Below are 56277 nucleotides of genomic sequence, written 5' to 3'. Positions count from 1 at the left end.
TTTCAGGCGCCAGAAAATCCGCTTTCCTGCACGGTGTGCAGACCGCGTATCGACTCAAATGGGCTTAAGCGCTTAGATGTAAACGAGAAACCGAGAAGTCACAAAAAGATCGATTGAATTTGCAAATGAGGCTGATAGCGGGCATAGTCTCGGCTTCTTTACAACTATCAACCACGGTCGTGCCCATGCTAAAGCGCTTCGCACCCCTCGTGCCTCTCGCATTTGTCACCCTGTTGTTCGGTTGCGCTGCTCATTCTCCAGTTCAAGAGCAGCCTCAACAGGTTAAAAATTCTGCCACGGCCCAGTCTTCCGTTATTTACCAGGAAGAGCTGGACACCGAAAAAGAACTCAACGAATTCAACGGCAAGAAGCCTTATCAGCTTCCTGTTCTGGCTGACAGCATCCTCGAACGCGGCATGTCCCTGATCGGTACCCGTTACCGTTTCGGCGGTACCTCCGAAGCCGGTTTCGATTGCAGCGGTTTCATCGGTTACCTGTTCCGCGAAGAAGCCGGCATGAACCTGCCACGCTCCACTCGCGAAATGATCAACGTGGATGCGCCGCTGGTCTCGCGCAGCAACCTTGAGCCGGGCGATCTGCTGTTCTTCGCCACCAACGGTCGTCGCGGTCGTGTCAGTCACGCCGGGATCTACCTGGGTGACAACCAGTTCATCCATTCCAGCAGTCGTCGCAGCGGCGGTGTTCGCATCGACAGCCTGGGTGACAGCTACTGGAACAAGACCTTCATCGAAGCCAAGCGCGCACTCGCGATGGCCCCGACCGTGGTCACGGCTCGCAAGTAATTCCCACGTTGTCGCTGCGTTCGCAGCGGCAAAATGGCTTCCGGCAACGGAGTAGACCTAGACTTTACAAGGTGAAGTTAAAGTCTTACTTGAAGTTTGCCGCGTAGCCGCTAGAATCCTGTATCTATATTGATGGCAAACCGCCTGCGTGCTCCGCAGGCGGTTTTGTTTTCTGTCCATCCGGCAGAGAAAGCCGCAGCCAGATCAGGATGTTCTGCTTATGACGATGTCGGCCCGCCTCACATTGATGCTCTGTGCAGCGCTGCTCAGCGCCTGCGCCAGTCGCACACCGCCGCCTGCGCCGGTAGTTCGCGCGCCGGTCGTGTTCGGCCCCTCTCAATCATTCTCGCCGGCTGCTGAAGACGTGCTGTTTCGCGCGCTTGGCCTGGTTGGTACGCCTTATCGTTGGGGCGGCAACACGCCGGATTCGGGTTTTGATTGCAGTGGTTTGATCGGTTTTGTTTACCGCGACGCAGCCGGTATCTCCCTGCCGCGTTCGACACGTGAGCTGATCGTGATGCAAGCACCGAATGTCGGCAAGGAAGGCTTGCAGACCGGCGACCTGATCTTCTTCGCCACCAATGGCGGCTCGCAGGTCAGTCATGCGGGGATTTACGTTGGTGAGGGGCGCTTCGTGCATGCACCGGCAACGGGCGGCACGGTGAAGTTGGACAGCCTGTCGAAGGCGTATTGGCAGAAGGCCTATCTGAGCGCCAAGCGCGTATTGCAACCTGAGCATCTGGCGCACAACCCATAATCCAACTGCACACAATCCCCTGTAGGAGTGAGCCTGCTCGCGATGGCGTTCATTCAGTCAAAAATGATGTCGACTGATACGACGCTATCGCGAGCAGGCTCACTCCTACATTTGTTTTGGGGCAGGCGCTAAATTATTTGGCAGAAGTTACTCGCCACACCTTGTTGCCAACATCATCCGCCACCAACAAGCCACCTTGCTGGTCGATCACCACACCCACCGGGCGCCCCAGCGCGTTTTCGTCCTTGTCGAGGAACCCGGTCAGCACATCCACCGGTTTGCCGCTCGGCTTGCCGCCGGTAAACGGCACAAAAATCACCTTGTAGCCACTGTGCGGTTTACGGTTCCACGAGCCGTGCTGGCCGATGAACGCGCCTTCCTTGAACTGCGCTGGCAAGGTGTTGCCTTCGGCGAAGCTCAGGCCGAGCGATGCGGTGTGCGGGCCGACCGCGTAATCCGGGGCGATGGCCTTGGCCACCAGATCCAGATTCTGTGGCGACACTCGAACGTCGACGTGCTGCCCGTAATAACTGAACGGCCAGCCATAGAAACCGCCGTCCTTCACTGAAGTGATGTAATCCGGCACCAGGTCGCTGCCGATCTCGTCACGCTCGTTGACCGCTGTCCACAGTGCGCCGCTGGTAGGCTCCCAAGCCAGGCCGTTGGGGTTGCGAATGCCCGAAGCGAAAATCCGGTGATTGCCGGTCGCCCGATCGACTTCCCAGATCGCCGCGCGGCCTTCTTCTTTATCCAGGCCGTTCTCACCGACGTTACTGTTTGAGCCGACCGTGACGTACAGCTTATTGCCGTCCTTACTGGCGATGACGTTTTTGGTCCAGTGATGATTCAGCGTGCCGCCGGGCAGATCGGTCACTTTGATTGGCTGCGACTTGATCTCGGTCGCGCCGGGTTCGTAGTGAAAGCGCAACAGGCGATCGGTATCAGCGACATACAAATCATTGCCGACCAGGGTCATGCCAAAGGGCGAATTGAGGTTCTGCAAAAACACCGTGCGCGTCTCGGCCACACCATCGTGGTCGGCGTCGCGCAGCAGGGTGATGCGGTTCGGGCTCGGCACGCCGGCCCCAGCCTTGCCCATGACTTTCTTCATGACCCAGCCACGAACGCCGCTGCTGTCGTCGGGTTTCGGCGGGGCATTGGTTTCCGCCACCAGCACATCACCGTTGGGCAGCACGTAGAGCCAGCGCGGATGATCGAGGCCTTCGGCAAATGCGCCGACTTGAGTGCCGGCCGCCGCCGTCGGCTTGCCGCCCTCCGGCCAGCCGATCGCCGGGGCGATGTTCACCGTCGGGATCAGGGTCTTGTTCGGTTCGGGCAATTTCGGCGACGGGCCGGTGCCGTCGGTGACTTGCAGGCTGGAGGATTCACCGCAGGCGGCGAGCCCTCCGGCGAGGGCGATGACGAAAACGAGATGGGGCTTGCGCATTGCTGATCTTCCCTATGAATGCATTCTTAATCATAGAGGAGGGGGCAAGCCCGATGGTTCAACTGCTCAGCCGCGGGCTTCCTTGAACAGCACGGCAATGCCGGGATGATAATTGCCGGCTTCGCTGCGCAATTTGCGATAGGCGTAGGGGAAATACCAGGCGACCGCGCAGGTGTGTTCCTTTTGCAGGTCGTCGACCATGTCTTGCAGCTCTTCGGGGCTGGCGCTGTGCTGGGCTTTTTGCGGGGCGACAAACAGGCAGCCGAGCTTGAGGTCGCTGGCAAAGCTGATGCGTTTGGCATCGTTGGTAATATCGAGCAGGGCTTGGGTCAGGTTGAGGTTGGTGACCCGTGGCCAGCGCTGCGTGGCCTGAATGTAAGCGCGATCTTCGGCGCTGGCAACGAACAGGTCGGCGCGGGCATTGCGCTCACCTTCTTCATTCTGTTTGCGCGTGGGCGTGTCGTTCAGGGTGACCAGTTCGGCCATCCACGCCGCTGCCGTGAGCAGGCCGAGATTGGCTTTTTCGTCATGCCAGTACGGTGTATCGCTGTCGCCGCGTACGGCGTTAAAGCGGTCGATACAGTCAAACCAGCGTTCAAGCAGCGGGCGCAGGAATTCCAGGCGCGGGTTGCTGATGATCATGCCTTGCATCGTCATCATCCTTATTCTTGTGATGGGCTTTTTCGGGAAAAGCATGGCTCTTTGATATCATTTGTATCAGTGTGGCACAAGATTGGCGCCAGATAATTGATCGACGGCAGTTATTCGCCCGATGGCCGCCTCTTTAATTGACGCTCCACCCCCAACCCTCTAACCTTCGCGGCTTGTTTCAGGTGCTCTGTGACCCACGTCGACAGAGTGAAACAGGGAAGCCGGTGAGGGTTGTCTTCAGTTGAAGAACAATCACGATCCCGGCGCTGCCCCCGCAACGGTAAATGAGTAAAAGCTGCGCCTTGAGCCACTGCCTCGACAGAAGCGGGAAGGCGCGCAGCCAGGCCAACGCCGCTCATGAGCCCGGAGACCGGCCTGATCCATCCAGCGGCATCACGGTGGGCGATGCCAGGCTTTTTGCCGTCTATTCTTGTGCCTGCCCGCCGTTATCCAGCCCCAACGGAGAGCTCCCCCATGACTGATTCCCCCGAGCGCGACGAACGCCATCTGGCCCGTATGCAGCGCAAAAAAGCCGTGATCGACGAACGCATCGCCAACTCGCCCGACGAGTGCGGCCTGGTGCTAGTGCTGACCGGCAATGGCAAAGGCAAGAGCAGCTCGGCGTTCGGCATGCTCGCCCGCGCCATGGGGCACGGCATGCAGTGCGGTGTGGTGCAGTTCATCAAGGGGCGTAACAGCACCGGCGAAGAGTTGTTCTTCCGCCGCTTCCCCGAGCAAGTGCGCTTCCATGTCATGGGCGAGGGCTTCACCTGGGAAACCCAGGATCGCCAGCGCGACATCGCTGCTGCCGAAGCGGCATGGGCGGTTTCCCGTGAGCTGCTGCGCGACCCGTCGATCGGCCTGGTGGTGCTCGATGAACTGAACATCGCCCTCAAACACGGCTACCTCGATCTCGATCAGGTGCTCAGCGATCTGCAGGCACGTCCGCCGATGCAGCACGTGATCGTCACCGGTCGCGCGGCCAAGCCGGAAATGATCGAAATGGGCGACACGGTCACCGAAATGGGCATGCTCAAACACGCCTTCCAGGCCGGCATCAAAGCGCAGAAAGGCGTCGAACTTTGAATCAACCACGTCACTGCCCGGCGGTACTCATCGCCGCGCCGGCCTCCGGTCAGGGCAAGACCACCGTCACCGCCGCGCTCGCCCGTTTGCATCGCAATCAGGGGCGCAAAGTACGCGTGTTCAAATGCGGCCCGGACTTCCTTGATCCGATGATTCTCGAGCGTGCCAGCGGTGCGCCGGTGTATCAACTGGACATGTGGATGGTCGGCGAGCAGGAGAGTCGTCGGCTGTTGTGGGAAGCCGCTGCCGAGGCGGATCTGATTCTGATCGAAGGCGTGATGGGCCTGTTTGACGGTACGCCCTCGAGCGCGGATCTGGCGCGGCATTTTGGTGTGCCGGTGCTCGGGGTGATCGACGGCACGGCGATGGCGCAGACCTTTGGTGCACTGGCGCTGGGACTGGCCAAGTATCAGCCGGATCTGCCATTTGCCGGGGTTTTGGCCAACCGGGTTGGCACGTTGCGTCATGCGCAATTGCTGGAAGGCAGCCTTACCGAAGGTCTGCGTTGGTACGGCGCATTGTCCCGCGAGACTGGCATTGAATTGCCGAGTCGGCATCTGGGGCTGGTCCAGGCCAGCGAACTGAATGACCTCGATGTGCGTCTCGACGCCGCCGCCGATGCACTGGCCAGCAGCTGCGAGGTAGCGCTGCCACCGGCCGTGGAATTTGCCGCGCCGGACGTCGTCGCTGTTGAGCCGCTGCTGAAGAATGTGCGCATTGCCGTTGCACGTGATGAGGCGTTTGCCTTCACTTACGGCGCTAGCCTGGATCTGCTGCGGGCGATGGGCGCCGAGTTGAGCTTTTTCTCGCCGATCCGCGATACGCAATTGCCGGAGGCGGACAGTCTGTACCTGCCGGGCGGTTATCCGGAATTGCACCATGTTGCGTTGTCGCAGAACACCGCGATGGTTGCGGCAATCCGTGCGCACCATGCGGCGGGCAAGCCGTTGCTCGCTGAGTGTGGCGGGATGCTGTATTTGCTCGATTCGCTGACGGATGTTGAAGGCACTCGCGCTGAGCTGGTTGGGTTGCTCAAGGGCGACGCGGTGATGCAGAAGCGTCTGGCGGCGTTGGCGTTGCAGGCGGTGGATCTGCCGGAAGGTTCGTTGCGTGGGCACACTTATCATCATTCGCTGACCACCACCGAGCTGACGCCGATTGCTCGAGGGCTGAGCCCGAATGGTGGGCGCGGCGCCGAGGCGGTTTATCGCGATGGGCGGATGACGGCTTCTTATGTGCACTTCTATTTTCCGTCGAATCCTGCGGCTGTCGCTGCACTGTTTGCGCTTGGCCTCCAGGCCGCCATCGCTGGCAAGCCAGCTCCCACAGTGGACGGTGAGCTTCCTGAAGAAATGCAATCCCTTGTGGGAGCTGGCTTGCCAGCGATGGGGCCATGACCGACAACGCATTCTCCGAAGCCGAGCGCCAGGCGGTCTATAAAGCCATCGCCGAACGCCGCGACATGCGCCACTTCATCGGTGGGGCGGTTGAGCCCGAGTTGCTGCGCCGACTTCTGGAGGCCGCGCATCAGGCCCCAAGCGTCGGCCTGATGCAGCCCTGGCGCTTCATTCGCATCAGCGACCGAACGTTACGCGGCCAGATCCAGAATCTCGTCGAAGAAGAGCGCATCCGCACCGCTGAAGCCCTCGGCGAGCGCAGTGACGAGTTCATGAAACTCAAGGTCGAAGGCATCAACGACTGCGCTGAGGTGCTGGTCGCCGCGCTGATGGATGATCGCGACAAGCACATTTTCGGGCGCCGCACGCTGCCGGAAATGGACATGGCCTCGTTGTCCTGCGCGATTCAAAACCTCTGGCTGGCCTCGCGCGCAGAAGGCTTGGGCATGGGCTGGGTCTCGCTGTTCGAGCCACAGGCACTCGCCGATCTGCTGAAATTGCCGGCAGGCGCCAAACCTCTGGCTGTTTTGTGTCTGGGCCCGGTCAAGGAATTCTATCCGGCGCCGATGCTGGTACTCGAAGGGTGGGCGCAGGCGCGGCCGCTCAATGAGTTGCTGTATGAAAATTATTGGGGAGTGAGTCAATGAGTGTGGCGTTGTTGAGTGTCGCCGCAGTGGCGCTGGATGCGCTGCTCGGTGAACCGAAACGCTGGCATCCGCTGGTGGCGTTCGGCAATTTTGCCGGGCGCATCGAGCAACGTTTCAACGGCGGTGGTCGTGGCTGGCGCAGCCATGGCGTCACCGCGTGGGTGATCGCGGTGCTGCCGCTGACGTTGCTTGCCACGGCCTTATCATGGGCGCCGTACGTGGGTTGGGTGGTCGAAATTCTCGCGTTGTATTGCGCCCTCGGCATGCGCAGCCTCGGCGAGCATGTCGCCCCGGTGGCCGCAGCGTTGCGCACGGATGATCTGGACGAAGCGCGCAAGCGAGTCGGCTATCTGGTCAGTCGCCAGACCGATGAACTCGACAGCACCGCCGTGGCCCGCGCCGCCACCGAATCAGTGCTGGAAAACGGCAGTGATGCGGTGTTTGCCGCGCTGTTCTGGTTTGTTGTCGCCGGTGCGCCGGGCGTGGTGCTCTATCGCTTGAGCAACACGCTCGATGCGATGTGGGGTTATCGCAACGAGCGCTTTGAGCGTTTCGGCTGGGCCGCAGCGAAAATCGACGACGTGCTCAACTACATTCCTGCGCGTCTGGTGGCGTTGACCTACGCGCTATTGGGCAAAACCCGACTCGCCTTGAAATGCTGGCGTACGCAGGCGCCAAAATGGGACAGCCCCAACGCCGGCCCGGTGATGGCGTCTGGCGCAGGAGCGCTGGGTGTTGAATTGGGTGGCCCGGCGATTTACCACGGCGAACTGCATGAGCGTCCGCAACTTGGCGAAGGCGCTCCGGCCGATGCCGATTCCATCGACCGTGGCTGGCAATTGGTCCAGCGCGGGGTATGGTTATGGCTGCTGATTCTCTGCGTGGGGGCTGAATTCTATGCTTGAGCACGGTGGCCGACTGCGTAAGGCGGCGCACGATTACGGCATCGCCGAGGCGGACTGGCTCGACTTGTCCAGCGGTCTCGCGCCGTGGCCATTTCCGATCCCGGAAATCCCGCTGCGTGCCTGGGCGCGCTTGCCGGAAACCGATGACGGTCTGGAGCAGGCCGCGTGTGATTACTATGGCGCAACGCAAGTGCTGCCGGTCGCCGGCTCGCAGATGGCCATCCAGTTGCTGCCGCGTTTGCGTCGCGCCGGCAAGGTCGGCGTGTTGTCGCCGTGCTATGCCGAGCATGCCGAAGCGTGGCGGCGCAGTGGCTATATCGTGCGTGAAGTGCTGGAACAGGAAGTCGAGTTTTTCCTCGACAGCCTCGACGTGCTGGTGGTGGTCAATCCGAACAACCCGACCGGCCTGAGCCTGACCCCGGCGCGGCTGCTCGACTGGCATGCGCGACTGGCGCAGCGCGGCGGTTGGCTGGTGGTCGATGAAGCGTTCATGGACAACACGCCGCACCTGAGCCTGGCGGCGCATGCGCATCAGGTCGGGCTGATCGTGCTGCGATCGTTCGGCAAGTTTTTTGGCTTGGCCGGGGTGCGGCTGGGCTTTGTACTGGCCGAGCGCAAGTTACTCAAGTTGCTCGCCGAGCAGGTCGGGCCGTGGGCGGTCAGCGGGCCGACGCGGGTGCTCGGTCAGGCGTGCCTGCAAGACACTGAAAACCACACACGCCAGCGGATTCGCAGCGGTGAAGCCAGCGAGCGCCTGGCGACGCTGCTTGAGCGCTACGGCTTCAAACCGCAAGGTGGATGCGCGTTGTTTCAGTGGTTGATCACTGATCAAGCGCAATCGCTGTACGAATTCATGGCCCGACGCGGCATCCTCCTGCGCATCTTCACCCATAACAGCAGCCTGCGTTTCGGCCTGCCTGCTGATGCGGCCGAGGAAGCGCGACTCGAACAGGCGTTAATCGCCTTCGCCAAGGACAATCCATGACCACCTTGATGGTGCAGGGCACCACTTCCGACGCCGGTAAAAGCACGCTGGTGACCGCGCTGTGCCGCTGGGCAACCCGTCAGGGCGTCGCGGTGGTGCCGTTCAAGCCGCAGAACATGGCGCTCAACAGCGCGGTGACGGCAGACGGCGGCGAGATCGGTCGTGCGCAAGCGGTGCAGGCGCAAGCGGCGTTCCTCGAACCGCACACCGACATGAATCCGGTGCTGCTCAAGCCGAACAGCGACACCGGCGCCCAAGTGATCATTCACGGTCGCGCGGTGACGTCGATGAATGCCGTGGCCTATCACGACTACAAAGCCATCGCGATGAAAGCTGTTCTGGTTTCTCACGAGCGGCTCAGTGCTGCGTATCCACTGGTGATGGTCGAGGGCGCAGGCTCGCCGGCCGAGATCAATCTGCGCGCTGGCGACATCGCCAACATGGGCTTTGCCGAAGCGGTGGATTGCCCGGTGCTGCTGATTGCCGACATCAATCGCGGCGGAGTTTTCGCCCATCTGGTCGGCACGCTGGAGCTGCTCTCGCCGAGTGAGCAGGCGCGAGTCAAAGGCTTCATCATCAACCGTTTTCGCGGCGACATCGCCTTGCTGCAACCGGGCCTCGACTGGCTGGAACAGCGCACCGGTAAGCCGGTGGTGGGCGTGCTGCCGTATGTGATGGATCTGCATTTGGAAGCCGAGGACGGCATCGATCAGCGCCAGACCGACAAAGCCGAACAAGTGCTGAAAGTGGTGGTGCCGGTGCTGCCGCGCATCAGCAACCACACCGATTTCGATCCGCTGCGTCTGCATCCGCAGGTCGACCTGCAATTTGTCGGGCCGGGGCAGGCGATTCCGGCTGCCGATCTGATCATTCTGCCGGGCTCGAAAAGCGTGCGCAGCGATCTCGCCTATTTGCGCGCCAATGGTTGGGACACAGCGATCAATCGGCATTTGCGCTACGGCGGCAAAGTGCTGGGGATTTGTGGTGGTCTGCAGATGCTTGGTGAGCAGGTGCATGATCCGCTCGGTCTTGAAGGCGCGCCCGGTTCGAGTGCCGGTTTGGCTTTGCTGGCGTTTGCAACGACGCTTGAGGCCGACAAGCAATTGCGCAATGTGCGTGGGCGTTTGGCGCTTGAAAATGCCGAGGTCAGTGGTTACGAAATTCATGCTGGCGTGACGACCGGGGCGGCGCTGGAGAATGCGGCGGTGCATCTGGATGATGGTCGTTGCGACGGTGCACAGAGTGTTGATGGGCAGGTATTCGGCACGTACCTGCATGGCTTGTTCGAGTCACCGGCGGCGAGTGCGGCGTTGCTGCGTTGGGCCGGGTTGAACGATGTGCAGGAAGTGGATTACCACGGGTTGCGCGAGCGCGATATCGAGCGTTTGGCGGATCTGGTGGAAAAGCATCTGGATACCGATCTGTTGCGTCAGCTCTGTGGGATTTGAGGTGGGTTCAATGGCCTCATCGCGAGCAGGCTCACTCCTACAGTTGACCGTGTTCCCTTGTAGGAGTGAGCCTGCTCGCGATAGCGCCAGTCGTCTCAACCCATAATTTTCAGGATGTCCCCATGCTCCAACTGATCCTCGGCGGCGCCCGCTCCGGCAAAAGCCGCCTGGCAGAAAAACTCGCCAGCGACAGCAATCTTGCCGTTACTTACATCGCCACCAGCCAACCGCTCGATGGCGAGATGAGCGAGCGCGTCGCCCATCATCGCGCCCGTCGCCCAGCCGAGTGGGCACTGATCGAAGAACCCCTCGAACTGGCTCGCGTCCTGCGTCAATCGGCCGGCGCCGAGCGTTGCCTGCTGGTCGATTGCCTGACGCTGTGGCTGACCAACCTGCTGATGCTCGACGACGCCGAACGCCTCATCGCCGAGCGCGAAGCCCTGCTCGACTGCCTGGCTTCGTTGCCGGGGGAAATCATTTTTGTCAGCAACGAGACCGGAATGGGTGTCGTGCCGCTGGGCGAATTGACTCGCCGCTACGTCGATGAAGCCGGTTGGCTGCATCAAGCTCTGGCTGAGCGCTGTCAGCGTGTCGTGCTGACCGTCGCCGGCCTGCCCCTGACTCTGAAAGGATCTGCGTTATGACTCAAACCTGGTGGTTGAACCCGTGCCAGTCGCTGAATGGCGACGTGCTTGCACAAGCGGCAGCGCGCCAGCAGCAACTGACCAAACCGGCCGGTTCGCTCGGTCGCCTGGAATCGGTGGCGGTGCAACTGGCCGGTCTGCAAGGGCAGGTCAAGCCGACGCTGGAACAGGTCTGGATCGCGATTTTTGCCGGTGATCACGGCGTGGTCGCTGAAGGCGTTTCGGCGTTCCCGCAGGAAGTTACCGGGCAGATGCTGCTCAACTTCGTCAGCGGTGGCGCGGCGATCAGCGTGCTCGCGCGGCAACTTGGCGCGCAACTGGAAGTGGTCGATCTGGGCACCGTGACGCCGACGCTGAACCTGCCAGGCGTACGTCACTTGAACATCGGTCCCGGCACTGCGAATTTCGTCGACGGCGCGGCGATGACCCAAGCCCAGGGCGAACTGGCGTTGCAGGCCGGTCGTGACAGCGTGTTGCGCGCCAGAGCGGCGGGTGCGCAGTTGTTCATCGGCGGCGAAATGGGCATTGGCAACACCACCGCAGCCAGTGCGCTGGCGTGCGCGCTACTCGATTGCCCGGTGACACACCTGACCGGCCCGGGCACAGGTTTGAACGCTGAAGGCGTCAGCCACAAAGCGCAAGTGATCGAGCGCGCACTGGCGTTGCACGCGGCGCAGCGCGGTGATGCGTTGCAGACGCTATTCAACCTCGGTGGTTTCGAAATTGCCGCGCTGGTCGGTGCTTATCTGGCCTGTGCGCAGGAAGGCGTGGTGGTGCTGGTCGACGGCTTCATCTGCACGGTCGCGGCGCTGGTCGCGGTGCGTTTGAATCCGGCGTGCCGCGAGTGGCTGTTGTTCGGTCATCGTGGCGCCGAGCCGGGGCATCGGCATGTGCTCGAAGCGCTCGGCGCCGAGCCGTTGCTGGAACTTGGTCTGCGTCTGGGCGAGGGCAGTGGGGCGGCGTTGGCGGTGCCGCTGTTGCGTCTGGCCTGCGATCTGCACGGGCAGATGGCGACCTTCGCCGAAGCGGCAGTGGCGGATCGCCCGGCATGACATTGAATCTAGACCTGCTGCGCCACGGTGAGACTGAATTGGGCGGTGGTTTGCGCGGCAGTCTCGACGACGCGCTCACCGAGAAGGGCTGGGCGCAGATGCGTGCAGCGGTGGCTGAGAGCGGGCCGTGGGATCGACTGGTCAGCTCGCCGTTGCAGCGTTGTGCGCGGTTTGCCGCTGAACTCGGTGAGCAATTGAATCTGCCGGTGCAGTTGGACAAGGATCTGCAGGAACTGCATTTCGGTGCCTGGGAAGGGCAGAGCGCGGCAGCGTTGATGGAGACTGACGCTGAGGCGTTGGGACTGTTTTGGGCTGATCCTTACGGTTTTACACCGCCGCAAGGTGAGCCGGTCAGTGATTTTTCTGCACGGGTGTTGGCGGCGGTATCGCGGCTGCACGCGGCGTATGCCGGGGAGCGGGTTTTGCTGATCAGCCATGGCGGCGTCATGCGTTTGTTACTGGCGCAGGCGCGAGGCTTGCCGCGCGAACAACTGCTCAATGTTGAAGTCGGACATGGCGCAATGTTTGTGCTGACGGTCGAGGCTGACGGATCACTCAAGGAAGGTCGCTGACATGTTGCCGCTGTGGATCGCCCTGCAATTTCTCAGCAGCCTGCCGATTCGGTTGCCGGGGATGCCCGAGCCGCAGCAGCTTGGCCGTTCGCTGTTGTTTTATCCGCTGGTGGGCTTGCTGTTTGGCGTGATCCTCTGGGCATTGAATCTGGCGTTGGCCGGCGCGCCGCTGTTGCTGCATGCAGCGCTGTTGCTGACGGTGTGGGTGTTGCTCAGCGGCGCGTTGCACCTCGATGGCCTGGCCGACAGCGCCGATGCCTGGCTCGGTGGCTTTGGTGATCGCGAGCGCACGCTGACGATCATGAAAGATCCGCGCAGCGGGCCGATTGCGGTGGTGACGCTGGTGCTGGTGTTGCTGCTCAAGTTTGCTGCGCTGTTGGCGTTGATCGAGCAGGGGCATGGGATCGTTTTGATCATTGTGCCGGTGCTTGGGCGGGCGGCGTTGCTCGGGTTGTTTCTGACCACGCCGTATGTGCGGGCGGGTGGGTTGGGGCAGGCGTTGGCGGATCATTTGCCGCGTCGGGCCGGGTGGTGGGTGCTCGGGGTGAGTGCGCTGGTGTGTTGGTTGATCACCGGGTTTAGCGCGGTTGTTGCGTTGGTCATTTCGATCGCCGTTTTTATCTGGTTGCGGCGAGTGATGATGCGACGGCTGGGCGGGACGACGGGCGATACGGCGGGGGCGTTGCTGGAATTGCTGGAGATGGTGGTGTTGGTTGGTGTGGTTTTGGTCTGAGGGATAATGGGCAAAGTGCTGGCCCCATCGCTGGCAAGCCAGCTCCCACAGGTTTCAAGGTTGGCTGCAAATTTTGCGTGCGCCCCAAAATCTGTGGGAGCTGGCTTGCCAGCGATAGAGGTATGTCATGCACAGCAAAAGCTCAGGGTAAACTCATCTGTAACTTGATTTAACACAGTCGCGGGTATATACACGCATCATGCTTCCTTCTCAGTGTTTGTGCACCAACCTGCGTCGCGCCGCTCGTGGCGTCAGCAGGCATTACGACGGCGCTCTCGATGGCTTCGGGATCAACGTTGCGCAGTATTCTTTGCTGTGCAACCTGCAACGTCTCGATCAACCGAGCATCTCGGAACTGGCTGAAGCCATGGGCCTGGATCGCAGCACCCTCGGGCGCAATCTGCGCGTTCTCGAAGGTGAAGGATTGGTGGCGCTGGCGGAGGGCGAGGACATGCGTAACCGCATCGTCCGTCTCACCGAAACCGGTGCGCAACGCCTGGCGGCAGCGTTGCCGGCGTGGGAGGCGGCGCAGCAACGGTTGATTGATCGCTTGGGCGCCGAGAAGCGTGAAACCTTGCTCAGATTGCTGGATGAACTGGCCTGAGGCCGGTTTTTTCCAAACTCAAGCGGGTATATACCCGCAAGCGGAGAACAATAATGACATCGATGTGGCGTACGTGCGGTTGGGTGTTGGTCGGTAGTGCGCTGATTCTCGCGTTGTCATTGGGCGTGCGTCACGGCTTCGGCCTGTTTCTGTCGCCGATGAGCGCGCAGTTCGGCTGGGGGCGCGAGGTGTTTGCCTTTGCCATCGCTTTGCAGAACCTGATCTGGGGCCTGGCGCAGCCATTTACCGGCGCGCTGGCTGACCGTTTCGGCGCGGCGAAAGTGGTGCTCGTCGGTGGCGTGCTCTACGCGGCGGGTCTGGTGTGCATGGGTTTGTCGGATTCGGCGGTGACGCTGTCCTTGAGCGCCGGCCTGCTGATCGGCATCGGTCTTTCCGGCACCTCGTTCTCGGTCATCCTCGGCGTTGTCGGGCGTGCCGTACCACCAGAGAAACGCAGCATGGGCATGGGCATTGCCAGTGCCGCTGGCTCTTTCGGCCAGTTCGCCATGTTGCCGGGCACGCTGGGCCTGATCGGCTGGCTCGGCTGGTCGGCGGCGTTGTTGGTCTTGGGCTTGCTGGTGGCGCTGATCGTGCCGCTGGTGAGCATGCTCAAGGACAAACCGTTGCCGCTGCTGGGTCATGAGCAAACGCTCTCCGAAGCGTTGCGCGAAGCCTGCTCGCATTCGGGATTCTGGCTGCTGGCGTTCGGCTTTTTCGTCTGCGGTTTTCAGGTGGTGTTTATCGGCGTGCACCTGCCGGCGTATCTGGTCGATCAGCATCTGCCGGCCAGTGTTGGCACTACGGTGCTGGCGTTGATCGGGCTGTTCAACATTTTCGGCACTTACACCGCCGGCTGGCTGGGTGGGCGCATGTCGAAACCGCGCTTGCTCACCGCGCTTTACCTGTTGCGCGCGGTGGTGATCGTGCTGTTTCTGTGGCTGCCGGTGACGACCACGTCGGCCTACCTGTTCGGCATGGCCATGGGGTTCCTGTGGCTGTCGACGGTGCCTTTGACCAACGGTACGGTGGCGACCTTGTTCGGTGTGCGCAATTTGTCCATGCTCGGTGGCATCGTATTCCTGTTCCATCAGCTCGGCTCGTTCCTCGGCGGCTGGCTGGGCGGGGTGGTGTATGACCGAACCGGGAGTTATGACTTGATCTGGCAAGTGGCGATTCTCTTGAGCCTGCTGGCGGCTGCGCTGAACTGGCCGGTGCGCGAGCGTCCGGTTGCACGCCTGCAAGCTGCTGCGGGCGCCGCATGAGTCGATTCTGGCCGCGTATCGTCATCACCGCACTCGGCGCCGCATTGCTGGCGCTGGTGTGGTGGGGCTGGCATCAGGGTGGCCTGGCATTGATGCAACTGGGCATGAGCATTTGCTAGAACGTGGCGCGGCGAGTAACGTCGAAGTTTGCCGACTGCTCAAGGATGCTCGAGATGCTGATGCGCTGGTGTGCTGTTCCCGCATTGCTGGTGGCGTTGACTGGCCTGGCCCACGCTGCGGATTGCCCGGAAGTGTTGCAAGGTTCGCTGCCGAAGTTGCGCGCCAAGGAATCCATCGATCTGTGCAAGCAATACGCCGACAAACCGTTGGTGGTGGTCAACACCGCGAGCTTCTGCGGTTTTGCGCCACAGTTCGAAGGCCTTGAGGCGCTGCATAAGCGCTACGAAGGGCAGGGGCTGGAAATGCTCGGTGTGCCTTCCAATGACTTCAAGCAAGAGTCCAAGGACAGCGCCGAGACCGCCAAGGTCTGCTACGCCAACTATGGCGTGACGTTCGCCATGACCGAACCGCAGAAAGTCCGTGGTGACGATGCCACCCATATGTTTCAGGTACTCGCTGCGCAAAGCAGTGCGCCGAAGTGGAATTTCTATAAATACGTGATTGATCGCCAAGGCAAGGTCATTGCCAATTTCTCCAGCCTGACCAAGCCCGATGATCCGGAGTTTATTGCCGCGATCGAAAAGGCCATCGCCTCGAAACCTCTCAACCCCTGACACAATCCCTGTAGGAGCTGCGGCACGCTGCGATCTTTTGATCTTGAAAAGCAAGATCAGAAGATCGCAGCCTCGTTGCACTCGACAGCTCCTACAGGTTGTAAGTCGCGGGCATGAAAAAGCCCCGCTTTCTGCAAAGAGAGCGGGGCTTTTTGGTGGGCGAGGGGTTAGCCTCGCCACGCAGCGTCAGAAGCGGTAAGTCGCGCCGACACCGAAACCGTTTGCCGAGTTTTCATACTTGGCGTTGTAGGTCTGGCCGCGATCGTTCTGATTGCGGATGTTGACCGACTCTTCTTTCAGGTACGAGTAGGCAACGTCGATGGTCAGGTCTTCGGTCGGGCTCCAGCCAGCACCGATGCTGAAGATCGTCCGGTCGCCGGTTGGAATACGTGGCGAGCGGTCGACGTTGTTGGTCGGCGACTGGTCGAAGGTCAGACCGGTACGCAGTACCCATTCCTTGTTCAGCTGGTACGAAGTACCCACGGCGTAAGCCCAGGAGTCGTGCCAGTTCTGGTCTTCGGTGATCTCGCCGAATTGACCGGCCAGCAGCGGCTGAACGCCCGAGTTCTCGACGGTGATTTTCTTCAGCTGGCTCCAACGGGTGAAGGTGGAACCGGCGTAGACGTTCCACTGATCGTTGATCGCCTGGGTCACCGAGAAGTCCACGGATTCAGGCGTGGTGATTTTCAGCGAAGCGTCGTACTTCTGGTTGGCGCCCAGACCGATTGCGCCCAGCACACCGTAGTTGACCTTGGTGTTGCCTTCGAGCTTGTAGTCGACTTTCGAGTGGTAAGTCAGACCCAGGCGAGTGGTGTCAGTGGCTTGCACCAGCACACCGATGTTGTAGCCCAGTGCAGTGTCGTCACCCTTGATCTTGACCTTGCCGTCCGGTGCTGCCTGGGTAATCGACAGGTTCGATTCCAGGGTGCCGTCGATGCGGTTGATGGTCGGGCCGAAACCGATCGACACGACGTCGTTGAACTTGTAGCTCACGGTTGGCTGGAAGGTGATGACTTGTACTTCGGACTTGCTGCCGAAGTAACGGCCGGCAAAGCCGTTTTCGTAATCGGTGATCAGGCCGAACGGTACGTACACGCCCAGGCCGAATGCCCAATGATCATCGATCGGCTTGACGTAGAAGCCCATAGGTACGGAGGTGAAGGGCACCATGTCGCCTTTGTTGCTGCCGCCGTTAGGGCTGGAGCTGGCGTCGCTGATATCGGTTTTTGCGTCGAGGAATGCAACACCGCCAGTGACTTGTTCACGCGTGATGCGCGACATGCCGGCAGGGTTGCCATAAACAGTGCTTGCGTCGTCGGCAGAAGAAGATCGCCCAGCGTAACCAGTGCCCATCCCGCTGATACTGTGTTCGTTGATGGCAAAGCCAGCTGCGAAGATCTGGGTGGATGCCATGGTAACGGCGAGGCTAAGGGTGGTTTTGAGCATTACTTTTTTCATTATTAGAACTCCTGGTGATCACCGGGGCGAAAATTACCAAGATTTTCGTCCCAGCGCTATAGTCCGTAAGCCTTGAGTTAGAGCGGTTTTGTAGGACAATCAGACCAGATTCGCGACCTGTTGGCAGATCTTGTGAAACCGACGGGTCAGCAAGCGACCTGATTCAGCGGTGAAACACAGGTTTGCCAGGCGCAAGTGAAGTCACGCAGACGACCTTGGGGTTGGAAGGTCTGACGCCAGATACGCGCCATCCCGAGCAAATCATCCGGGTCGGGGAGGGTGGGGTTTTGTTCTTCTACCAGCAGCCAGGCGATGGCGGTGGCGTAACGCAGGTTGACGGTCAGTTCCAGGTGCGGGCCGCTCAAAAACGCATGTTGGCTGGCGAGGCCGCGCACCAGGCTGGCACGCTCGGGATCGAGGGCCAGATAGTCATCCCAGAGTGCCTGATGGCGATGCTCGGCAATGCGGTAGAGGCCGTGGCCACGGCGGTCATGCAGGGCAGACCCGAGGGCGGATTGGCTGGCGGCGATACCCAGCAGCAGGGATTCGGCGGTTGCACAGTGACGTCCCAGATAAATCAACGTAGGACGGATCACGTAGCGACACAGTTCGCTGGCAGCGATACCCATAAAATCCTCGGATCTTGTTGTTGGGCGGCGATGCCTGAAGGGGGCCTTGGCAGCGGTGGATCGACTCAGGCTCGCCGAAAGCGGATCAAGCCGCTTGAGTTGAAGTGTAGTGTCATATTCACAACGTAAAGGCCTGTTTTTAAAATATTTCCGGCTTCGAGTTATAACCGTTATATCAGAAGGTGCTTAAGCGCTAACGGGCCAAAAGTGAAACATCAGGCAATAAAAAGCCCCGCAATTTAAGCGGGGCTTTTGCTTTTGCAGCCTTTTCGGCTTTCAGGCAACCAGTGCCTGACGGGTACGATCGATCACGGCCTGCAGCGGTTCTGCGCTGGAGTATTGATCGGGGTACAGACGCTCGCTGTGGCGGGCGATACCGTGTTCATTGACCAAAGTGAAGCTGAAGCAGCCTTTGCGAGCGGCCATGATCAGGCAGTTCATTGGAGCAAAAGCGTTGGTTAGGGTGCGAATGGCATCCTGAGTATGGATTTGAGTAGACATAGTTATTAGGTGTTCCTACAAATGACACGGATAAGAACCGTGCAACGTTAAAACGTTCCAGTGACGACGACCACCATTGGTCGAACGAAGAACCCGACTGGAACAAAGCAGCCAGTTTGAAGCGCTGATAAGTTGGCGCGCTTGGGCTGGCAGGTAGGTACTTAGGAGGGCAGGCAACACATCAAGGGCAAAGGTTCTGGGCCCGGGGTGAAGATCCTGATCAATTTGCAGGTTGGTTCGGTCAGAGTAAGTGGTCTTCGCAACACCCTTTGCATCATTCAAAGGCAGTGTCGTCGCAAGATTTACCTGGAAACCATCGAGGGGTCGCTCCCGCTTGTTCGGTAGGGGCTTCTTGGAAGAAGGCTGACCGTGGGGATGTGTTCGACCGGAATTGACTTTCAGCTTGGTACTAACGCCGCGGATAGTAACGGATCGAAATACACAAAGCAAACCCTGACTGAAAAAACATTCCATGAAGGGTAAACCCCTGTTTTCGTCAGTAACGGCTCGCCCCGTCCTGGCTCATTTTCTTGACCGTCGGTCGGTGCAGAAAATGTCATGAAGCCACGTCGCAGACCGGTTTATCCCCAGACTGACCGTCAAAATGACCCGAAAAAGCGCATCGATATAACCGGGTAACAGGTACTTGTGCACATTAGTTGCGCGAGCTGTAACGATACTGTCATACCAATCCTGACCCCGATGGCTGCCTGCATCGAAAGTTTAAGTCAATGAAAAACATCGCTTTTTTTTGTTGGTGAAAAAATCGTCAGTTTGACTGCGAGCCCCATTCCACAAGGCTTTGCGAGGGTTGAAGGGCGGTTGTCCACTGAGTTATCCACAGCTTCTGTGGATTGTCCCGAGCGCTTGCTCTAGCACGGGCGTGCCGGGTTGTTTTTCGACTTTACCTGTAAGAAAAAGAGAGTAGAGTGGCGCGCCTTCCGATCTGTCCCACAGTGCTTTATGAAGTTTCGCTCAGCATCAGACTCTGTTACCTCACAACACCCGCCTGTTACCCCGACCAAGCGCTTTTCCGTGCGTGTAGCTGAATGGCTGCTCGATAGCCCGCGCTTGAGTGACAGCCATAACGCCAAGCACCTCGCCGGACGCCTGCTCAAGCAGCCGGCACGCGAAGGCGTGGTCGTTGCGCAAAGCCGTCTCGGCCAACTGATGTGCCGTGAGTGCGGCAATGCCCGGGACCGGCGCATCGGTCACGATCTTTTGCGCCAGGCGGCCCGTGCGGGCGACGTGCGGGCGCAACAAGAGCTGGGTCTGATTGAAGACTGAGCTGTCCATGCTCTGAAGCCTTGGTTAACTTTCAGACTTCATCGGATCGGCCGGAATCGCTATGGCTTTGGACCAGGGCGCGGCAATCTAGTCAGTCGTAGCGAGCGGCTGAAATTGTTCGCAAGAGCAAAAGATCGCAGCCTTCGGCAGCTCCTACATGGATCGCGTGCAGGCGCTGCCGAAGGCTGCGATCTTTCATTTAAAGCGGCACATACCGACTCAACAGCGCCCGCAACGCCGCCGGTTTCACCGGTTTGGCCAGATAATCCAGCCCCGCCGCATGCACCTGCGCCACCATTTCCGGACGCCCGTCAGCACTGATCACCACCCCCGGCACCGGCTCGCCCAGCGTGGTGCGCAGCCACGCCATCAACTCGGTGCCGGTGTCACCGTGATCGAGGTGATAGTCGACCAGCGCCAATTGCGGACGTACGCCATCATTCAGCAACGCCGCGCATTCCTCGCGATTACGCGCCGTCCAGACCTGACAACCCCAGCGGCTCAACAGGCTGTTCATGCCGATCAGAATGCTGTCTTCGTTGTCGATGCACAGCACCCGTGCGCCACTCAATAACTTGCCATTCAGCTCGACGGCCGCAGTGACTGGCACAGTTTGCGTGCGGGCCAATGGCACGCTGACGCTGAACACGCTGCCACGCCCCGGCCATGAACGCACGCGCAAGGTGTGGCCGAGCACGCGACATAACCCATCGGCAATCGCCAGACCCAAACCGAGGCCTTTTTCGGCGCGGGTCTGGTGGCTGTCGAGGCGTTTGAACTCCTCGAAAATTACCTGCTGTTTGTCTTCAGGAATCCCCGGCCCGCGATCCCACACTTCCAGGCACAACTCGCCGCCACGCCGGCGCACACCCAGCAGCACCGGGCCTTTGGCGTAACGGAAGGCGTTGGTGAGGAAGTTTTGCAGAATCCGCCGCAGCAGTTTGATGTCGCTGTCGATGCGCAAATGACTGCCGCGCACCCGGAAAGTCAGACCTTGTTCCTGCGCCAGCGCCTTGAACTCGGCGCCGAGGGTGTCGAACAGTTCGTTGACTGCAAACGGCTTGCGGTCCGGGTTGATCTTGCCGTTTTCAAGTCGGGAAATGTCCAGCAGATCACTGATCAGGTCTTCGGCCGAACGCAGCGAACTGTCGAGGTGCTGCACCAGTTTCTGCGCCTCGCTGCTCAAGCCATCGTCCTGATGCGAGAGGGCGGCGGAGAACAGCCGCGCGGCGTTCAGCGGCTGCATCAAGTCATGGCTGACGGCGGCGAGGAAACGGGTTTTCGACTGGTTGGCCGCCTCGGCGGTGCCCTTGGCTTCGGTCAGCGCGACGTTGAGTTGCGACAGCTCTTGTGTGCGCTCGCTGACCCGTTGTTCGAGGCCTTCGTTGGCCTCGGTCAGCGCCTGTTCGGCTTCGCGGAACGCGGTGATGTCGGTAAAACTCATGACGAAACCACCGCCCGGCATCGGGTTGCCGATCAACTCGATCACCCGGCCGTTGGGGAACAGTCGTTCAGAGGTGTGCGCGCGGCCCTGACGCATCCAGTGCAGGCGGCGGGCAACGTGGACTTCGGCTTCGCCGGGGCCGCATAAACCGCGCTCGGCGTTGTAGCGAATGATGTCGGCAATCGGTCGGCCGACGCTGATCAAACCGTCGGGATAATTGAACAGCTCCAGATAGCGACGATTCCACGCCACCAGTTTCAGCGACTGGTCGACCACGCTGATGCCCTGGGTAATGTTCTCGATCGCACCTTGCAGCAAGGCACGGTTGAACTGCAGCACCTCCGAGGCTTCGTCGGCGATTCGGACGACATCCTCCAACTGCATTTCCCGACCTTCGATGGCGGCTTTTACCACGGCGCGCGTCGAAGAAGCACCGAGCACACCGGCCAGCAACCGCTCGGTGTGGGCGATCCATTCGCTGTCGGCGTTCTGGTTGGGGTTGAAGCCTTTGCCCTGACGGTAAGCGAAGCGGATAAAGCTCTGGCGCGCACGTTCTTCACCGACAAAGCGTGCCGCCAGTTGCAGCAAGTCATCGATTTGCACCGCCAGCATCGAGCGTGCACTCGGCCGCGCGCTGATCTCCTGACCGATGAAACGCCCCGCCTGCCAATGCTCCGACACCCGCGTACGCGACAGCACCGAAACCCAGGCGAACAAGGTGAAGTTACCGGCCAGCGACAGCACCACGCCTTGGGTCAGCGGGGTGATCGGCAGGTTCAGCGGATTGCTGTGCAGCCACGCCAGCCCCGGGAAACTGCTCAGCGACCAGCCGAGACTGTGCGCCGCAATCGGCAGAATCAGGGTGTAGAACCACAGGAACGTACCGGCGGCGAGGCCGGCAAACACGCCGCGGCGGTTGGCCTGTTTCCAGTACAGCGCGCCGAGCATGGCGGGCGCCAGTTGGGTCACCGCGGCAAAGGCAATCTGGCCGATGGTTGCCAGGCTCGCCGTCGAGCCCAGCAGGCGATAGCTGACGTATGCCAGCAACAGAATCAGCACGATGCTGACGCGACGCACCGAGAGCATCCACTGGCGGAACACTTCGAAGGGGCGCTCGGCGTTGTTACGTCGCAACAGCCATGGCAACAGCATGTCGTTGGAGACCATGGTCGACAGCGCCACGCTGGCGACGATAACCATGCCGGTCGCCGCCGACGCGCCACCGATAAACGCCAGCATCGCCAGCGCCGGATGCGCCTGCGCCAGTGGCAGGCTGATCACGAAGGAGTCCGGCAGCACGTCGCTTGGCAGCAGCATCTGACCGGCGAGCGCGATCGGCACGACAAACAGCGCGGCCAGGGCGAGATAAGCCGGGAACACCCACTTGGCCAGACGCAGATCCTGCGGGTCGATGTTCTCCACCACTGTGACGTGGAACTGCCGAGGCAGGCAGATAATCGCCATCATCGCCACGCCGGTCTGCACCACCATTGACGGCCAGTTGATGGTTTCCTTCCAGTATTCCTCAAGGCGCGGGGCGAGCATTGCCTGGTTGAACAGGTCATCGAAACCGTCGTACAGACCGAAAGTGACAAAGGCGCCGACGGCGAGGAAGGCGAACAGCTTGACCAGCGATTCGAAGGCAATCGCCAACACCATGCCACGGTGGTGTTCGGTGGCGTCGAGGTTGCGCGTACCGAAGACGATGGTGAACAGCGCCAGCACCAGCGACACGATCAGCGCCGTGTCCTGGGCGCGGGTGCCCATGGCGTCGGCACCGGCGCCGATCAACAGGTTTACGCCGAGAACGATGCCTTTGAGTTGCAGGGCGATGTAGGGGAGGACGCCGACCAGGCAGATCAGCGCGACGACCACCGCCAGCGATTGCGATTTGCCGTAACGCGCGGCGATAAAGTCGGCGATGGAGGTGATGTTCTCCTGCTTGCTGATCATCACCATTTTCTGCAGTACCCACGGCGCGCCGAGCAGCAGCAGGATCGGCCCGAGGTAGATCGGCAGGAATGACCACAGTTGTTCGGCAGCCTGGCCGACCGCGCCGAAGAATGTCCAACTGGTGCAGTAAACCGCCAGCGACAGGCTGTACACCCAGGCACGCATGCGCGGCGGCAAGGGCGCGCTGCGACGGTCGCCGTAGAAGGCGATGGCGAACATGATGGCCATATAGGCCAGGGCGACGGCGGCGATCAGCCCGGTGGACAACGACATGCAACACTCCCGACAGAAGACTCCCCGGCAGTCCTGCCCGGGCGGACAGTCTCGCATGCGCGGGGCGGTTAGTCAGTGTCGACCAAGGTCGTGGCGCGGCGGGGTGTCGCAGGGTGGTGCTCGAGCAAAACCCTGTAGGAGCTGCGGCACGCTGCGATCTTTTGATCTTGATTTCAAAGATCAAAAGATCGCAGCGTGCCGCAGCTCCTACATGGAAATCGGGGTCAGTTCTGCTGCAATGCGATATCAATCAACCTGTGCAGTTCTTCCACCTCCAGCGCCGCCGCCGAAAACAGAATCCGGAACACCACCGGCGCGACCACCAGATTGATCAGCCGATCAGCACTCGGCGCCACTTCATCGGGATGCCGCGCAATGATCGTCTGCAACTGCGCGCCAATAATCGTCACGCAATACCCCGGCGTCGCACTCGCCTGGACGTCGCGCATCATGTTGCGCCCGGGCTCGGAACTCATCTCATCGAGATACTGCTCGGCCCACGCGCGGATATCGCTGCGCAGGCTGCCGGTTTCTGCCGGCGCGCTGTCGGGGCGCATGCGGGCGAGGGCGACGTCGGCCAGCAACGCCGCCAGATCACCCCAGCGCCGATAAATCGTCGACGGCGTCACCCCGGCGCGGGCCGCGATTTGCGGGACGGTCACGGTGGAACGCTCCTGTTCTTGCAGAAGCGCGTGGACTGCCGAATGAATCGACTCTTGTACCCGGGCACTGCGGCCACCGGGGCGTAAACCTTCTTTAATAGCCATGCGGCAGACCTTAACACAAAGAATTTGCTTTAAGCGCGAGGCGGTAGCACACTCCGCAAAAGCAAAAAATTAGCTTTTGCGGAGTGTGCCCATGACCAGCCTTGCTTCCCATCGATCCAGCCTGTGGTTTCTGGCGATCACCTTACTGAGTTTTCTCGCAGCGTCCACGGCGCCGACGCCGCTCTATCATCTCTATCAGGATCAACTGCACTTCTCCTCGGCGGTGCTGACGCTGATCTTCGGTGTCTATGCGCTGAGTCTGTTGGCGGCGTTATTAACAGTGGGGTCGCTGTCTGACCATCTGGGGCGCAAACCGGTGATCTTCAGCGCGGTGCTGCTCAATGCGCTGGCGATGCTGCTGTTCATCTATGCCGACAGCGTGGCATGGCTGATCAGCGCGCGTGTCTTGCAAGGTTTCGCCACCGGCATGGCCACCGCCGTGTTAAGCGCGACGTTGCTTGACACCGACCGGCAGCAGGGGCCGTTGATCAACAGTGTGGCGCCGTTGTTGGGAATGGCGCTGGGCGGCATGGGCTGTGGCTTGCTCGCCGAGTTCGCCCCGGCACCGTTGCAACTGACCTATTGGTTGCTGCTCGGATTGTTTGTGTTGCAGGGGATTTACGTCTGGCGTCTGCCGGAAAGCGTCACGCCGCAAGCTGGCGCCTGGGCATCGCTGCGGCCGACCCTGCATGTGCCGGTTCAGGCGCGCGCGACCTTGTGGAAAGTCCTGCCGTTGAACACTGCCACCTGGGCGTTGGGTGGTTTTTACGCGTCACTGGCGCCCTCGCTGGTGCGCACCGCCACCGGATCGACGTCGAACCTGATCGGCGGGGCGACGGTGGCGGCCTTGACCGTGACTGGCGCCCTGATGATCTTCACCTTGCGCAATCGCAGCGCCCGACGCTCGCTGCAACTGGGCGCGAGTTTGCTGCCGATCGGTCTGGTGCTGATTCTGCTGGGGGTGCACAGCGCCAGCCTGACGTTGTTCTTTGTTGGCACGCTGATCGCCGGTTGTGGTTTCGGCGCGGGTTTTCTCGGTGCGGTGCGCAGCCTGGTGCCGCTGGCCTTGCCCCATGAGCGGGCGGGGTTGATGTCGGCGTATTACGCACTCAGCTATCTGGCGTTTTGCTTGCCGGCATTGCTGGCCGGGTATCTGACGCGCAACGTGGGTTTGCTCACGACCACCGACGGCTACGGTGCCGTGTTGATCGTGCTGGCGATTGGCGCGCTGCTGCTCAGCCTGCGTCCAGCCACCGCCAAGGTGTGCAGCGCTCCATAAGCGTTGCGGTTTCGGTTAGCCTTGCTCAGCCTTCTCCTCACGGATCGATTCATGAAGATTATTCGCAGCAAGACCTTCACCGCTGACCGCGCCTGGGGCGCGCTGGACATCGCCAACATGAATGGCATCACCACGCGTCTGCACTGGACCGATCAGCCGTATAAATGGCACGTCAACGATGGCGAGGAAGTGTTCGTGGTACTCGACGGCCAAGTGCTGATGCACTACCGCGAGCAGGGCGAAGAAAAACAGGTGCAGATGGGCGTTGGCGACATCTTTCATGCCTCGATCGGCACCGAGCATGTCGCCCATCCGCAAGGCGTGGCGAGGATTCTGGTGATCGAGTCCGAGGGCAGCGTCTAGGCGCTTATTGGTAAAACAGATAACAGTTAGAGAAATTACCCGTTATATAGATATTCGATTCAGTTCTACCATGAACTCAACCTCACCCGAGGACAGGAGTTCATGATGATTTGCCCCAACAGCAGCAAACCCGGCATCAAGCCGCTCAGCCAGCTTCAGCACCCGCGTGAAGTGATCCGCCAATTCACGCCGAACTGGTTCGCCGCGACCATGGGTACCGGCGTGCTGGCGTTGGCCCTGGCGCAATTGCCAGTGGCAATCCCTGGCATGCACGTGGTGGCCGAAGGGCTGTGGTTGTTCAACATTCTGTTGTTCTGCCTGTTTACCGCGGCGTATGCCGCTCGGTGGATTTTGTTCTTCGATGAAGCCCGGCGGATTTTCGGGCACTCCACCGTGTCGATGTTCTTCGGCACCATTCCCATGGGCCTGGCCACGATCATCAATGGCTTTCTGCTGTTCGGCCTGCCGCGTTGGGGCAACGGGGTGATTCATCTCGCCGAAGTGCTGTGGTGGATTGATGTGGCCATGTCGCTGGCCTGCGGCGTATTGATTCCCTACATGATGTTTACTCGACAGGAACACAGCATCGACCAGATGACCGCCGTCTGGCTGCTGCCAGTGGTGGCGGCAGAAGTGGCGGCGGCCAGCGGTGGTTTGCTCGCGCCGCACCTGGCCGACGCCCACTCGCAACTGGTGGTGCTGACGACGAGCTACGTGCTCTGGGCCTTTTCCCTGCCGGTGGCGTTCAGCATTCTGACCATCCTGCTGCTGCGCATGGCGCTGCACAAACTGCCCCACGAAAACATGGCCGCCTCAAGCTGGCTGGCCCTCGGCCCGATCGGCACCGGCGCGCTGGGCATGTTGCTGCTGGGGGGTGATGCACCGGCAATCTTTGCTGCCAACGGTTTGCCGGGGGTCGGTGAAATCGCTGCGGGCCTGGGCCTGGTGGCCGGCATTACCTTGTGGGGCTTCGGCTTGTGGTGGATGTTGATGGCGCTGCTGATCACCGTGCGCTATCTGCGTGACGGCATCCCGTTCAACCTCGGCTGGTGGGGCTTCACTTTCCCGCTGGGCGTGTATTCGCTGGCCACGCTGAAACTGGCGAATGTTCTCAACCTGACGTTTTTCAGCGTGTTCGGCACCGTGCTGGTGACGTTGCTCGCGGTGATGTGGCTGATCGTCGGCAAACGCACCGTGCAAGGTGCTTGGCGCGGCGAGCTGTTTGTCTCGCCGTGCATCGCAGGTTTAAAGAAATAACCTGAAAAGTTTAGGTAAGGTGTGGCCTGAAACGCGGTTTGAGATTCCAATAAGCACTACCCAGGCCCTTTCCAAGCACAATCAGCTAAGCACAATCAGGGAAACACGGAAGATGAGTCACCCCTCACAGTTCAACCTGCTGCGCACTCGGCGCTTCCTGCCATTTTTCATCACGCAGTCGCTCGGTGCGTTTAACGACAACGTGTTTAAACAGTCGCTGATCCTGGCGATTCTTTATCGGCTGGCCATCGAGGGTGATCGTTCGATCTGGGTCAACCTGTGTGCGTTGCTGTTTATCCTGCCGTTTTTCCTGTTCTCGGCGCTGGCCGGACAATTCGGCGAAAAGTTCGCCAAGGACGCGTTGATCCGGGTCATCAAGCTTGCGGAGATCGCCATCATGGCGATCGGCTCCGTCGGTTTCCTCTTCGATCATCTGTCGTTGATGCTGGTGGCGCTCTTCGCCATGGGCACGCACTCGGCGCTGTTCGGGCCGGTGAAGTATTCGATCCTGCCGCAGGCATTGCGCGAGGATGAGCTGGTCGGTGGCAATGGTCTGGTGGAGATGGGCACGTTTCTGGCGATCCTCGCCGGCACCATCGGCGCCGGGGTCATCATGTCCTCCACGCACTATGCGCCGCTGGTTTCCGGCGCCATCGTCGGCATTGCAGTGCTCGGTTACCTGGCCAGTCGCAGCATTCCGCGCGCGGCAGCGGCGACCCCGGAAATGCGCCTGAACTGGAACATTTTCAGTCAATCCTGGGCCACGCTGAAACTTGGCCTGGGCCAGACGCCTGCAGTGTCGCGCTCGATTGTCGGCAACTCGTGGTTCTGGTTTGTCGGGGCGATTTACCTGACGCAGATCCCGGCGTATGCCAAGGAGTGGATGCACGGCGATGAAACCGTGGTCACCTTGATTCTGACGGTGTTCTCGGTGGGTATCGCCCTCGGTTCGATGCTCTGCGAGAAGCTTTCCGGGCGTAAGGTCGAGATCGGTCTGGTGCCGTTCGGCTCGTTCGGCCTGACGGTGTTCGGCTTGTTGCTGTGGTGGCATTCCGGCGGTATTCCGGACAGCGTCACTGGCCACAGCTGGACCGAAGTGCTGGGCTTTGTGCACACCTGGGCGGTGCTGATCGACATTCTCGGCCTCGGCATTTTCGGCGGCTTCTATATTGTGCCGCTGTACGCGCTGATCCAGTCGCGCACCGCTGAGAACGAGCGGGCGCGGGTGATTGCCGCCAACAACATTCTCAACGCACTGTTTATGGTGGTGTCGGCCATTGTTTCGATCGTGCTGTTGAGCGTGGTCAAACTGTCGATCCCGCAGCTGTTCCTGGTGGTCTCGCTGCTCAACATCGGCGTCAACGCCTACATCTTCAAGATCGTCCCCGAGTTCAGCATGCGTTTCATGATCTGGCTGCTCAGCCATTCCATGTACCGCGTCGAGCATCGCAACCTTGAAGCGATTCCTGATGAGGGCGCGGCGCTGCTGGTGTGCAACCACGTTTCCTTCGTCGATGCCTTGTTGATTGGCGGCGCGGTGCGTCGGCCGATTCGCTTTGTCATGTACTACAAAATCTACAATCTGCCGGTGCTGAACTTTATCTTTCGCACAGCGGGGACTATTCCTATCGCGGGGCGGCAGGAAGACATCCAGATCTACGAAAAGGCTTTCACCCGGATTGCTCAATACCTGAAGGACGGTGAGCTGGTGTGCATCTTCCCGGAAGGCAAGTTGACCGCAGATGGCGAGATCAATGAGTTCAAGGGTGGGCTGACGCGGATTCTCGAAGAGACGCCGGTGCCGGTGATTCCGCTGGCATTGCAGGGGCTGTGGGGGAGCTTCTTCAGCCGCGATCCGAACAAGGGCTTTTTCCACCGGTTGTGGTCGCGGGTGACGTTGGTGGCGGGCGCGCCGGTGGATGTTGGCGCGGCTGAGCCGGCGAAGTTGCAGGGGTTGGTCGGGGAGTTGCGCGGGGGCGTTAGATAGTCGCTGATTGTGTTGGCCTCATCGCTGGCAAGCCAGCTCCCACAGTGATCTTCAGTGGACACCTTATTTGTGTACACCAAAGAACCTGTGGGAGCTGGCTTGCCAGCGATGGGGACAGAGGCCTAGGCGCTGACCTTAAGCCCGATCAACCCGGTAATGATCAACGCCACACTGGCCAGCCGAATCAACGCCATCGACTCGCCAAACAGGATGATCCCGGCAATCACCGTGCCCACGGCACCGACGCCGGTCCAGATCGCATACGCCGTGCCCAATGGCAATTCCTTCATCGCAAGGCCAAGCAAGCCAAGGCTGATGGCCATGGCCGCAACGGTCAATGCAGTAGGAAGTGGACGGCTGAAACCGTCGGTGTATTTCAGGCCGACGGCCCAGCCGACTTCAAACAGGCCGGCGAAAAACAGAATGATCCAGGACATGAAAGACCTCCATCGATTGACGGGGTCGTCCCCAGATTAATGACTCGATCGAGCCGCAGGGTCGTCCCCGCGTTGCGCAACAGTTTGACCAGCATTAATCCGGGGATCAAGTTTGCCCTCAGTCGGCGGCTTGTTGCGCCAGCGCTTCGCGGTCTTCCTTTTCACTCATGCGGCGGAAGTACGTCGAGAGCAACGCTCCGGAAATGTTGTGCCAGACGCTGAACAGCGCACTCGGCACTGCCGCCAATGGCGAGAAATGCGCACTGGCCAACGCGGCGCCCAATCCCGAATTCTGCATGCCGACTTCCAGCGCCAGCGATTTGCGCTGAGCCAATGGCAGTTTGAACAGCCGGCCGGTGAAGTAACCCAGCAGATAACCGAAGCTGTTGTGCAGCATCACCACGGCCATGATCAACAGGCCGGATTCGGCGATTTTTGCTTGGCTGGCCGCGACCACAGCGGTCACGATAATCACGATGCTGACCACCGACACCAGCGGCAACACGTCCACGGCATGACGAACCTTGTCGCCGAGCAGGCGTTGGGCAACCACGCCGAGAATGATCGGCAGCAGCACCACTTGCAGGATCGACCAGAACAGCTCCATGAACGACACCGGCAACCATGCCGAAGCCAGCAGCCAGATCAGCGCCGGGGTTAGCAGCGGAGCGAGGAGGGTGGTGACGGCTGCGATGGCCACCGACAACGCCAGATCGCCGCGCGCCAGCCAAGTCATCACGTTGGAGGAGGTGCCGCTTGGGCAGCAGCCGACCAGAATTACCCCGACGGCGATTTCCGGCGGCAGGTGAAACACCTGGCAAAGCAACCACGCTACACCGGGCATGATCACGAAATGGGCAACCACGCCCAGCGCCACACGCCATGGATGGCGGGCAACGGCAGCGAAGTCGTCGAGTTTGAGGGTCAGGCCCATACCGAACATCACCAGCCCGAGCAGCGGCACGATCGCGCTTTTCAGGCCGAGGAACCATGCCGGTTGCAAGAACGCGATGACCGCGAAAATCAGAACCCAGTAAGCGAAGGTATTGCCGACAAAGCGGCTGAGTGCAGCCAGTGCGCGCATGGCTTGTTCCTTATTATTGGTTACACTAAAAAACACTGTGGGAGCTGGCTTGCCAGCGATGGCGGCGTGTCAGACTCCATATAAGCCATCTGTAACACCGCTATCGCTGGCAAGCCAGCTCCCACATTTGAACCGGTTCCTTCATCAGGAACTGGTTGGCGTTAGATCCCCTGCGGAGTCTCTTCGCCACCCAACGCTTCCACCAGCGCCGGCAGGAAGTCGCCGAACGTCAGCATCATCAGGGTGAAGCTGGCATCCAGTTGCCCCAACGCTTCATCGCCGCCGTCCTGTTCCGCCTGATCCTGCAACAGATCTTCGAACTTCAGGCGCTTGACGGTCATCTTGTCATCAAGCATGAACGACAGCTTGTCCTGCCAGGCCAGCGACAATTGAGTCACGACTTTGCCGGTGCTCAGGTGCAGCTGGATTTCTTCGCTGGTCAGGTCCTGACGCTTGCAACGCACAATACCGCCGTCTTCGTGGGTGTCGCGCAGTTCGCACTCGTCCAGTACATAGAAGTCGTCGGCGGCTTTTTGCGTGGTGACCCATTCGGTCATGGTCGCGGTTGGCGACATTTTCACGGTCAGCGGGCGGACGGGCAGGGTGCCGATCACTTCGCGCAGGGTCGACAGCAGGTCTTCGGCACGTTTCGGGCTGGCCGAATTGACCAGGATCAGGCCCTGTTTCGGCGCGATGGCGGCGAAAGTCGACGAGCGACGGATAAACGCGCGCGGCAGGAACGCCTGGATGATTTCATCCTTGATCTGATCGCGTTCCTTCTTATAGACCTTGCGCATCTGCTCGGCTTCGATCTCTTCGACCTTTTCCTTTACGGCGTCACGTACGACGCTGCCCGGCAGGATGCGTTCTTCTTTGCGCGCGGAAATCAGCAGGAAGTCACCGCTGACATGCACCAGTGGAGCATCTTCGCCTTTGCCGAACGGCGCGACGAAACCGTAGGTGGTCAACTCCTGGCTTGCACATGGACGCGCCAGTTTGGTGGCCAGTGCAGTTTCCAGCGCCTCGGCATCGACAGGCAGGTCTTGGGTCAGGCGATAGATAAGCAGGTTTTTGAACCACATGGGGTGAGTCTCTCCTTTATACAAAGGGGGGCATTATTGTCTTCGCCGTCTAATAGGCCAACCCTTCTCTAAGCCTTTGGAAGGCCTGAGAAAATTATTTAAAAAAGTGCTTGCCAGAGGTTGGGTCGCTCCGTAGAATGCGCGCCACACCGAAGCGAAGGGTGATTAGCTCAGCTGGGAGAGCGTCTGCCTTACAAGCAGAATGTCGGCGGTTCGATCCCGTCATCACCCACCATTCGTTTCAAGTGTTTAGCGCAGCGGTAGTTCAGTCGGTTAGAATACCGGCCTGTCACGCCGGGGGTCGCGGGTTCGAGTCCCGTCCGCTGCGCCATATTCGGTAACCTGGACCACTGAACGCCAGGTCACCACGGAAAAACCCGCCAAAGCGGGTTTTTTTCTGCCTCAAGGTTTGTACAGTTGTACCCGCGGGATGTGTCGTTTTACCGGTTTTCGGATTTATTTGAAAAAAACTTCAATTAAATCAACACTTTACGAAAACTTGTGGCATAATGCGTCCCGTAACGAAGCGAAGGGTGATTAGCTCAGCTGGGAGAGCGTCTGCCTTACAAGCAGAATGTCGGCGGTTCGATCCCGTCATCACCCACCATTCGTTTCAAGCGTTTCGCGCAGCGGTAGTTCAGTCGGTTAGAATACCGGCCTGTCACGCCGGGGGTCGCGGGTTCGAGTCCCGTCCGCTGCGCCATATTCGGAATCTGGAACACTGAACGCCAGAGTCCACAGAAAGCCCGCCTAGTGCGGGCTTTTTGCTGTCTGGAGTTTATGAAATCTCAGATTTGATGCTGACCTGTGGCGAGGGGATTTATCCCCGTTGGCCTGCGCAGCAGGCCCAGATTTTAAAAGTGGGGGGCCGCTTCGCAGCCCAACGGGGATAAATCCCCTCGCCACAGGTTATGTGCATATTTTTTTAGTGCGCGGCATTCTGGCTGTGGCGATAGTCGCTCACCGCTTCATACACCGCTTTACGCAGACGATTGATCCCGCCAATCGGCCGATGCGCCTCGATACCAAACCACGGATTGAACGACAGGTTGTCGCACGCCAGATTCAGCGCCGGCGTATCGAAGTCCTGAGGCGGCAAAGTGATCCGCGCCACGGTTTCGAATGGCGAGTCTTCCTCACGCCATTCAATACTGGTGTCCTCGATCGGCATGTACTTGTGCGCATCCTGGCGCTGAATCTGCAGGACAAAACACGCCGGTACCCGATCCGCTGACAACTGCTGATTCAGAGCACTACGCAGAAAATTCGGCAGATCGTGATTCTGGTTGGGCAACGTGTAGGCCGGGCAATTCTGCGGATCCGGCGTCACCCGGAATTTCGCGTTGGCTTCACCGAATTTGTACGGCGATACCGAAAAGTAAGTGGTCTGCGTCGGGCTGTCCGGCGGTGGTGCCAGCGTTGCCAGCGCAATAAACAAATGGCGGATCTGCCAGGTGCGCGGATCCCACCCCGGAAAAAACGCCGTGACCTTCTTTCCGTCAGCCTGCGCCGCCACATTCTGACGATACTCGGCGACATCGCTGACAAAGAAGTTCGCATGGCTGAACATCACGAAATCCTGTTCGCGGCGTTCCCGGCGATCCCCCAGCAACTGTTTACCCGGCACATCCAGCAATTTGATCGCCATGCCCCGAGCGTCGCGGATGCTGTCAAATTGCGGATAAGCGTTGCCATTCGATAGGCGAATCATCGCCTGCCAGGTTTTCCCCGGCTCACTGAACACGCCTTGGCGCAGCGATTGCGCGAGGTCCGGCAGCACGCGTACCTCAGCCCTCACACAACCATGCGCCTTGGCGTGTGCGTCGCGTAAATAACGCGTGCCTTCACGATGCTGATCGACGATGCGCACGGCGGTCTGGGTCACATCTTGCGTCATTGCCGCCTCACCGGGCGGAATCTGCTCCAGCGCCGAAACCGGGCCGCGGTCATGCCAGGCAAACCAGGCCGTAGCGATCGCCCAGCCAAGCAGGCCAATGATGAGCAGGATCAACAAGGTTTTGCCCAGCAAGCGCCCCAGCCACAACCAGATCCGGGCGAGCAAAGGCAGTTCTTTCTTGAATGTCGGCAGGATCATGGCAATTGCGCCTCCAGCGGGCCGCCCAGCACTTTCAGGTATTCGAGCAGCGCCCAGCGTTCTTCCGGCTGCAGCAGTCTGCCGATCACCCCGTTGCCACGCTCGCCGGCACGGAATTCATGTCCGCTGTTGTGGTTGCCGCTGATGCGCGTATCGAACAGAAAACCATTGGTAAATGCCTCGGTGCGATAGCCCAGATGCCGAGGGTCGTATTCGAAGTTGCCTTTATAGAAGGTGGTCGCGCGTTCATCCTGGGGCGAGAGCAATTGATAAAGGCTCGGCACCGACCCGTTGTGCAAAAACGGCGCGGTCGCCCAAATGCCCGCCAATGGCCGGGCTTTGTAAGCGACTTTTTCGCGAACGCCGATGGGCAAACCGAATCCGTCGAGGCCAGGCTTTTCCTGCGGTGTGACTTTGGCTTCGCGATAGGCGCGGTTTTCGACGAATGCGGTGACATACGCCAGGCCTTTAGCGACCGATAATTGGCTGAGATCCAGCGGTTCCTTGGGCGTTGGATGCAACTTCACATCCATTTTTTCCAGTTCGTTCAAGTCCCATTGCAGCGCGGAGAGGTCGAAGCGGTGGCTGGCAATGTTGTTGGCCGCGTTAGGATCAGTGCCAATAACGTCCAACGGCAGCATGTGCAAATGTTGCACCCAGCGTCCGCCTTCCTCGGTTTTGCGCGGCACGTGGCAGCCCGCGCAGTTCTCGGCGAACAACGTGCGACCTTTGCTGGCTAACGTCTTGTCCACGGCGCCCAACACGTCTTCCGGCCACGCGGGTGGCTGAAGTTTTTGCAGGGTCTGCTCAATCGTGTGCAGATCACGCACGCGGACGCTGGAGGGATAACGTGCTTCGCCTTGCAGCGGTTGGCCATTGGCATCGAAGAAATTCAAGGTGGCGCCGACGCCCAGCGCCTCGCCGACATTGCGCGCCATTGGCTGCTGTGCCGAACCGTTCCACTGCACCCAGTCGAACGTCCACATGTTCCACAACTGCGGGTAATCCACTGGTGCGTTGGCCACGCGGTAGTTGGCGGGGGAGATCGCATCGCCAAACGTCGCGTTGGCAATTCGCCCGAACGCATCGGTCCGCCCAGGGCCTTCTTCGGTCGGGTAGAGGCCGCGATGGGTGTCGTTCCAGGCAACTTTGAGGAAAGTATCGAGCGATTGTTTGAAGTCGTTGCGCAGTTGTTGATGGCGCGCGTCGTATGCATCGCCCAGCACCTGGCGGGCGAAGCGTTCGAATTTCCATGGGTTGTAATAAGTCGAGGTCAGACTGGCGACCAAGGCCTGTCCGAAACTGCCGCCACGTAGTGTAGGAACGCTGGACGGCAACACATGCTGCGCTGTCCCGCCGTCGATGCGCACGGCCTGACCTTTGAAACGCAGTTCGCCGGCGTGGCAAGCGGCGCAAGTTATGTCCAGATATTGCTCGGAACTGCCGGGATTTTGATGCCGGGCAAAGCCCACAGGCAGGTTGCCGGGGTTGTTCGGCGTGGCTTTCTGTTGCGGATCAATCAGAAAGCCGAAACGTGCCAGGTAATCGGGCGCGGCGAAACGTTGCTCGGAGAAGGGCAGTTCCAGCGCCTGGAACCACTCATAGCGCAGACCTTTGACCTGAGTGCCTTGGGGGGTGAAATAGTAGGTCTGCCGTTCTGCTTCCGACCATTGGTTCAGGTAATGCACCTGTTCGGCGGGGGTATAGAAGGGCAGTTTCGGGTTGACGATGTAATACAGCACTACCGCCAGGACGATTCCCAGCAGTACGACGATCAAAGCCAGAACGCGGAATAAGAGGCGCAAGTTAAACATCCTTGTCGAATTGTTGCGCTGTTATGCCTGAGCCAGGCCTGATGCGGCAAGTGGCCATTACGTCAGATCGTGTACGAGGAAGATCAAGCTGCTGTCAGGGCAAGATGACAGAAGCTTCATCGTCGCTTTGCCCGAATGCGTTTTAATCCCTGAACTTATCGCCGCTTTACTGCTCTCATGCCGGTAGCCATTGGTCGTGGCGGCCTGATAAGCTCGCGGCTTTACTCGATTGCCCTTTCGGCGCATGAACAAGGAAATAGCATGAAACAGCATCGGTTGGCGGCGGCGGTTGCCCTGGTTAGCCTGGTCCTCGCGGGTTGTGATTCGCAGACCAGCGTAGAGCTGAAAACCCCGGCGCAAAAAGCTTCCTACGGTATCGGCCTGAACATGGGCAAGAGCCTTGCTCAGGAAGGCATGGATGATCTGGACTCCAAAGCGGTAGCCCAGGGCATCGAAGATGCCGTCGGCAAGAAAGAACAGAAGCTGAAAGACGAAGAACTGGTCGAAGCCTTCGCCGCGCTGCAAAAGCGTGCTGAAGAGCGCATGGCCAAGATGAGCGAAGAGTCGGCAGCTGCCGGCAAGAAATTCCTCGAAGAAAACGGCAAGAAAGCAGGTGTAACGACCACCGCTTCCGGCCTGCAGTACGAAGTGGTCAAGAAGGCCGATGGCCCACAGCCTAAGCCTACCGACGTAGTGACTGTTCACTACACCGGCAAGCTGACCAACGGCACCGTATTCGACAGCTCCGTCGAGCGCGGCAGCCCGATCGATCTGCCGGTGAGCGGCGTGATCCCGGGTTGGGTTGAAGGTCTGCAACTGATGCACGTTGGCGAGAAGTACAAACTGTACATCCCTAGCGATCTGGCTTACGGCGCGCAATCGCCAAGCCCGGCAATCCCGGCCAACTCGGTTCTGGTTTTCGACCTGGAACTGCTGGCCATCAAGGATCCAGCCAAAGAAGACGCCGCTGCTGCCAAGTAATCGGCCTCGGCTTCAACAACAACGCCTCGCTTAAGCGGGGCGTTGTTGCATCTGCACGTTGGCAAAGGTAAACAGAGCGAACGGATGCCGATCAGGGCAGTCATAGCTTTGAGGCTGCCGGTGCTAGACGCACCAGGCCGCCAAGTCAATGAAATATTGGGGTTTTTTATGTGAGTAAAAAACGCCCGATCTGAGCGCAGCCCATATAAAACGGGGCTCTCAGCGCTGAAATGCAGCTCTGTTCACAAGGTTATCCACAATTTGTGTGGATAACATTTCAACGGGAGGAATAGATGAAAGCTCCGTGGAATTTCGCTCGATTCCTGCCCTTGGCCGGCCGCTTGCTGGCCCGTGGCCGTCTGCCGACCTTGCTGTTCGCCGTGGCCAGCAAAGGCGCCGCGCAGGGCAATCGCCTTGGCAAGCTCAAAGATGACCTGCGTCTGCTCCAGGCCTTGTGCCTGGCTTACTGGCGCGGCGAGTACCGCGCCATCAGTGGCAAAGCGCTGGTTTCGGTAGTGGCGGGGTTGATGTATTTCCTCAGCCCTGTCGATGCGATTCCGGATTTCATCCCGGTATTCGGCATGCTCGACGACATCGCCGTGCTCGCCTGGCTGATGAAAACCCTCGACGATGAACTCAATGCCTTCCGTCTCTGGCGCAACCGCCAGCAACCGGAGAAGCTCGCCGTGGTCGAACGGCTGCCCGATACCCCTGAACAACTTCAACTTCAGGGCCCGAAAAAGCCCTGATTGTTGTAGTCCCTTTTACAGATAGATACCCCCCGCGACCTTAGCCGCTGTTAGGATTACACTTCTAGGGAAAAGTGCCGACTCGCTAAGTGTTGTTGTCCTACGGGGTAGTCATGGATATTCAGATAATTGCACGCGATGGCGAACCCGAATACGCGGTTCTGCCTTGGGCTCAATATCAGGCTCTATTGAAAGCAGCAGGTATCAACGCAACACCGTCGCAGCCGGCCCCAGCGCCGCTCGCGGCAGCACCGGAGCCGATTCTTCCGGGTCTGGATCAACTACGCAGTTTGCGCGAAGGGAAGGGCATCGCCATCGAGGCGCTGGCCCGCACGGTAGGCATCAGCCCGTCTTATCTGGCCATGATCGAAAGTGGCGAGCGTCTGCCCGACGCCGCGATTCGCCGCAGCCTGGCCTGGGAACTGACGGTGCCAGGTTGGAGGGATGAATCGTGAGCGTACGCATCAGTCGTCAACATTGGGACGGATTGCTGGGGGAACTTGATCAGGCGCGCCGTCAGCGCCATCTTCTGACATACCGGGCGCTGCTGGAGCGTTTGCAACTGCCGACACCGGCGATGCAAACCCTGACCGCCGCGCTCGAGCATCTGGCAGCGCTGGATGCCAAGGCCGAACAGCCCTTGCGCAGTTCGCTGGTCATCAGCCAGGGTGCCAGTCGCCTGCCGCGCACCGGATTTTTTGAATGCGTTGAGCGCCTGGGGCGTTTTTCCGGGCCGTCCGACGGCGTCGCCGCAGCCTCGTGGCATGCTTCTGAAGTGGTCAGAGTCTTCGAATACGAGTACCCGGAATCGGCGGAGGCCTGAGTGTTTTTACGACTCAAGGCGCGGGCCGCTTACTGGCTGGCCCGCAGGCTGTTTCACTGGTCATGGTTCGTCCGCCAACCACGCGGCTGGCGCTGGCTGGAAGGGCAGTTCGCGCGCATGGCCAACCTTGGCGATGTCGACGCGCAAAGCTTCTATGGGCACATCCTGACATTTCGCGGCGTTGGTCTCGGCGCGCGTGAAGAGGGTGTGCGCTTGCTGCGTCTGGCAGCGCTGGCAGGTGATGGCAAAGCGGCTTATCAGGTCGGCGTCATTTGTCTGGCCGGCAGCCCGAGCAAGGCCCCTGACCCTGACGAAGCGGCACGCTGGTGGAGCATGGCCGCCAAGGCCGGGCATCCATTGGCCGAACACAAACTGCAAGCATTGAGCGCGCGCGACGCTGCGCCATAAACCATTTGGTCTGTGTTTCTAAACGCGGCGTGAGGGAAACCTCACGCCGCGTTTGCGTTTTTGCGGGGCTGTTTATCTGTTGCCGACTTTTTACAGATTAGTCCTACAGCCATCGCCTACTTGCCTGACTTCTTTCCTGATTGATCCCCCGCACAGTTCCCGCGCCTAATTTTTTTGCGCGAGGGAACGCTCATGCTCGACCGGATCAACCCGCCCATCCCGCACGCAGACGTGCACTGATGGAAGCCATCGCTCGTATCGAGCAAGAACTCGACAGCTTCCCGGAGACCCTCAGCCTCTATCGCGAACAGCTCAAGCACTGGGCCAGCCGCACGGCGGACCAGCTCAGCCAGGCGACGGATCTACCGTCGCTGATGGGCATGGAGCGGGTCATCCGCTTCGGTGACAGCCGCACCGCTGTCAGCGTCGGCGACAACGATTTTTTCTCCAGCGTCTTCCAGTGCCCGCAGGGCGGGAAGATGGAGATCGAAAGCAAGTTCGAGTCGGTGTACGACATTGCGCTGGGCAACATCGTGGTCGATGTGGTCGCCGTGGAGAGCGGCGAGAGCACCCCAGTGACTCTTGATGAGCAAGGCAAGGGCACGTTCGTTGGAACGGTGGGCAAGTTCTATCGAGTGCATGTGCACAGCGAAGTGACGCCGGCTCAGGTCGACGACTTGTTCATCGCCTACGACGGCCTGACCGCCGAGCTGGATGGCTGGCTGCGCAGCGAGTGGCAAGGGTTCAAGCCACAGTGGTCGCAGTCGGTGGCGACGGCGGCGGGCAACGGCATGTTGGCCGGCAGTTGGGCGGCGATCGAAGGCGTCTGGGACAGCATTGCCATGCTCTCGGACATCCTCAAGGACCCCGGAGCGTTTGCCGAGCGGTTGGGTGAGGGGGCCGCGCAACTGAAGACGCTGGCAGAAACCGCTCCCGATCTTATGGAAAAGCTGCAGCTACTGGTCAGCGATGAAGCAGCACTGTGCCTGCTGTTACGCACCGCGAGCCTCTGGCTGGAAATGTTGCCCCCCGGTGACATCAGCGGCCAGACCGCTGAAGCGGTCTCGATGGTCGTGGTGCAGGTGTTGATCGATGTGCTGATTGGCGTGGTCTTGACGTTCGTCGGGGCGGGCGCGGGCATTGCCTATCTGACACTGCGCCTGGCGCAGCGCGCCGGGCAATTGTTGTCGGCCGTGATGCGTCTGGTGAAGGCGATGTTTGCCATCGTCGAAGGGTTCATCAAATACGTCGAAAAATACAAAACCGTTGCCGCTCGAGGCATTGCTGCCGGGGTGAAAAAAGGTCGCATGCAGTTGCGCTGGGATGCCCGGCGCAATACCTCGTTGAAGAAAGACAAGCCTCACGACGACGCGCCGGATCAGGCGAAAAATCCCAACGGTGACAGTGCTGACTGTGCGCTGGCGACCTGCACCAACGGTTGCCCGGTGTCGATGGTCACCGGCGAAGAGCTACTGACGCTGACTGATGGCGTGCTTGATGGACGATTGCCGTTCGAGTTCACCCGGTTGTACCGCAGCAGTGCAGTCGAGATCGATGTTGGGCTGGGGTTTGGCTGGAGCCATTCGCTGGCGCATCGGTTGCTGTTCGAAGGCGATGGGGTTGTCTGGGTTGACCATGAAAACCGCCGTACGCGGTTTCCGTTGCCGAGTGTTTCGCGTCCGGCGATTCACAACAGCCTGTCGCGGGCAGCGGTCTTTCTCGGGGATGAGCCCGAGGAATTGATCCTCGCCCTCGCCGGGGAAAAATCGCAGTTCTATCACTTTCGTGCCGGGCGGCTGACAGCCATCAGTGACGCGTACGACAACCGTCTGCGCATTGCCCGAGATCGTCAGGAGCGCATCAGCCGCCTCGACAATGGCGCGGGTCGGGCACTGCGCTTGCGCTACGACCGCGCGCAGTTGATTGCTGTCGACTACCAGAGCTTCCGCCCTGCGAAAAGTGTAGAGGAGGCCTGGCACACCGAGCAGACGCTGGTCAGCTACCGCTACGACGCGCTGCAGCGCTTGATCGAAGCCACCAACGCCGTCGGCGAAAGCGAACGCTACGACTACGACGACGCCCACGTGATCCTGCAGCGGCAACTGAGCGGCGGCGCGAGTTTCTTCTGGGAATGGGAACGCGCCGGTAAGGCCGCCCGTTGCGTGCGCCACTGGGCATCGTTTTCGCAGATGAATACGCGGTACGTCTGGGATGAGGACGGCAGTGTCACGGTGCATTACGTCGATGGCACCGAAGAAGTGTACGTCCACGACGACCATGCGCGGCTGGTGCGCAAGGTCGAGGCCAACGGTGGCGAACACCTCAAGGCCTACGACGACTCAGGGCGTCTGGTGGCCGAGCAGGATCCGCTCGGCGCTGTCACTGAATATCGCTACGACGAAATCGGACGGCTGATTGCGCTGATTCCGCCGGAGGACGCGCCCACTTCCTACGAATATCGCAACGGTTTCCTGCACAGGCGTTCCCGAGGCGACGCGACCTGGACTTACCGGCGCAATGCCGAGGGTGATGTCACCGAAGCGGTCGACCCTGACGGTCAGGTCACCCATTATTACTACGACACGCACGGACAACTGCTGTCGATCCGCTACCCGGACGCCAGTCGGCATCGCTGGGTCTGGAATGATCTTGGCCAGTTGACTGAGGAGACTCTGCCCGGCGGCGGTGTGCGGCGCTTTTCCTACGATGCGCTGGGGCGGCGGACGACCACGGTTGACGAGCATGGCGCCGTGACCCGTCAGCAGTGGGACGCCGTTGGCCGACTGCTTCAGACGACTTTTCCTACCGGTGCCACTCGCGCCTATAGCTACGGCAGCTACGGCCAGGTTACTGCCGAGCGTGATGAACTCGGCCACATCACCCGGTATGAATACGACGACGAGCTGCACCTGGTCTCTCGGCGGATCAACCCCGACGGCACGCGGGTGCAGTACCGCTACGACCATGCGCAACTATTGCTCACCGAGATCGAAAACGAGTCCGGCGAGCGATACCTGCTGGACTACACGCCAACCGGGCTGATCCGAGAGGAAACCGGCTTTGACGGCCAACGCACCGCGTATGCCTATGACCTCAACGGTCACCTGCTGGAGAAGACCGAGTTTGGCGACGACGGTTCACAGTTAGTCACCGCCTATAAACGCGATGCTGCCGGGCGTCTTCTGGTCAAAACCCTGCCCGACGGCATCAGGGTCAGCTACCAATACGACCGCCTCGGCCACCTCGTCAGCGTCGATGACGGCCAGCAACATCCGCTGGCCTTCGAGTACGACCGTCAGGATCGCCTGATCACCGAGCACCAAGGCTGGGGCACGTTACGGTATGCCTATGACGCCTGCGGTCAGCTCAAACGCATGCGCCTGCCGGACAACAGCAAGCTCGACTATCACCATGCCAAGGGCGGCGCGCTCACCGGTATCGACCTCAACGGCGCGCAACTGACCAAGCACCAATACGAGTTCGGACGTGAACAGCAGCGTCAGCAGGGATTGCTGCACAGTCATTATCACTATGACGAACAGGGTCGACTGCAGGCTCATGCGGTCAATCAGCAAACCCGCGCGTTGTACCTGCGCCACTACAGCTACGCGGTCAACGGCAACCTGGCGAGCATCGCCGACAGCCGTCATGGCCAGCGCAGCTATTACTACGACGCGCTCGACCGCCTGATCCGCGTCCGGCATTCGCGCGACGAACTGCCGGAAAGCTTCGCCCACGACCCGGCCGGCAACCTGCTGACACAGGATGGCACCGGCCCGAGCCGGATCAAAGGCAACCGCCTGCTGATGCAGGGCGACCGCCACTACGACTACGACGCCTTCGGCAACCTGATCCGCGAACGCCGTGGCAGCGCGCACAAACTGGTCACCGAATACCGCTACGACTGCCAGCACCGCCTGATCGGCCTGACCCGCCCGGACGGCAATACCGCGTCCTACCAATACGATGCCTTCGGCCGCCGCATCCGCAAAACCGTCGACGGCGTCACCACCGAGTTCTTCTGGCAAGGCGACCACCTCGTCGCCGAAAGCAGCCCCAACGAATACCGCAGCTACGTCTACGAACCCGGCACCTTCCGCCCGCTGGCCATGCTCGACGGCAAAGGCCCGAAAAAAGCCTGCCCGTTTTATTACCAACTCGATCACCTCGGCACGCCGCTGGAGCTGACCGATTACAGCGGGGAAATCGTTTGGTCAGCGCAGTACGACGCCTACGGCAAGGTTGCGGCGCTGACCTTGGCGGCCGAGGACTACCTCGATCAACCGTTGCGGTTTCAGGGGCAGTATTTCGATGGGGAAAGTGGGCTGCATTACAACCGGCACCGGTACTACGACCCGAGGTTGGGCCGGTATCTGACGCCGGATCCGGTGAAGCTGGCGGGTGGGATTAATCAGTATCAGTACACGCCGAATCCGACGGGGTGGGTGGATCCGTTGGGGTTGAGTTCCAATTGTCCTCCGCCGAAAAAGCCGGGTTGTAAAGTGCCGGGTGGGAGTGGTGGGGCTAAGGTTAACGAAGGTGAGCCTGCGCTGCCGAAGATGACGGCGCAGGAGCGTAGGATGAGGATCGATGAACTAGCTGAAGAAAACGCATACCGGCGTTTGCATGAAATGGAGGATCCACAAAATGGAGAGCATTTTTTAGAAAAACACGGCGCCCAAACAACCCTGCAGTCTCAGTTTGAAAGAATTACCTCAGGCAAAAATCCAACGACTGGTGTTTTAGAGATCTACATCGGTGGACCAAAAAACGGGCAGCCTAAAATCCCAAGCGCGGCCACTCATTTTTTCAGTCATAGAGACCAGTTAAATGCTATTTATAGAGCAAAACTAATACTTCGTCAGACCAATCTTCAAATATCGAAAAGGCCCATGGATATGGGGAAGATTATTGGGGAAGGTTATACGAAGCACGGAGTTTACGGGCAGCAGAGGAGAGCTGTCGTTATTCTCAAAGCAAATGGCGGTACCGTAACTTCTTATGCGGACTTTGATTGATGAAAAATTCATATGAAATTGTAGATGTAAAAAATTTACTGTTTGTTTTTGATATCGAAAATACCTGTGATGTCGAGCGCGAGCGATTGATAGTTGAAAAAAACGTAAATGATCCTCGGCAATTAAGGGAGTTATTCGATGTTTTGTTAAAGTCTGAGTTTAATGAGTACACCGATGGCGAGCAAAAGTCTTTTATAGATACAGTTGATCATTTCTTGAGGGTGGATGATAATTTTGATCGTGTATTTAATCGAATGACTACATATTTTAATGAAGAGGTTAAGGATAGACCTAGTTTCATGAGGATCTTGTTGGAGTGCTTAACAAAATATCGAAATGAGAAGACTCTAGCTAATCAAATTGTGAAATGAGAGGGCGACCCCCGTTTCGCGGGAAAGCCTCCTCACACAGGGGTTTGTGTTGTTGTAGATGTTAGCGTTGGCCCATTAGCTGCTGCTGGTGGAGTGCTGCAGTTGCAAGGCTATCGAGTAGATGAATGCTAAACCCCGCAACATTCTTCGCATGATGCTTGGCCTGCGAAGCCATCTCCGCAAGTTGGCTCGCGTCGAGGTGCGCGCAGGCTTCGGGATGTAGGTGCACTACGCCAATGGACAGCGACAGCAGCGGAAACTCCTGCCGCACTCCCTGACGATTCGGCGCAATAAAGCATCCAGCCTCAAGGTGTTCAGGCCGATAGAAGCGGCGACATTGGCTCTGGAAATCGTCGAGCAATTGATTGAGGCGTTTGCGCCAGTCTTCGGGGCCGAGGACTAACAGGAAGTCGTCGCCGCCGATGTGACCGACGAAGTCGCGCGTGGGATCGACACGTTCGTTGAGACATTGCGCCAGACACAACAACACTTCATCGCCGCGACCGTAGCCGTAGATGTCGTTGAAAGGCTTGAAGCTATCGATGTCGACATAGCAAATCACCGACTCGCGCCCTTGCTGCAGCAACCGCGTCAGGCATTGCTGAATCGGCACATTACCCGGCAACAAGGTCAGCGGATTGGCATAACGCGCCTGTTGAATTTTCAGTTCGGTGATGAGTTTGAGCACGTCGATCACCCGGCCGAGGCCGAGGTAGCCGCCGTTGAGGGTGATGATGAAGTCTTCCTCAATACGTTGCCGGGCGCGGCTGGTGATCAAGCGGCTAACCTGTTGCAGCGACTGGCTCATTTCCACCGCGAGGAAATCGTCGTTCATCAGGCGGCTGATCGGTTTGCGGGCAAACAGGTCGGTGGCGAAGGGTTTGAGCAGGGCGTCCGACAATGAGTGGCGGTGGACGATACCGCAAGGCTGACCTTGTTCGTCGAGCACGGCCAACGAGTTGAGGTTGGCCTGGCGGCGGAAGGCTTCCAGCACCGTGGCGGTGGGTGTGTCGCGTTGCACGGCCGGCTGGTCGTTGAGCAGGGCGCTGAGATCGCTGCCTTCGTCGTTCAGCGCAACGCTGCTGCTGTCGTGTTTGGGCATCAAGGCACGGGCATCGCGCGGTGGGTGTTCCTGCGGGCGACCGAGCAGGTAGCCCTGCACCAGATCCACGCCCATTTCGGTCAGTACCGCGAGTTCTTCGGGCAGTTCGATGCCTTCGGCGATGACCTGAGCGCGCGAGGCTTTGGCGATTTGCAGGATCGAGCCGACGAATTCGCGCTTCAACGCGTCCTGATGAATGCCGTCGATGAAATGCCGATCTATCTTCACGTAGTCCGGTCGCAGTTCCGACCACAGGCGCAGGCTCGAATAGCCGGCACCGAGATCATCCAGCGCAATGGAAAAACCCATGGCCCGATAGTGATGCAGCGCAGTTTGCAGCAGCTGAAAGTCGTCGATCGGCGTCTGTTCGGTCAGTTCGATGACGACCTGACTCGGTGGAATGCCGAAATCCTGCAACAGTTGCAGCGTGCGTCCCGGTTGATGGGCGGCTTCAAGCAGGGATTCTGGCGAGACGTTGAGAAACAGCTTGCCCGGCAATTGCTGTTCGTTGAAACGGCGGCAAGCGCTTTGCCGGCAGGCAATTTCCAGCTCGCTCAGGCGCCCGGCCTGACGCGCCACGGCGAACAGTGCGATGGGCGAGTGCAATGGGCTGTTGGAAGGGCCGCGAGTGAGGGCTTCGTAGCCGAGGATGCGTCGTTCGGAGAGACTGATGATCGGCTGGAACAGGCTGTGCAATCCGCTTTGAGTCAGGATCGAGCTCAAGGCACTCAGCTGTTCGGTCGTGGTCATGGCAATCTCTGGCGATAAAAAAAGGACTGGGAGCGCTCTCGATGAAGAGTGGCTCCCAGTCCTTTATTGCACGACAGAATGATGACTGTTTGATGACGATCCGGGGATCGTCAGCATTAAATTGCCATCACCTTACTTCTTGGCCACCTGATTGCTCAGCTTCAGGTAATCCAGCAGCACACGCCCGGTTTCGCTCAGATAAGCATCGTCTTCTGGCTTGACCTTGTCCGGGTCGGCAGCCGCGAGGGCGTCTTCGTCTTCTTTCTTCAGCTCTTTGAGCGGCTCTTCGCCTTTGGCCTTGCGACGGATGTTTTCCATCGTCAGTTGCTTGGCGTCGATGTCGGCGTGCTGGGCACGGCGTTCGGCTTCGTTGAGACTGACGGTTTTTTCTTCCATCAGTTTCTGCGCCAGAGCCAGCTTGTCACGGATGAACACGAACTCGGCATCTTTCGCGGTACGAGTGTCATGCTCGGACTTGAGCTGAGCCAGGTACGGCTTGAACGGATCGGCCGCCGGTTTGATCGCCGCGCGGATGGTGTCCCACGGCATGGCTTCCGGCAGAGCGCTTTCGCCAATTTCCTTGGTGTCGATCAGCGACGGGTAGTCGATGTCCGGCAACACGCCCTGATGCTGGGTGCTCTGACCGGAAACCCGGTAGAACTTGGCCAGTGTCAGTTTCAGTTCGCCATGGTTCAGCGGCTGAATGGTCTGCACGGTGCCTTTGCCGAAGGTCTGGCCACCGATGATCAGCGCGCGGTGGTAGTCCTGCATGGCGCCGGCAAAAATCTCCGAAGCCGAGGCGGACAAGCGGTTGACCAGCAGCGCCATCGGGCCTTTGTAGAACGCACCCGGGTTTTCATCTTCCAGCACGTCGACACGGCCGTCGGCATTACGCACGAGTACGGTCGGGCCCTTGTCGATGAACAGACTGGTCAACTCTGTGGCCTCCTGCAGGGAGCCGCCGCCGTTATTGCGCAGGTCGATGACCACGCCGTCGACTTTGTCTTTCTGCAGTTCGGTCAGCAGTTTCTTGACGTCGCGGGTGGTGCTCTTGTAGTCCGGATCACCGGCACGGAACGCCTTGAAGTCGAGGTAGAAGGCCGGAATCTCGATAACGCCGAGCTTGTAGTCCTTGCCGTCCTGTTTCAGGTTGAGGATGGACTTCTTCACGGCCTGGTCTTCGAGCTTCACCGCTTCACGGGTGATCGGCACGATCTTGGTGGTCTGGTCGTTCGGTGCATTGCTCGCCGGAATGACTTCCAGGCGCACCACGGTGCCTTTCGGCCCACGGATCAGCTTGACCACTTCGTCGAGACGCCAGCCGACCACGTCGACCATCTCTTTGTTGCCTTGGGCAACGCCGATGATCTTGTCGGCCGGGGCCACTTGCTTGGTCTTGTCGGCCGGGCCTGCCGGCACCAGACGCACGACTTTCACCTGGTCGTTATCGCTCTGCAACACGGCACCGATGCCCTCGAGGGACAGGCTCATGTTGATGTCGAAGTTTTCCGCGTTATCCGGCGACAGATAGTTGGTGTGCGGGTCGTACGACATGGCGAAGGTGTTGATGTACGCCTGGAAGATGTCTTCCGGACGGGTCTGGTCCAGACGCGCCAACTGGTTCTTGTAGCGTTTGGTCAGGGTTTCCTGAATCTGCTTCGGCTCTTTGCCGGCGATCTTCATCCGCAGCACTTCGTCCTTGACGCGTTTGCGCCAGAGGTCATCGAGTTCCGCGGTGGATTTGAGCCAAGGGGCGTCCTTGCGATCGATCAGCAAAGTCTCCTTGGTGTTGAAGTCCATCTTGTCGACGCCTTTGTTCAGCTCGGCAAGGGCGAAGTCCAGACGCGCCTTGACGCGGTCCAGATAGCGCTTGTAGATGGTGAACCCGGCGTTGAGGTCGCCGCTTTTGAGGAAGTCGTCGAACTGGGTCTTCCACTTGTCGAATTCGGCGATGTCGCTGGCCATGAAATAGCTGCGCGACGGATCCAGCAGCTTGATGTAGCTGTCGTAGATGATCACCGAGCGCGCATCGTCGAGCGGCGGCTTGCTGTAGTGGTGACGCTTGAGCAACTCGACGACGTTCAGACTGGCGATGACTTCATCGCGATCAGGCTGCAACTTGTCCCAGCTGTTGGCTGCGAATGTACTGCCCGATACCGGCAACAGGCCGATACCGATGAAAAGAGCGAGGGCGGTGCTGGGGAGCAAATGCTTCATGCTGATTCGACGCGGGGACAATTGATAACGCATATTAGGCCGTCTTTGAAGTCGCCGGTTCTACGAGAGCCGGTCGCATAATGCAAAAAGCCCGGCGCTACAGCTTCGGGCTCAGTCCAGACTCACTATGGAGGCACTGTGAAGGCATTGCAAGGCGTTGAAGGTCAAGTGGCATGGGTTGAGGAGCCGAGTCCTACGTGCGATGTAGGACAAGTTCGCATCCGAGTGGCGGCAGCCGGCCTCAATCGCGCCGATTTATTACAGAAAGCAGGGCTTTATCCACCACCGCCGGGTGCCAGCCCAGTGCTCGGTCTTGAGTGCTCCGGGGTGATCAGCGAGGTCGGCGCGGGCAGTTCGTGGCAGGTCGGCGATCGGGTTTGCGCCTTGCTGGCCGGGGGCGGGATGGCCGAAGAGGTGGTGGTCGACGGACGGCATGTGCTGCCGGTTCCCGAAGGCGTCTCGCTGATCGAGGCGGCGGCATTGCCCGAGGTTTATGCAACAGTCTGGTTGAATGTGTTTCAACTTGCGGCGCTCAAACCGGGTGAGAAAGTTCTCTTGCACGCTGGCGCAAGTGGAATCGGTTCAGCCGCCATTCAGTTGTGCAAGGCGTTCGGCAATCCGTGTTGGGTCAGCGTCGGTTCTGCCGAGCGTTTGGCCTACTGTGAGGCGTTGGGCGCGCAGGGCGGCGTGGTGCGCAGCGATGATTTGGAAAGCTTGCGTGATTTCGGCCCGTTCGATGTGATCCTCGATCCGGTCGGCGGCAATTATTCGGCGCTGAATCTCAAGCTGATGGCGCTGGATGGGCGTTGGGTGCTGATCGGCCTGATGGGCGGTCGCGAGGCCAAGCTGGATCTGGCGCAGGTGTTGGGCAAGCGCGTGCAGTTGCTGGGCTCGACATTGCGCAGCCGTGATGATCAGTTCAAGGCGGATCTGTTGAGTGATCTGGGGCAGCAGGTGTGGCCGTTGTTTGCTGAGGGGCGGTTGAGTCCGCAGTTGGCTAGGGCATTCCCGGTGAAGGATGCCGAGGCGGCGTTTGCCGAGCTGGCGAGCAATACGGTGGCGGGGAAATTGGTGTTGGTGATTGACGAAAGCCTCACCTGATACAAGAGCAAGGTCAAAAGATCGCAGCCTTCGGCAGCTCCTACAGGGGAATGCATTTCAAATGTAGGAGCTGCCGAAGGCTGCGATCTTTTGCGTTTATTTCCAGAGATGGATCGGCCAGCCGGCTTTTTCGGCGTGCTCAAGCAGCACGGGATCCGGGTTGACCACGTGCGGGAAATCCACCTTCAGCAACAACGGCAGATCATTGCGTGAGTCGGAATAGAAACTCGCGCCTTCGAGGTTTTCCTCTTCAGCATCCAGCCATTCCAGCAATCGCGTGATCTTGCCTTCGCGGTAGGTCAGGGTGCCGACGGTGTGGCCGCTGTACACGCCATGCGCGACTTCCAGTTCGATACCGAGAATTTCATCGATGCCCAGTCTGTCGGCGATCGGTTTGACCAAGTGCGTACCCGACGCCGAGATCACCAGAATCCGGTCGCCGGCCTTGCGGTGGGCGGCGATGGTTTTCGTCGCGTCACTGAAGATGATCGGCTCGATGAAATCTTCCACCCACGGCCCGACCAAGTGCTCGACTTCTTCCGGGGTACGCCCGATCAGTGGTTCGAGGCTGAACGCCATGTACTCTTCCATGCGCAATTTGCCATGGCTGTAAGCGTCCATCAGCTCGTTGTTCTTGCGCATGAACGACTCGGGATCGACCCAGCCCAGGCGCCCCATCTGCTCGCTCCAGAGGGTGGCGCAGTCGCCGTGGATCAACGTTTCGTCCAGATCAAAAATTGCCAGGGCCATCAGTTCTCTCCGAGAACAGCTGCGAGCTACAAGCTTCGAGCTGCAAGAATTGGAATCAGCTGCGCCGCAGTCTACAACTTGAAGCTTGTAGCTCGAAGCTTGCAGCTGCTTTTAAGCGACTTCACACAGGGCCGTCGGATCGATGGAAAGTGCCAGACGCTGACCATCGGGATGCAAATCGGCCGCCGAGCGGTTGAGCACATCCACCACCAGTTCCACGCCGCGCGCTTCGATGCGATAGCGAATGACATTGCCTAGCAGGCTATGGCTGCGGATCTGCGCGTCGAGCTCGCCGTTGAGGCTCAGTTCGATGGCTTCCGGGCGAATGGCAATGCGATGGTTGATCGGGCGTTGCAACAGCTTCGATGCGGCTTCGGCGTCGAGCAGGTTGTAGTTGCCGATGAAGCCTGCGGCGAACACGTCGACCGGCGCCGTATAAAGGGTTTCGGCGTCGCCGCTCTGTACGATTTTTCCCTGATTCATCAGGAAAATGCGATCAGACATTGTCAGCGCTTCTTCCTGGTCGTGTGTGACGAAGATTGTGGTCAGGCCGAGTTCACGCTGGATCTGGCGGATCTGTTCGCGCAGGTGTTTGCGAATCCGTGCATCCAGTGCCGACAGCGGCTCATCCAGCAGCAGCAAACGCGGACGCGTGACCAGTGAGCGGGCAAGGGCGACACGCTGACATTGACCGCCTGACAACTGATGCGGATAACGACTGGCGAAGTCGTTCAGTTCCACCAGTTTCAACACTTCCGACACGCGTTTATGACTGTCATCGGCGTTGACTTTTTGCATGCGCAAACCGAACGCGACGTTCTGCTCGACGGTCATGTTGGGAAACAGCGCGTAGCTCTGGAACACCATGCCGATCCCGCGTTTTTGCGGCGTCAGCGGCACAATGTCGACGCCATCCAGCAGGATTTGGCCGCCATCCACCGGCGTCAGGCCGGCGATGCAGCGCAGCAGGGTGGATTTGCCGCAACCGGACGGGCCGAGCAGGGTGACGAATTCGCCTTTATTGATCTCGCAGTTGATGTCGCTGAACACCGTGGTGCCGGCGTAATTCTTCTGCAGGTGTTGGACGCTGACATAGCTCATTCGCTTTTGTCCTTGTTCAAGATGTTGGCGATCCAGGTCAGGACCAGCACGAAAAAGAAATACGAGATGACCAGCGCACTGGTGAAGTGACCGCTGCTATTGCGCATGTTGTTCAGGTAAACCTGCAAGGTTTCGTAACGCGTGCCGACCAGAATGTTGGCAAAGACGAACTCCCCGAACAGGAACGAGAACGACAGCAGCAAGGCGACCATCAGGCCTTTGCGCAGGTTGGGCAGCACCACCAGAATCGCTGCCTGAAAGGTGCTGGCGCCGAGCAGTTGCGCAGCGTCCATCAGGTCGCGCAGGTTGATTGCTTGCAGGTTGTTGGTGATCGCCCGGTACATGAACGGCAGGGCCACGGTGAAGTAGCAGCCGATCAAAATCCACGGCGTACCAACCATCGCCATCGGCCCGGAACCGTAGAGTTGCAACAGACCTACCGATGACACCACCGGCGGCACCGCGAAGGGCAGCAGGATCAGGATGTTCATCAGCGCATCGAGTTTCGGAAAGTGGTAATGCACGACGAACAGCAGCGGCAGAATCAGCACCACCGACAGCACCAGCGCGCCCACGCACACCAATAACGACTGGCCGAAGGCGTGGAGGAACCGTGGATCGCTCCACAACTGGATGTACCACTTGAAGGTGAAGCCGCTGGGCAGAATGGTCGCCGACCAACTGCTGGCGATCGAGTAGACCAGCGTGCCTGCCAGCGGCAGCAAGAGGATCGCGAACAGCAGATAAACCACGACGCGGTGGTAGAGGCCGGCCGGGCCGGATTCAGCGCGAGACATGGTAGCTCCTCTTCAACAGCAGTTGATGCACGACAGTGACGATGGTCATCAGCGCCACCAGCACCACGGCCAAAGCGCTGGCCAGATTCGGGTCGAGGGAAATATCGCCGGAGACCATCGCCGCGATACGAATCGGCAGGACGTTGAAGTTGCCCGTCGTCAGTGCATACACCGTGGCATAGGCGCCGAGGGCGTTGGCCAGAAGGATCACGAACGTACCCAGCAGCGCTGGCGTCAGCACTGGCAAACCGATGTGCCGCCAGAACTGCCAGCCATTGGCACCGAGCAACGCGGCGGACTCGCGCCAGTCTTCACGCAAAGCGTCGAAGGCTGGGTACAGCAGCAGCACGCCGAGGGGAATCTGGAAGTAGGTGTAGAGGATGATCAAACCGGTTTTCGAGTACAGGTTGAAGTCCTGAATGATCCCCGACTGCTTCAGCATGATGGTGATGCTGCCGTTGAAACCGAGCAGGATGATGAAGGCGAAGGCCAGCGGCACGCCGGCAAAGTTGCTGGTCATGTTGGCGAAGGCGTTGACGAAGTTGCGCAGTTTCGAGTCGACCCGGCGCAGGGAATACGCCCCGAGCACGGCAATGATGATGCCGAACACACTCGACCAGAAGCTGATCTCCAGGCTGTACTGGATCGCCTGCAAATAGAACTTCGAATTGAAGATTTTGGTGAAGTTTTCGATGCCCCAACCGAACTCTTCCGATTGCAGGCTGTTGATCATCACCCAGACCAGCGGGGCGATTTCGAAAACGATAAAGAACAGCGCGAAGGGCACCAGGCACAGTGCCGCCAGCCATTTTCCGCGAGTCATGGCGTTCACTTGAGCAACTCCCGGCACACAGGTTTGTCGTGGGGCACGCCGAGCAGTTCGCAGACCGTGCCGCAGATTTCGGTCTGTTTCGGTGCGGCGTCAGCGTTGAGGCTGAATGCATCACCAAGGACGAACAGCGGCACTTGGCGTTCTTCCGGCAGCAGGCCGTTATGCGAGCGGTCGTTGTTCATGCCGTGGTCGGCGGTCACCAGTATTTGATAGCCGGTGTCGAGCCAGCTCTGCAGATAGTCGGCGAGGATGATGTCGGCCGAGCGCGCACTGTTGCGGTACTGCGAAGAGTCGAGGCCGTGCTTGTGCCCGGCGTCGTCGATGTTCATCGGGTGGATCAGCAGGAAGTTCGGATCGTGGCGCAGGCGCAGGTTTTCGGCGTCGGCGAACAGGTGCGAATCCGGGTAGTGATCGCTCCAGTAGAAATGCCCGTGCTGGATCGGCAGCGACAGATTGTCAGTGTGGCGGTCGCGGGCGGCGACGAAGGGCGAGCGGTTGTACAGCTCGCTGACCCAGTGATACGCCGCGGCGGCGGTTTTCAGACCGGCATCGCGGGCGTAATGATAAATGCTGCGCTGATTGGACAGGCGCGAAACGTTGTTGTGGACGATGCCGCTGTCGATCGGCGGCACGCCGGTGAGGATGCATTCATAAAGCGGTCGGGACAGGGCCGGCAGCTCGCACTCCAACTGGTAGAGCGCGGCGCGTCCTGCGCCAACATAAGCCTGCAGATGCCCCATGGCGTGGCGCGCGACCTCGTAGTTGAGACCGTCGAGCACGACAAGGATGACGTTGTGCTTCATAGGGGCAAAAACTCCGAAAACAAAACTGGAACCAACCCCTGTAGGAGCTGCCGCAGGCTGCGATCTTTTGATGTTGCTTTTAAAGGGCAAGATCAAAAGATCGCAGCCTGCGGCAGCTCCTACAGATGAAGGATTACTTCATCTCTACGATGACTTCTTCGTTCCATGCCTGTGGCAGGGCTTTGGAGGTTTTTTCCCATGCGTCGGCGTCTTTGATCGGGGTGACCTTTTTGTACTGCTCGTTCGGCAGCAGTTTGGCTTTCACGTCTTCCGGCAGTTGCAGGTGCTCGGCGCGGATCGGACGTGCGTTGCCGCGGGCGAGGTTGGTCTGGCCGGCGTCGCTGAAGATGTATTCGCGGGTCAGCTTGGCGGCGTTAGGGTTTTTCGCGTATTTGTTGATGATCGTGGTGTAGCCGGAAATCACCGAGCCGTCGGACGGGATCAGCACGACGTAGTCATCCGGGTTGGCCATCTTGGCTTTGTAGCTCAGGCCGTTGAAGTCCCAGACCACACCGACTTCGATCTCGCCTTTTTCCATGGTGGCGATGGTCGGGTTGGCCATCGACAGGCGACCTTGCTTGGCAATGTCGGCAAACAACAGCAGCGCAGGCTTGATGTTTTTCTCGTCGCCACCGTTGGCCAGTGCCGCAGCGAGTACGCCGTTGGCAGCTTGGGCGGCGGTGCTCACGTCACCAATCGAGACCTTGTATTTGCCGCCCTTGAGGTCAGCCCATTTGGTCGGTACTTCGGAACCGTGCAGCAGCTTTTTGTTGACGATAAAGGCGATGGTGCCGGTGTAGGCCAGTGCCCAGTTGCCATCCTTGTCCTTGGCCCAGTCCGGAACCTGATCCCAGGTGCTTGGCTTGTACGGTTGCACCACGCCTTGCTTGACCGCGATCGGGCCGAAAGCGGCACCGACGTCGCCGATGTCGGCGGTGGCGTTGTCTTTTTCAGCGGCGAACTTGGCGATTTCCTGGGCGGAACTCATGTCGGTGTCGATGTGTTTCAGGCCGTAGGTCTTGGCCAGGTCTTCCCAGGTGCCTTTCCAGTTGGCCCAGTCATCCGGCATGCCGACGCTGTTGACGGCGCCTTCCGCTTTCGCAGCGGCTTCGAGGGTTTTCAGATCGGTGCCGGCCGCCATGGCGGAGGTGCACAGTGCAATGGTCGAGCCTAACAGTGTTGCCAGGAAAAGCTGTTTCATTCCGAAGCTCCTTGGTCGTGTTCAACGCTGCGATTGCGGTGGTTGTTGGTCTAGGTCAGCAATACCTGAGCCAATTTAAGGGGGCTGGATGACACTTTGATGTCGGTGGCCTCGCGCCAGGCCTTTTATTTGGTCGATATCGGCAGGTGCCAGATAAGCGTAGACCATGCTCAAAGGCCCGTAGGGCAAGGGACTTGGCCGATGTATTGCAAGTCGTGAGGACGACCGTTGGGTAGTTTTGTCATCTCTCGGTCATCTGTACTGCCTAGGCTTGCAACACCGCAAAACGGTTTGATCGCCGTGCGGTTTTGCCCCGAAACAGTGCTGGTCTAGTCCAGATAGGTAACGTTGATGCGCGATGAGGCAACAAAAGCGGTGACAGCCATTGGCCAGGTCTTGCAGGAGCAGCTCGATCATGGGCTGTTGGCGGCGGGCAGCAAGTTGCCGGCCGAGCGTAAGCTCAGTGAGTTGTTTGGCACTACGCGGATTACTGTGCGTGAGGCGTTGTTGCAGTTGGAGGCGCAGGGGCAGATTTATCGTGAGGAGCGGCGTGGCTGGTTCGTTTCACCGCCGCGGCTGGCGTACAACTTGATGCAGCGCAGTCATTTTCACGCGATGGTCAGTGCGCAGGGGCGGGTGCCGTCGACCGAGGTGATTTCGGCGCGGTTGCAGCCGGCTTCGGCGGCGGTGTGTGCCTGGCTGCAGCTGCCGGCGTTGTCGAGTGTGATTCAGATTTGCCGGTCGCGGCGCATTGATGGGCGGCTGGTGTTGTATGTGGAGCACTATTTGAATCCGCAGTTTTTTCCGGGGATTCTTGAGTTTGATCTGAATCAGTCGATGACCGAGTTGTATGCGCGGCATTACGATTTGCACTATGGGCGGGTGCGGTTTGAGATTGTGCCTACGTCGTTGTCGGTGGATGCGGCGGCGGCTTTAAGGGTGTCGGTGGGGAGTCCGGGGTTGCGGATTGCTCGGGTCAATTATGATCAGCATGAGCGGTTGATTGATTGTGATCTGGAGTTTTGGCGGCATGATGCGATTCACGTTGGGGTTGATGTGGTTTGATCGTTTTGGCCTTGGCGGCCTGTGGGCCGACCAGGTTCTTGGGTTTTGGGTGTATATCCGTTGCTTCGGGTGCTGCCGCTGACGGTTTCGCTCTTACAGCGACTCACTTTTCCAGACGCCGAAAAGTAAGCAAAAGGCTGGGCCCCGGCGTTCGGCCCGCTCGCTGGAGCTCGGGGTTCCTTCGTTCCGGGATCGATCCGGGGGCATCGCTTCCGGTTTGCTTCGCTGCACCTCCTTTCGATGTGTTCGACTTCGTCGAACGGCGCTGCGCGCCTACCCCCGGATAGACCCCTCCACTCAGCCTGCCGAAGGGGCCGACACGGCAAGATCAAGAGCGGTACTCGAGCTTGCGCTCATTGTGTTGAGTGGTGAGGAGCAGAAGCGATATAGGTTTACGGTTGGACTCAACCCCTGTGGGAGCTGGCTTGCCAGCGATGGCGGCCTGCCAGCCGACCTGTTTCTGGCGGATGAACTCGATTCCAAATGTAGGAGCTGCCGAAGGCTGCGATCTTTTGATGTTGATTCTGGCGAACGCTCCGCTGGAGCTCGGGGTTCCTTCGTTCCGGGATCGATCCGGGGGCATCGCTTCCGGTTTGCTTCGCTGCACCTTTTTTCGATGTATTCGACTTCGTCAAACGGCGCTGCGCGCCTACCCCCGGATAGACCCCTCCACTCAGCCTGCCGAAGGGGCTGGCACGGCAAGATCAAGAGCGGTACTCGAGCTTGCGCTCATTGTGTTGAGTGGTGAGGAGCAGAAGCGATATAGGTTTA

At 59.6% G+C, this 56277-nt stretch carries 50 protein-coding genes, 4 tRNA genes and 1 riboswitch; of the genes, 34 read left to right on the top strand and 20 right to left on the bottom strand.

From position 1 onward, the window contains the following. Nucleotides 1-185: 185 nt before the first annotated feature. Together ACQ4MY_RS15505 and ACQ4MY_RS15500 are read left to right on the top strand one after the other, a co-directional pair. Nucleotides 186-803, top strand: coding sequence for a C40 family peptidase (locus ACQ4MY_RS15505; protein ID WP_008082930.1), 618 nt, complete (start codon nt 186-188; stop codon nt 801-803). 220 nt (nt 804-1023) lie between these two features. Continuing rightward, complete coding sequence (locus ACQ4MY_RS15500) at nt 1024-1560, top strand: C40 family peptidase (RefSeq protein WP_008082929.1); 537 nt, start codon at nt 1024-1026, stop codon at nt 1558-1560. A 133-nt stretch (nt 1561-1693) separates the two neighbouring features. Here ACQ4MY_RS15500 and ACQ4MY_RS15495 read toward each other — a convergent pair whose 3' ends face one another. Next, nucleotides 1694-3007, bottom strand: coding sequence for a PQQ-dependent sugar dehydrogenase (locus tag ACQ4MY_RS15495; RefSeq protein WP_440095731.1), 1314 nt, complete (start codon nt 3005-3007; stop codon nt 1694-1696). Between the two features lie 66 nt (nt 3008-3073). Then, on the bottom strand, nt 3074-3658 hold the full coding sequence (locus tag ACQ4MY_RS15490) for a hypothetical protein (protein ID WP_440095730.1): 585 nt from the start codon (nt 3656-3658) through the stop codon (nt 3074-3076). 163 nt (nt 3659-3821) lie between these two features. Beyond that, a riboswitch (cobalamin riboswitch) is annotated at nt 3822-4051 on the top strand. Nucleotides 4052-4132: 81 nt separating this feature from the next. On the opposite strand from ACQ4MY_RS15490, the gene cobO reads away from it, so the two are divergent. The 14 genes from cobO to ACQ4MY_RS15420 all read left to right on the top strand — a co-directional run bounded on the left by cobO (nt 4133) and on the right by ACQ4MY_RS15420 (nt 15727). Continuing rightward, entirely contained in the window at nt 4133-4744 is a 612-nt protein-coding gene (cobO, locus tag ACQ4MY_RS15485; protein ID WP_003223053.1) for a cob(I)yrinic acid a,c-diamide adenosyltransferase, read from the top strand. After that, entirely contained in the window at nt 4741-6141 is a 1401-nt protein-coding gene (locus ACQ4MY_RS15480; protein WP_440095729.1) for a cobyrinate a,c-diamide synthase, read from the top strand. Before cobO ends, ACQ4MY_RS15480 begins: the two co-directional genes overlap by 4 nt. Further along, nucleotides 6138-6788, top strand: a complete 651-nt coding sequence (bluB, locus tag ACQ4MY_RS15475) for a 5,6-dimethylbenzimidazole synthase (RefSeq protein ID WP_008082922.1) — start codon at nt 6138-6140, stop codon at nt 6786-6788. The genes ACQ4MY_RS15480 and bluB overlap by 4 nt, the downstream gene beginning before the upstream one ends. After that, entirely contained in the window at nt 6785-7693 is a 909-nt protein-coding gene (gene cbiB / locus ACQ4MY_RS15470) for an adenosylcobinamide-phosphate synthase CbiB (protein ID WP_440095728.1), read from the top strand. The genes bluB and cbiB overlap by 4 nt, the downstream gene beginning before the upstream one ends. Next, nucleotides 7686-8678 carry a threonine-phosphate decarboxylase CobD gene (cobD, locus tag ACQ4MY_RS15465; protein WP_440095727.1) on the top strand — a complete coding sequence of 331 codons (993 nt, stop codon included), beginning with the start codon at nt 7686-7688 and terminating at the stop codon, nt 8676-8678. The genes cbiB and cobD overlap by 8 nt, the downstream gene beginning before the upstream one ends. Further along, entirely contained in the window at nt 8675-10126 is a 1452-nt protein-coding gene (locus ACQ4MY_RS15460; protein WP_440095726.1) for a cobyric acid synthase, read from the top strand. Before cobD ends, ACQ4MY_RS15460 begins: the two co-directional genes overlap by 4 nt. 122 nt (nt 10127-10248) lie before the next feature. Then, nucleotides 10249-10770, top strand: coding sequence for a bifunctional adenosylcobinamide kinase/adenosylcobinamide-phosphate guanylyltransferase (cobU, locus tag ACQ4MY_RS15455; RefSeq protein ID WP_440095725.1), 522 nt, complete (start codon nt 10249-10251; stop codon nt 10768-10770). Further along, nucleotides 10767-11822 carry a nicotinate-nucleotide--dimethylbenzimidazole phosphoribosyltransferase gene (gene cobT, locus ACQ4MY_RS15450; RefSeq protein WP_440095723.1) on the top strand — a complete coding sequence of 352 codons (1056 nt, stop codon included), beginning with the start codon at nt 10767-10769 and terminating at the stop codon, nt 11820-11822. Before cobU ends, cobT begins: the two co-directional genes overlap by 4 nt. Further along, entirely contained in the window at nt 11819-12394 is a 576-nt protein-coding gene (cobC, locus tag ACQ4MY_RS15445) for an alpha-ribazole phosphatase family protein (RefSeq protein ID WP_440095722.1), read from the top strand. Before cobT ends, cobC begins: the two co-directional genes overlap by 4 nt. A gap of 1 nt (nt 12395) precedes the next feature. Continuing rightward, the gene (locus ACQ4MY_RS15440) at nt 12396-13127 is read left to right on the top strand and encodes an adenosylcobinamide-GDP ribazoletransferase (RefSeq protein WP_440095721.1); all 732 of its coding nucleotides are present in this window, start codon (nt 12396-12398) and stop codon (nt 13125-13127) included. A gap of 199 nt (nt 13128-13326) precedes the next feature. Next, a complete protein-coding gene (locus ACQ4MY_RS15435; RefSeq protein WP_007950413.1) occupies nt 13327-13731 on the top strand; it encodes a MarR family winged helix-turn-helix transcriptional regulator in 405 nt (134 codons plus the stop codon). A 53-nt stretch (nt 13732-13784) separates the two neighbouring features. Continuing rightward, the gene (locus ACQ4MY_RS15430) at nt 13785-14993 is read left to right on the top strand and encodes an MFS transporter (RefSeq protein WP_008077906.1); all 1209 of its coding nucleotides are present in this window, start codon (nt 13785-13787) and stop codon (nt 14991-14993) included. After that, on the top strand, nt 14990-15112 hold the full coding sequence (locus ACQ4MY_RS15425) for a hypothetical protein (RefSeq protein ID WP_008077905.1): 123 nt from the start codon (nt 14990-14992) through the stop codon (nt 15110-15112). The genes ACQ4MY_RS15430 and ACQ4MY_RS15425 overlap by 4 nt, the downstream gene beginning before the upstream one ends. Before the next feature lie 54 nt (nt 15113-15166). Beyond that, complete coding sequence (locus ACQ4MY_RS15420; RefSeq protein ID WP_158830704.1) at nt 15167-15727, top strand: glutathione peroxidase; 561 nt, start codon at nt 15167-15169, stop codon at nt 15725-15727. Nucleotides 15728-15913: 186 nt separating this feature from the next. Here ACQ4MY_RS15420 and ACQ4MY_RS15415 read toward each other — a convergent pair whose 3' ends face one another. The 3 genes from ACQ4MY_RS15415 to ACQ4MY_RS15405 form a co-directional block, all read right to left on the bottom strand. Further along, complete coding sequence (locus ACQ4MY_RS15415; protein ID WP_008077903.1) at nt 15914-17185, bottom strand: OmpP1/FadL family transporter; 1272 nt, start codon at nt 17183-17185, stop codon at nt 15914-15916. 146 nt (nt 17186-17331) lie between these two features. Beyond that, on the bottom strand, nt 17332-17814 hold the full coding sequence (locus tag ACQ4MY_RS15410) for a hypothetical protein (RefSeq protein ID WP_008077902.1): 483 nt from the start codon (nt 17812-17814) through the stop codon (nt 17332-17334). A 276-nt stretch (nt 17815-18090) separates the two neighbouring features. Next, a complete protein-coding gene (locus ACQ4MY_RS15405) occupies nt 18091-18315 on the bottom strand; it encodes a hypothetical protein (protein ID WP_003214941.1) in 225 nt (74 codons plus the stop codon). Nucleotides 18316-19278: 963 nt separating this feature from the next. On the opposite strand from ACQ4MY_RS15405, the gene ACQ4MY_RS15400 reads away from it, so the two are divergent. Then, complete coding sequence (locus tag ACQ4MY_RS15400; RefSeq protein ID WP_440095720.1) at nt 19279-19602, top strand: sel1 repeat family protein; 324 nt, start codon at nt 19279-19281, stop codon at nt 19600-19602. Between the two features lie 199 nt (nt 19603-19801). On the opposite strand, the gene ACQ4MY_RS15395 is transcribed toward ACQ4MY_RS15400, so the two are convergent. After that, nucleotides 19802-23272 carry a hybrid sensor histidine kinase/response regulator gene (locus ACQ4MY_RS15395; RefSeq protein WP_440095719.1) on the bottom strand — a complete coding sequence of 1157 codons (3471 nt, stop codon included), beginning with the start codon at nt 23270-23272 and terminating at the stop codon, nt 19802-19804. A gap of 224 nt (nt 23273-23496) precedes the next feature. Next, nucleotides 23497-24039, bottom strand: coding sequence for a TetR/AcrR family transcriptional regulator C-terminal ligand-binding domain-containing protein (locus tag ACQ4MY_RS15390; protein WP_440095718.1), 543 nt, complete (start codon nt 24037-24039; stop codon nt 23497-23499). Nucleotides 24040-24130: 91 nt separating this feature from the next. Between ACQ4MY_RS15390 and ACQ4MY_RS15385 the strand changes: the two genes are divergently transcribed. From ACQ4MY_RS15385 to ACQ4MY_RS15370, 4 genes are all read left to right on the top strand, one after another. Then, nucleotides 24131-25318 (top strand): MFS transporter, encoded by a 1188-nt coding sequence (locus tag ACQ4MY_RS15385; protein WP_440095716.1) that lies wholly within the window; start codon nt 24131-24133, stop codon nt 25316-25318. A 51-nt stretch (nt 25319-25369) separates the two neighbouring features. Continuing rightward, nucleotides 25370-25681, top strand: coding sequence for a cupin domain-containing protein (locus tag ACQ4MY_RS15380; protein ID WP_008077897.1), 312 nt, complete (start codon nt 25370-25372; stop codon nt 25679-25681). Between the two features lie 105 nt (nt 25682-25786). Then, entirely contained in the window at nt 25787-26938 is a 1152-nt protein-coding gene (locus ACQ4MY_RS15375) for a TDT family transporter (RefSeq protein ID WP_440095715.1), read from the top strand. 112 nt (nt 26939-27050) lie between these two features. Continuing rightward, the gene (locus ACQ4MY_RS15370; RefSeq protein WP_440095713.1) at nt 27051-28925 is read left to right on the top strand and encodes an MFS transporter; all 1875 of its coding nucleotides are present in this window, start codon (nt 27051-27053) and stop codon (nt 28923-28925) included. Nucleotides 28926-29047: 122 nt separating this feature from the next. Here ACQ4MY_RS15370 and sugE read toward each other — a convergent pair whose 3' ends face one another. The 3 genes from sugE to rdgC form a co-directional block, all read right to left on the bottom strand. Beyond that, complete coding sequence (sugE, locus tag ACQ4MY_RS15365) at nt 29048-29362, bottom strand: quaternary ammonium compound efflux SMR transporter SugE (protein ID WP_008077894.1); 315 nt, start codon at nt 29360-29362, stop codon at nt 29048-29050. 118 nt (nt 29363-29480) lie between these two features. Continuing rightward, complete coding sequence (locus tag ACQ4MY_RS15360) at nt 29481-30446, bottom strand: bile acid:sodium symporter family protein (RefSeq protein WP_440095712.1); 966 nt, start codon at nt 30444-30446, stop codon at nt 29481-29483. Between the two features lie 161 nt (nt 30447-30607). Beyond that, entirely contained in the window at nt 30608-31528 is a 921-nt protein-coding gene (rdgC, locus tag ACQ4MY_RS15355; protein ID WP_007919763.1) for a recombination-associated protein RdgC, read from the bottom strand. 159 nt (nt 31529-31687) lie between these two features. Here rdgC and ACQ4MY_RS15350 point away from each other — a divergent pair. The 4 genes from ACQ4MY_RS15350 to ACQ4MY_RS15335 all read left to right on the top strand — a co-directional run bounded on the left by ACQ4MY_RS15350 (nt 31688) and on the right by ACQ4MY_RS15335 (nt 32231). Then, nucleotides 31688-31763: transfer RNA gene (locus ACQ4MY_RS15350), tRNA-Val, on the top strand. Nucleotides 31764-31782: 19 nt separating this feature from the next. Beyond that, nucleotides 31783-31859 (top strand) — tRNA-Asp (locus ACQ4MY_RS15345). Between the two features lie 200 nt (nt 31860-32059). Beyond that, nucleotides 32060-32135, top strand: a tRNA-Val gene (locus ACQ4MY_RS15340). Nucleotides 32136-32154: 19 nt separating this feature from the next. Then, a tRNA-Asp gene (locus ACQ4MY_RS15335) sits at nt 32155-32231 on the top strand. 222 nt (nt 32232-32453) lie between these two features. Here ACQ4MY_RS15335 and ACQ4MY_RS15330 read toward each other — a convergent pair. Both ACQ4MY_RS15330 and ACQ4MY_RS15325 read right to left on the bottom strand, forming a co-directional pair. Continuing rightward, nucleotides 32454-33623, bottom strand: coding sequence for a catalase family protein (locus tag ACQ4MY_RS15330; RefSeq protein WP_440095711.1), 1170 nt, complete (start codon nt 33621-33623; stop codon nt 32454-32456). After that, complete coding sequence (locus tag ACQ4MY_RS15325; protein WP_440095710.1) at nt 33620-35428, bottom strand: di-heme-cytochrome C peroxidase; 1809 nt, start codon at nt 35426-35428, stop codon at nt 33620-33622. The genes ACQ4MY_RS15330 and ACQ4MY_RS15325 overlap by 4 nt, the downstream gene beginning before the upstream one ends. A gap of 270 nt (nt 35429-35698) precedes the next feature. Between ACQ4MY_RS15325 and ACQ4MY_RS15320 the strand changes: the two genes are divergently transcribed. The 7 genes from ACQ4MY_RS15320 to ACQ4MY_RS15290 all read left to right on the top strand — a co-directional run bounded on the left by ACQ4MY_RS15320 (nt 35699) and on the right by ACQ4MY_RS15290 (nt 43787). Further along, nucleotides 35699-36418 carry an FKBP-type peptidyl-prolyl cis-trans isomerase gene (locus tag ACQ4MY_RS15320; RefSeq protein ID WP_103306955.1) on the top strand — a complete coding sequence of 240 codons (720 nt, stop codon included), beginning with the start codon at nt 35699-35701 and terminating at the stop codon, nt 36416-36418. Nucleotides 36419-36711: 293 nt separating this feature from the next. Beyond that, complete coding sequence (locus tag ACQ4MY_RS15315) at nt 36712-37167, top strand: YkvA family protein (protein ID WP_077571749.1); 456 nt, start codon at nt 36712-36714, stop codon at nt 37165-37167. Nucleotides 37168-37280: 113 nt separating this feature from the next. Next, on the top strand, nt 37281-37622 hold the full coding sequence (locus ACQ4MY_RS15310) for a helix-turn-helix domain-containing protein (protein WP_008077887.1): 342 nt from the start codon (nt 37281-37283) through the stop codon (nt 37620-37622). Further along, on the top strand, nt 37619-37990 hold the full coding sequence (locus ACQ4MY_RS15305; protein WP_003223109.1) for a hypothetical protein: 372 nt from the start codon (nt 37619-37621) through the stop codon (nt 37988-37990). The genes ACQ4MY_RS15310 and ACQ4MY_RS15305 overlap by 4 nt, the downstream gene beginning before the upstream one ends. Then, on the top strand, nt 37991-38398 hold the full coding sequence (locus tag ACQ4MY_RS15300; protein WP_440095709.1) for a sel1 repeat family protein: 408 nt from the start codon (nt 37991-37993) through the stop codon (nt 38396-38398). It abuts the gene before it with no gap. A 239-nt stretch (nt 38399-38637) separates the two neighbouring features. Continuing rightward, nucleotides 38638-43416 carry an RHS repeat-associated core domain-containing protein gene (locus ACQ4MY_RS15295; protein WP_440095708.1) on the top strand — a complete coding sequence of 1593 codons (4779 nt, stop codon included), beginning with the start codon at nt 38638-38640 and terminating at the stop codon, nt 43414-43416. Further along, on the top strand, nt 43416-43787 hold the full coding sequence (locus ACQ4MY_RS15290) for a hypothetical protein (protein WP_440095707.1): 372 nt from the start codon (nt 43416-43418) through the stop codon (nt 43785-43787). The genes ACQ4MY_RS15295 and ACQ4MY_RS15290 overlap by 1 nt, the downstream gene beginning before the upstream one ends. 61 nt (nt 43788-43848) lie before the next feature. On the opposite strand, the gene ACQ4MY_RS15285 is transcribed toward ACQ4MY_RS15290, so the two are convergent. Both ACQ4MY_RS15285 and ACQ4MY_RS15280 read right to left on the bottom strand, forming a co-directional pair. Beyond that, nucleotides 43849-45639, bottom strand: a complete 1791-nt coding sequence (locus ACQ4MY_RS15285) for a bifunctional diguanylate cyclase/phosphodiesterase (RefSeq protein ID WP_440095706.1) — start codon at nt 45637-45639, stop codon at nt 43849-43851. A gap of 132 nt (nt 45640-45771) precedes the next feature. Beyond that, nucleotides 45772-47856, bottom strand: a complete 2085-nt coding sequence (locus ACQ4MY_RS15280) for a carboxy terminal-processing peptidase (RefSeq protein WP_008083718.1) — start codon at nt 47854-47856, stop codon at nt 45772-45774. Nucleotides 47857-47994: 138 nt separating this feature from the next. Here ACQ4MY_RS15280 and ACQ4MY_RS15275 point away from each other — a divergent pair, with 138 nt between their 5' ends. Then, nucleotides 47995-48957 (top strand): zinc-binding dehydrogenase, encoded by a 963-nt coding sequence (locus ACQ4MY_RS15275; protein ID WP_158832866.1) that lies wholly within the window; start codon nt 47995-47997, stop codon nt 48955-48957. Nucleotides 48958-49053: 96 nt separating this feature from the next. Here the strand turns inward: ACQ4MY_RS15275 and ACQ4MY_RS15270 are convergent, their stop codons facing one another. From ACQ4MY_RS15270 to ACQ4MY_RS15245, 6 genes are all read right to left on the bottom strand, one after another. After that, complete coding sequence (locus ACQ4MY_RS15270; protein WP_440095705.1) at nt 49054-49707, bottom strand: HAD family hydrolase; 654 nt, start codon at nt 49705-49707, stop codon at nt 49054-49056. Between the two features lie 111 nt (nt 49708-49818). Beyond that, nucleotides 49819-50808 (bottom strand): ABC transporter ATP-binding protein, encoded by a 990-nt coding sequence (locus tag ACQ4MY_RS15265; protein ID WP_440095703.1) that lies wholly within the window; start codon nt 50806-50808, stop codon nt 49819-49821. Further along, the gene (locus ACQ4MY_RS15260) at nt 50805-51605 is read right to left on the bottom strand and encodes an ABC transporter permease (protein ID WP_008083711.1); all 801 of its coding nucleotides are present in this window, start codon (nt 51603-51605) and stop codon (nt 50805-50807) included. The genes ACQ4MY_RS15265 and ACQ4MY_RS15260 overlap by 4 nt, the downstream gene beginning before the upstream one ends. Then, the gene (locus tag ACQ4MY_RS15255) at nt 51592-52428 is read right to left on the bottom strand and encodes an ABC transporter permease (RefSeq protein ID WP_162130782.1); all 837 of its coding nucleotides are present in this window, start codon (nt 52426-52428) and stop codon (nt 51592-51594) included. The genes ACQ4MY_RS15260 and ACQ4MY_RS15255 overlap by 14 nt, the downstream gene beginning before the upstream one ends. Before the next feature lie 5 nt (nt 52429-52433). After that, the gene (locus ACQ4MY_RS15250; RefSeq protein ID WP_440095702.1) at nt 52434-53240 is read right to left on the bottom strand and encodes an alkaline phosphatase family protein; all 807 of its coding nucleotides are present in this window, start codon (nt 53238-53240) and stop codon (nt 52434-52436) included. 133 nt (nt 53241-53373) lie between these two features. Further along, a complete protein-coding gene (locus ACQ4MY_RS15245; RefSeq protein WP_008083842.1) occupies nt 53374-54441 on the bottom strand; it encodes an ABC transporter substrate-binding protein in 1068 nt (355 codons plus the stop codon). 351 nt (nt 54442-54792) lie between these two features. Between ACQ4MY_RS15245 and ACQ4MY_RS15240 the strand changes: the two genes are divergently transcribed. After that, the gene (locus tag ACQ4MY_RS15240) at nt 54793-55506 is read left to right on the top strand and encodes a UTRA domain-containing protein (protein ID WP_007916338.1); all 714 of its coding nucleotides are present in this window, start codon (nt 54793-54795) and stop codon (nt 55504-55506) included. Nucleotides 55507-56277 lie beyond the last annotated feature (771 nt).

Origin of the sequence: Pseudomonas sp. SM4, assembly GCF_051913165.1 — a bacterium.
Taxonomy (GTDB): Bacteria; Pseudomonadota; Gammaproteobacteria; order Pseudomonadales; family Pseudomonadaceae; genus Aquipseudomonas.
Note: the sequence above shows the minus strand (reverse complement) of the source record. Positions and strands in the feature narration are given on the sequence as shown.

Excerpts from the sequence above, each read along its gene's own strand:
- ACQ4MY_RS15245 (WP_008083842.1), bottom strand. The coding sequence starts at position 54,441 with ATGAAACAGCTTTTCCTGGCAACACTGTTAGGCTCGACCATTGCACTG.
- ACQ4MY_RS15405 (WP_003214941.1), bottom strand. The coding sequence starts at position 18,315 with ATGTCTACTCAAATCCATACTCAGGATGCCATTCGCACCCTAACCAAC.
- ACQ4MY_RS15315 (WP_077571749.1), top strand. The coding sequence starts at position 36,712 with ATGAAAGCTCCGTGGAATTTCGCTCGATTCCTGCCCTTGGCCGGCCGC.
- ACQ4MY_RS15285 (WP_440095706.1), bottom strand. The coding sequence starts at position 45,639 with ATGACCACGACCGAACAGCTGAGTGCCTTGAGCTCGATCCTGACTCAA.
- cobO (WP_003223053.1), top strand. The coding sequence starts at position 4,133 with ATGACTGATTCCCCCGAGCGCGACGAACGCCATCTGGCCCGTATGCAG.
- sugE (WP_008077894.1), bottom strand. The coding sequence starts at position 29,362 with ATGTCCTGGATCATTCTGTTTTTCGCCGGCCTGTTTGAAGTCGGCTGG.
- ACQ4MY_RS15430 (WP_008077906.1), top strand. The coding sequence starts at position 13,785 with ATGACATCGATGTGGCGTACGTGCGGTTGGGTGTTGGTCGGTAGTGCG.
- ACQ4MY_RS15310 (WP_008077887.1), top strand. The coding sequence starts at position 37,281 with ATGGATATTCAGATAATTGCACGCGATGGCGAACCCGAATACGCGGTT.
- ACQ4MY_RS15400 (WP_440095720.1), top strand. The coding sequence starts at position 19,279 with ATGAAGTTTCGCTCAGCATCAGACTCTGTTACCTCACAACACCCGCCT.
- cobC (WP_440095722.1), top strand. The coding sequence starts at position 11,819 with ATGACATTGAATCTAGACCTGCTGCGCCACGGTGAGACTGAATTGGGC.
- rdgC (WP_007919763.1), bottom strand. The coding sequence starts at position 31,528 with ATGTGGTTCAAAAACCTGCTTATCTATCGCCTGACCCAAGACCTGCCT.
- cobT (WP_440095723.1), top strand. The coding sequence starts at position 10,767 with ATGACTCAAACCTGGTGGTTGAACCCGTGCCAGTCGCTGAATGGCGAC.
- ACQ4MY_RS15505 (WP_008082930.1), top strand. The coding sequence starts at position 186 with ATGCTAAAGCGCTTCGCACCCCTCGTGCCTCTCGCATTTGTCACCCTG.
- cobD (WP_440095727.1), top strand. The coding sequence starts at position 7,686 with ATGCTTGAGCACGGTGGCCGACTGCGTAAGGCGGCGCACGATTACGGC.
- ACQ4MY_RS15440 (WP_440095721.1), top strand. The coding sequence starts at position 12,396 with ATGTTGCCGCTGTGGATCGCCCTGCAATTTCTCAGCAGCCTGCCGATT.
- ACQ4MY_RS15360 (WP_440095712.1), bottom strand. The coding sequence starts at position 30,446 with ATGCGCGCACTGGCTGCACTCAGCCGCTTTGTCGGCAATACCTTCGCT.
- cbiB (WP_440095728.1), top strand. The coding sequence starts at position 6,785 with ATGAGTGTGGCGTTGTTGAGTGTCGCCGCAGTGGCGCTGGATGCGCTG.
- ACQ4MY_RS15395 (WP_440095719.1), bottom strand. The coding sequence starts at position 23,272 with ATGTCGTTGTCCACCGGGCTGATCGCCGCCGTCGCCCTGGCCTATATG.
- ACQ4MY_RS15290 (WP_440095707.1), top strand. The coding sequence starts at position 43,416 with ATGAAAAATTCATATGAAATTGTAGATGTAAAAAATTTACTGTTTGTT.
- ACQ4MY_RS15415 (WP_008077903.1), bottom strand. The coding sequence starts at position 17,185 with ATGAAAAAAGTAATGCTCAAAACCACCCTTAGCCTCGCCGTTACCATG.
- ACQ4MY_RS15330 (WP_440095711.1), bottom strand. The coding sequence starts at position 33,623 with ATGATCCTGCCGACATTCAAGAAAGAACTGCCTTTGCTCGCCCGGATC.
- ACQ4MY_RS15370 (WP_440095713.1), top strand. The coding sequence starts at position 27,051 with ATGAGTCACCCCTCACAGTTCAACCTGCTGCGCACTCGGCGCTTCCTG.
- ACQ4MY_RS15385 (WP_440095716.1), top strand. The coding sequence starts at position 24,131 with ATGACCAGCCTTGCTTCCCATCGATCCAGCCTGTGGTTTCTGGCGATC.
- ACQ4MY_RS15250 (WP_440095702.1), bottom strand. The coding sequence starts at position 53,240 with ATGAAGCACAACGTCATCCTTGTCGTGCTCGACGGTCTCAACTACGAG.
- ACQ4MY_RS15435 (WP_007950413.1), top strand. The coding sequence starts at position 13,327 with ATGCTTCCTTCTCAGTGTTTGTGCACCAACCTGCGTCGCGCCGCTCGT.
- cobU (WP_440095725.1), top strand. The coding sequence starts at position 10,249 with ATGCTCCAACTGATCCTCGGCGGCGCCCGCTCCGGCAAAAGCCGCCTG.
- ACQ4MY_RS15320 (WP_103306955.1), top strand. The coding sequence starts at position 35,699 with ATGAAACAGCATCGGTTGGCGGCGGCGGTTGCCCTGGTTAGCCTGGTC.
- ACQ4MY_RS15255 (WP_162130782.1), bottom strand. The coding sequence starts at position 52,428 with ATGACTCGCGGAAAATGGCTGGCGGCACTGTGCCTGGTGCCCTTCGCG.
- ACQ4MY_RS15410 (WP_008077902.1), bottom strand. The coding sequence starts at position 17,814 with ATGGGTATCGCTGCCAGCGAACTGTGTCGCTACGTGATCCGTCCTACG.
- ACQ4MY_RS15265 (WP_440095703.1), bottom strand. The coding sequence starts at position 50,808 with ATGAGCTATGTCAGCGTCCAACACCTGCAGAAGAATTACGCCGGCACC.
- ACQ4MY_RS15420 (WP_158830704.1), top strand. The coding sequence starts at position 15,167 with ATGCTGATGCGCTGGTGTGCTGTTCCCGCATTGCTGGTGGCGTTGACT.
- ACQ4MY_RS15390 (WP_440095718.1), bottom strand. The coding sequence starts at position 24,039 with ATGGCTATTAAAGAAGGTTTACGCCCCGGTGGCCGCAGTGCCCGGGTA.
- ACQ4MY_RS15295 (WP_440095708.1), top strand. The coding sequence starts at position 38,638 with ATGGAAGCCATCGCTCGTATCGAGCAAGAACTCGACAGCTTCCCGGAG.
- ACQ4MY_RS15260 (WP_008083711.1), bottom strand. The coding sequence starts at position 51,605 with ATGTCTCGCGCTGAATCCGGCCCGGCCGGCCTCTACCACCGCGTCGTG.
- ACQ4MY_RS15280 (WP_008083718.1), bottom strand. The coding sequence starts at position 47,856 with ATGAAGCATTTGCTCCCCAGCACCGCCCTCGCTCTTTTCATCGGTATC.
- ACQ4MY_RS15495 (WP_440095731.1), bottom strand. The coding sequence starts at position 3,007 with ATGCGCAAGCCCCATCTCGTTTTCGTCATCGCCCTCGCCGGAGGGCTC.
- ACQ4MY_RS15500 (WP_008082929.1), top strand. The coding sequence starts at position 1,024 with ATGACGATGTCGGCCCGCCTCACATTGATGCTCTGTGCAGCGCTGCTC.
- bluB (WP_008082922.1), top strand. The coding sequence starts at position 6,138 with ATGACCGACAACGCATTCTCCGAAGCCGAGCGCCAGGCGGTCTATAAA.
- ACQ4MY_RS15490 (WP_440095730.1), bottom strand. The coding sequence starts at position 3,658 with ATGCAAGGCATGATCATCAGCAACCCGCGCCTGGAATTCCTGCGCCCG.
- ACQ4MY_RS15240 (WP_007916338.1), top strand. The coding sequence starts at position 54,793 with ATGCGCGATGAGGCAACAAAAGCGGTGACAGCCATTGGCCAGGTCTTG.
- ACQ4MY_RS15375 (WP_440095715.1), top strand. The coding sequence starts at position 25,787 with ATGATTTGCCCCAACAGCAGCAAACCCGGCATCAAGCCGCTCAGCCAG.
- ACQ4MY_RS15380 (WP_008077897.1), top strand. The coding sequence starts at position 25,370 with ATGAAGATTATTCGCAGCAAGACCTTCACCGCTGACCGCGCCTGGGGC.
- ACQ4MY_RS15460 (WP_440095726.1), top strand. The coding sequence starts at position 8,675 with ATGACCACCTTGATGGTGCAGGGCACCACTTCCGACGCCGGTAAAAGC.
- ACQ4MY_RS15270 (WP_440095705.1), bottom strand. The coding sequence starts at position 49,707 with ATGGCCCTGGCAATTTTTGATCTGGACGAAACGTTGATCCACGGCGAC.
- ACQ4MY_RS15425 (WP_008077905.1), top strand. The coding sequence starts at position 14,990 with ATGAGTCGATTCTGGCCGCGTATCGTCATCACCGCACTCGGCGCCGCA.